Below are 57,671 nucleotides of genomic sequence, written 5' to 3'. Positions count from 1 at the left end.
TATCAGAAAAGATAGGGAATGCAGAACACAGAGCCAGTATATTAGTAGCGGTAGCAGAAATGTATATGCGCCAAAAAGATTTTGAAAAAGCAAAAAAAATATTAAAAGAGTCTATTGAGGTTGCAGAAAAAACAAATGTTCCCCAAACAGTTATAGTTGGATTGAGTAATTTATCTGCCATAGCTGAAGAGGAAAACAAATTGGAAGAAGCATTAGTGTATGCAAAAAAATCTCTAAAACTAAGATTAGATACTGGTAAAGTAAATGAAAATGCCTCAGAATATTTAAGATTAGCTAATATCTATGAAAAACTTGGAGAGGCAAAAGAAGCAAAATTACATTACGATAAAGCTTTGTCTACAGCTTTAGCTACAAATGCTTTACCACAATTGTTAAAAGTATATGAATCTCTTCAGGATTATTATAGTAGAGAAAAAGAATATAAAAAAGGATATCAATATTTACTAAAATATAATACAATTAAAGACTCGTTGTTTAATGAAGAAAAACATAAACAACTTAAAGAAATACAAGCAAAATTTGATATAGAAAGTAAAGAGAAAGAAGTACAACTACTAACTAGGGAGAACCAAATAAAAGCCTTAGAAAATAAGAGCCATCGAATTGCCAGATTTTTATTGGTAATAGGGTTAGTTGCACTATCGGTAGTATCGTTAACAATGCTATACGCGTATAGAAATAAAAAGAAAACCAATACGATCCTGGCAGAAAAAAACAAAAAAATATCACAAACCCTAAAAGATCGCGAGATACTATTGAAAGAAGTACATCATAGGGTGAAAAATAATTTACAGATTGTTTCCAGTTTATTAAGGTTGCAGCATAAGTTTGGAGATCATAAATCTTCTGAAGAGATTTTACAAGAGATTCAAAATAAAATACAAGCGATGGCTATTATTCACGAAAGACTTTATAAATCCAGTGATCTGTCTTTTATTGATTTACAGACGTATTTAGATAATTTGTTAAATTATTTTAAGACAAGTTATGATCTGCCCAAACAAAATATCACAATAAGCGCTGCCGTAGATAACATTAATTTGGATATGGATTATCTGGTACCGTGCGGGTTAATTGTTAATGAGATTATTGCTAATAGTATAAAGTATGCTTTTGAAAAGTCGCCAAGTGGCCATATTAGTATAGAAGCATCCAAAAAAGAAGAAACCTGTTTACTAACAATAAAAGATACAGGAGTTGGTTTTCCAGAAGGTTTTAGAATGAAGGATAGTACATCTTTAGGAATGCAACTTATACAAGGACTTACCAAGCAAATTAAAGGCTCTGTAGAAATAACCTCTAATCCGGGAGCATGCTATATTATTAAATTTGATATAGCGTAACAAATAAAAAGAAACCAGTTCACCCTTTTTTATAGTTCATTTACCAAATAAATAGGACGCTATACCAGATTAATTTAGAAACGATAGTATTGTATGGTAGCTTTGATTAATAATCCATTTAAAGGAAATTAAAAATGAGGAATATTTTTAAACAATTAAGAGTAGGAAGCGCTATTTTATTTATAAGTATTATGATTGGTTGTAGTTCTGGCGATGATAACCCTGTTTCACTTACAGAAGATCCAGGTATAATACTCGTAGAAGAAATAAAAATAGAGGACGGAAAACTTTCTGCTTTTCCGTTACTTAGTATACAACCAATAACAGTAGATATAATTGATCCCGAGATCGTTGATAATAAGGAGGTTAAATATGGGGCGATTAATATTACAGTACCCGGTACAACGGTTTTGGATAATATAAGTGCTTTAATTACATCGAAACAGCTTAATTTAAGTAGGTTTAGTGTCTCTCCTGGTAATGATGTAAAATTATCGTACGCAGAAGGAAAAACAAACGTATATGTTATCCATAATGCAGTAGGGGACAAAGAAGAATTATTGCATTATAATGTAAGTATTACAAAAGAACCAATAGTGGTATCTGAAACTTTAAAAATAACAAGTTTCACTTTTGAAAAAAGCAAAAATCCAAGCCTGCCTGATGATATAGAGATTTCTAGAATAGTAGATGGTGCAGGTATGGATAAGATATATGTATTTGTGCCCGCAGGAACAGATTTTACCAATCTGGTGCCAACAATTACTTATGATGGCACAAAACTTTATTATTACCAAGACTCTTCACAAACACCAGGTAGTACTAATAATGAATATCCTGCGCAAGGTAAAAGCATAGATTTTAAATATCCTAATTCTTTTATTCTGGAAGTTAAGGATCGGGATAATGAAGGATTTAAAACTACTTCTGTAATTGTAGACGTAGTCAACCCTCTTATAGTAGAAACAACATCGGTAGCTATACCCGATATAAAAGAAGGGAGCCCGCAATCATTTGTGATTACAAAATGGATTAATCAAGGAAACCATATACTTGTGTATGGAAGAGCCGATGCTCAGGAAAATCAGGATCCTGATTTAGGAACAAATGTAATTAGGGTAAATAGAATTTTGCCAGCTGTGGGTTTGATACCAGGAGAAAGTGCAGAGGTAAGAGCTAGGATTGCAGGTACTGCTTTTCCAAAAGGAACCTATAAAACAACCGCTGTGTTTTATCCCAGACTAAGGTATAATCAAGAGATAGATGATTTATTAGAACCAGCAAGATTACATATAACTGCCAAAATTATTGAATAATAGGATCTTTTAAGATAGTATCAAAGTAAGATAGAGTTTAAAAAAACAGGCAGTATTCTTTGGTTTTCCCTTAGAATACTGCCTGTTTTTTAAATCAATTTTAAACCTGCTAAGCAGTGGCCGCCGTAGTAACCGGTACTTCTGCAACGTTCTTTTTATTAATCCTTACTTTAAACCTGTGTATAATATAAAATAAACAGGGTACAATGATAAGAGTTAAGAATGTAGCTATGATTAACCCATAAATTACCGCCCAGGCCAATGGGCCCCAGAAAATCACATTATCTCCTCCTAAATAAATTTTGGGATCAAAACTCGAAAACAAAGAGAAAAAATCAATATTAAAACCTATTGCCAGAGGTATTAAACCCAATACCGTTGTAATAGCAGTAAGCAATACTGGTCTTAAACGTGCCTTACCTCCTTTAATAATAATTTTCATTACCTCCTCATTAGGTAAAAGTTCTTTTTCTAAAAGATTAAGTTCTGCTTTTTTTCTATCTATTAAAAGTTGCGTATAATCTAATAGTACAACCCCGTTATTTACTACAATTCCTGCAAGCGATATAATCCCCATCATGGTCATCATAATCACAAAAGAAGCCCCTGTAATTAAGATACCTCCAAATACCCCAATAAAACTCAAGAAAATCGCAATCATTATTATAGTGGGCTTTGAAATAGAGCTAAATTGAAAAATAAGAATTAACATAATAAGTCCTAATCCAGAAAAGAAGGCACCCATTAAGAATGACATTTGTTTGCCTTGTTCTTCTATCTGCCCGGTATAATCAATTTTTACACCCCTTGGTAATTCTGAAAAACTAGCCATTTCGGTCTTTATCTGGGATACAATTGCCCCTGCATCTGTAAAACCAGGCTGAAGACCAGAATATACCGTTACCACCCTCTTGGCAGCTTTGTGTTTAATAGCACTAAAAGAAGAGGTGTTTTTTTGGGTTGCTACTGTTGAAATAGGAATTTCCTGTAACTTTCCTGTTGCCTGATTCCTAAAAGTAATGTTTTGATTAAAAAGCGCACTGGTATTATATCTGTTTTCTTCATTAAAACGTACATAGATATCATAATCTTCTCCATCCTTTTTATACACCCCTGCTTTTTCTCCAAAAATAGATCTACGTAATTGGTTACCAACTTGTCCAGCGGCAACATTAAGTTCTCCTGCTTTTTCGCGATCTACTACAACTTGCATAGCAGGTTTTCCTTTATTGACATCTACTTTTAATTCCTCTATACCAGGTATGCTTTTTTCATTGATAAAATTTCGCATTTTCTCTGCCAGGGTAATCAATTCGTCATAATCCGGACCTTCAATTTCTATATTTATAGGATATCCGGCAGGTGGCCCTACAGGGTCTTTTTCTACAGAAATAGCAACACCAGGGTAGATTCCTTTTAGGGCGTTCTGCACTTTTTGGCGCAATACCTCAGAGTCTTTTCCTTTTCGGTATTTAAACTCTCTCATGGTAGCAGTAATTTTTGCCTTATGGGGCATCTCGGCATTACTTCCTCCATCTGTTTGGGGGTTTCCTGCACCTTCTCCTACCTGCGAAACGGCAGACTCTACCAAGAAATTATAATTCTCGCCATCTACATATTCTTTGTCATTTATAACAGCATATACTCTTTGCTCGATTTCTTTGGTAATGGCATTGGTTTTATCAATATCGGTCCCTTGCGGGTACTCTACATATACCACAATCTGGTTTGGTTTGTTATCCGGAAAAAATTCTACTTTGGTGCGTTGGCTGCCAATAGATCCTCCAAACATTGCAAATACGACAACCAACAGGATAAAAGTACCTATAACCATAGTATAAGATCTCCATCCTTTTAGAGCAAAGTTTAAAAATCGTTGGTATTGATTTTCTAACCAGGCTAAAATCCTTTTTTGAAAGAAATTTGCTGCGCCTTTTAATACATATCTGTACAACCAGAACATGATTGCAGTAAAGATCATAAGGCTTCCCAATCCTCGTACTGCTCCGCCAAAAATCAAGATAAATGTCCCTATACCTCCCAGGATAATACTTAAGCGTATTAATTGTTTACGGGTCAGTTTTTTTTCGCCTATTTGCATAAACTGAGATACCAGCATAGCATTAATAAAAATGGCTACAAATAAAGAGGATCCAAGTACTACAGATAATGTAATCGGGAAATAGATCATAAATTGCCCCATAACACCAGGCCACATCCCTAACGGAACAAAGGCAGCTACCGTAGTTAAGGTTGATATGATGATAGGAAACGCAATTTCGCCAATACCTTTTTTAGAAGCTTCGATTCTGGACATACCTTCTTCCTCCATCAAACGATATACATTTTCTACCACAACAATACCATTATCCACCAGCATTCCTAATCCCATAATCAACGCAAAAAGGATCATGGTATTCATAGTATACCCCAAAGCAGATAATATCATAAAGGACATAAACATGGACATTGGTATAGCAAAACCAACAAATAAGGCATTTCTAAAACCTAAAAAGAACATTAGTACTCCTACCACCAGGATAATACCAAATATGATATTGTTAACCAAATCACTTACCTGATTATTTGTTTTCTCAGATTGGTCGTTTGCAACCGATATCTTAAGGTCTTTTGGGAATACGTTTTCTTTTGCATCCTCTATAATCAGGGTTATCTTTTCTGCCGCTTCGATCATGTTTTTTCCAGAACGTTTCATAACGTCCAACATTACCACATTATGCCCAAACTCTCTGGCAAAAGTAGTTTGGTCCTCATCTTTAAACTTTACTTCGGCAATATCCCTAAGATAAACAGCACCGTTTTGAGATTTTACAACAAAATCATTAAGGTGTGATGGTTTTTCTATTTCTCCCAGGATTCGTATAGTACGTCTTTGCCCGCTTGTAATCATATTACCCGCAGACATTGTCATGTTACCATTACGAATTGCATTAATGACATCGTCAAAACTAACTTTTGCAGCCATCATTTTATAAATATCTACCGCAACTTCTACTTCTTTTTCCTGAGCACCACGAATTTCTGCTTTTTTAATTTCAAGAAGATCTTCAATTTCATCTTCAAGATACTCTGCAAACTGTTTTAGTTTATCTACGGGATAATCCCCTGCGATATTAATGTTCATGATTGGAGTTTCTTCAGAAATGCTTAAATCAAAAACATTAGGCTCTACTTTTGCACCATTAAAAGTAGGCCAATCTTCATTTGCTTTTTCAGAATCTACTTCATCTTTTACCTTTTGCTTAGCTTGGGGTACACTAAGATCTTCATCAAACTCTACCGTGATAATAGCATAGTCCTCCTGCGAGGTAGAAAGAATTTTTACTACATTACTTACATTTTTTAGCTTATCTTCTAAAGGGTCTACAATCAAACGCTCGATATCCTCTGCAGTGTTGCCCGGGTAAGGGACACTAATATAGATTTTGGTTTCGTTTATTTCTGGAAAGTTTTCCCTTGGCATAGAAAAATATGCAGAGAGCCCTAATACAAGAAATATAGCAATCATTACATATATAATAGTAGGATTGTCTATCGCCCAGGATGATAGCCTAAATTCCTTATCTACCTTTTTTTTATTGACTTCCATAGATGGGTTAGTTTAAAATTTTAACTTTCTGACCGTCTTTTACACTTCTGGCACCTTCACTAATTACAGCATGCCCATTTTGGATGCCTTCTGTAATTTCAATTAGATCCCCTTGTGTTTTCCCCGTCTTTATTATTACTCTTCTTGCTTCTGCAATATTTTCTGCATTTTTATCCGAAGTAATATAGACATATTGATCTCCTTCTGCATTTTCAGAAATAATACTTTGTGGAATTAATATTGCCTTTTGGTTCGTATAATCATTGATTTTTACTTTGGCAGTTAGATTTGGCTTTATGGTACCACCATTGGATGGGACACCTACTTCTACCATAAAAGAACGATTGTTTGGATTGATATAATTTCCTACCTGACGAATTTTTGTGGTAATTGTTTTGTTCAGAACCGGAAAAAACACTTCTACATCTTTGCCAACAGTAATACTGGAAATATATCTTTCGGGCACCTCGGTCTCGATATACATATCGTCTAGGTTGACAATTCGTATTACAGGGGTTTGCCCGGGGGACACCACACTTCCTTGTTCGGTTATAATATCATCTATAACACCAGAAAAAGGAGCGTTTATAGTAGTCTTTGCCAATTGGCGTTTAATTTGGCTTACCACGTTTTGTTGTGTTTCAAAATTTGTTTTAGCCTCCAGAAATTGAATTTCAGACCCTATTTTTTGTTCCCAAAGCCTTTTTTGGCGATCAAAAGTGGTTTTAGCCAATTGTGCCTGCACTTCTACTTGTGATAATTGTTGGCTAAGCCCGCCATCATCTATTCTGGCAAGTAATTGACCCTTGGTTACTTTTTGACCTTGTGCAACATAGATCCTTGTTAAAATCCCGCTCATTTCGGGATACAAAACTATGTTTTTCTTGGTTTCTACGTTTCCTTGTAGTTCCAGATAGTGATTAAACAAGGTATCTCTTACCGTAATAGAAGTTACCAAAGGCAGTTTTTTAACAGAATCCAAAGCAGCTATTGCCTCGTCTAATTGTTTTAGTTTATTAGTTGCCTCATGTTGTTGTGCTATTATTTCGGTTCTTTTAGAACGCAAAGCTTGTAAGTTGCCTTCTTCGATAATCTTTTCGATAGATTTGGCATTATCTTTCCCACACGATAAGATGAGAAGTGATATAGTTACTATATAAAGTATCTTTTTCATGGTAGATTAGTTGTTGTTTTTTGGAGTATTTATAATCGTTTCTAATTCTGCTTTTTTATTAATAATATCTAGCATAGCGGTTAGTACTTCGTTTTGAGATGAGTACAATTGTAATTGAGCTTGTCTTAATTCAAAACTACTGGCGAGCCCCTCAGAATATTTAATTTGATTTTTTTTCTCGATTCGTTCTGCCAATGTTAGATTTTGTTTTGCAGTGTCGTAGCTTTCCAACGAAAACTTATAGTTGCTTACGGCATTATCGTATTTAAGTTGTATCTCTTGTTGTGCTCTGGTAAAATCTGTTTTAGATTGCTCGTTCGCTATTTTTGCCTGTTTTGATCTGGCACTTCTTTTGAAAGAACTAAAAATAGGAATATTTAAACTCGCTCCCAGGATAGAGGATTGAAACCATTTGGTTTCGCTGTCAAAAAATACAAAATCATTATCATACGCAGAGGTACCATAGTTTACAAAAGCAGATAAAGATGGTAAAGCCCTGCTTTTTTCTAATTTTAATTCTAATCTGGTTTGTTCGGTACGAAGATACGCCAGTTTATAATCTACATTGTTTTCTATGATGAAAGGGTTGGTAACAATAGAGGTATCCATGTTTTTTAAAGCCAGTCCCTCTAATGTTTCTGTGAGCACAATATTCGAATCCAGATTTTTTACGCCTATGGCCAGGCTAAACATTTGCATGGCTATTTTTTCTAATCGTTGGGCATTACTAAGCTGGTTAGTGATTTGTAACAAGGTTATCTGTAGTTGTTCTACGTTTTCTTCTTCTGCCAGACCGTTTTCAAAAATCTTTTTTGTTTCCTGATAGTTTTTTTCCAGGGTCTCTAAATTGTTTTTAAGGATTTTTACACTTTCCTGAGAGATAAGTACACTGCCGTAGGCATTTATAACTCCTTTACGAACTTCGAGCTGCGTTTTTTCTTGCACATCATTATTATATTGTAAAAAACTCTTTGCTGCTTCTAACCCCACCAGATATGACCCGTCAAAAATTAGCTGGCTTAATGTAGCAGTTGCCGAAGCTTGTTGTTTTGTGCCAAAAACCACAGGAACAAATGTACCGGGTTCACCACCGGTTACTTCGCCGGGAAGCAGGGTGACAGGTTGTTTTAATTGATTTTGATAATTAACCGCAGCATTGATTTGCGGAAGACCATCTGCGGTCGCTTCCCATTTTCTTTTTAGTGCTTTTGCAACATCACGTCTTGCATTGATAGATTGATAGCTGTTTTCTAAGGCAAATTCTATCGCTTCCTCCAAAGTGAAAGAATAGGTTGAATTTGCAGGTGGTTCTTGTTGGGCTGATATTGTGGTTGTAATTAACCAACCAAGGCAGATTAACCAAAGGTTGTTTTTCATAAATATTACTCTTTTGTTAGTAGATTGTTTAAAATTTCTAGTCCTTTTTCGGTGGCAATTCCTCTAATATGATATTCCAGATAATCTTCCATAAGTTTAGTCATAGGAAATTGCTGCATAGGAAACGTGTCCTGATCTTTTATTCCTATAGCTCCAACAAAATAAATTCGTGAGATAAAATGGATATCCATATTTTTTCTATAAACACCAGATTTGATACCCCTTTCCAGATTATCTATAACACATTCCTGCATTACGTCAAACTGTTTGGATTTTAAGGCGCTATATATTTTTGGATAGTATTTTTGAAGCTGATATTGCGGAGACGTTTTTTCGTTTTTTAAATGGTGCATCACAAAAGATTTTATCTCGTATAACTCCTCTATAGGACCATTTTTTTGATCTATGATTGTGTCTATCCCATCAGATATACAGCAAAATAAATGATCTGTAGTTGCTTTAACTAATTCTGTTTTATTTTGAAAATGAGTGTAGATTGTTTTTTTAGAAATGCCCATCTCGGTAGCAAGATCATCCATGGTCACACTCTTAAAGCCAAGATTAAGAAATAGATCGTTGGCTTTTTCTATTATTTTTTCTTTCATTCGGGCATCATTATTTTTCGGTAAATGTACATTCGGAAACTTTAAAAACAATAAAAGTTTCCAAAGTTTTACATTTTTTTAACACTCATTTTAATTTTGAAGATGTTTTGAGAGGCATAAAGTATTAGCTTCTTTTTTTTAAAAGTTTGGATTACTTTAGCACAAAAAAATATTGTGCATACAGTTTCCGATTATCAAGCCTGTTTTTTAGAGTATTTATCTAAAAAAATTATTGCCAAAGAGCCTAAAAATCTGTACGAACCTATATCTTATATTCTTAATCTTGGAGGTAAACGTTTGCGGCCAATACTGGTTTTGATGGTTTCCGAAACTTTTGGGGGTTCTTATAAAAAAGCTCTGGATGCAGCACTGGCAATAGAGATTTTCCATAATTTTTCGCTAATACACGATGATATTATGGATGCTGCTCCTATTAGGCGGGGTAAAGAGACAGTTCATGAAAAATGGGACATAAATACAGGAATCCTTTCTGGAGACGCTATGCTTATTAATGCATATCAACTATTCGAAAATTATGAAAGCGATACTTTTAAAGAACTGGCTGCCTTATTTACCAAAACAGCTATAGAGGTTTGTGAAGGGCAACAATATGATATTGATTTTGAAACCCGGGATGATGTAGTAATTTCTGAATATATCAAAATGATCGAGTATAAAACAGCCGTTTTGGTTGGTGCAGCTATGAAAATGGGTGCTATTATAGCTAATGCTCCAGAAAGTTGCAGAGAGTCCATTTATGATTTTGGAAGGTTGCTAGGATTGGCATTTCAGCTTCAGGATGATTATTTGGATGCATTTGGAGATCCCAAAACTTTTGGTAAACAAGTAGGAGGAGATATTATCGAAAATAAAAAAACTATCCTGTATTTAAAAGCTTTGGAATTTGCCAATAAAGATGAGAAAAAACAATTAACAGGATTATTTTCTCTTAATCCCGAAGATCCTTCTGAAAAAATAAGTGCAGTAAAACATATTTTTGAAACTACAGGAGCAAAGGAACAAACCCGTTTTGAAATAGAAAAATATACAGCAAAGGCGTTTGCAGTGCTGGATAATCTTTCTATTACAGAAGACAAGAAAACAATGTTACGATTGTTTGGAGAAAAATTAATGAATAGAAGTGTCTGAATCCTATAACCTTGCAACTGGAAAACAATTGATAGAAGAAATCTGTAAATCAGATTTTTATCCTCAATTTATTGCCCAGATACAAAAGGATTTGAACCGTGCCGGGATGGATCATGTTATTAAAAGCGAAAAACCCCGGCAATTGTTTTCAGAAATAGCAAGCTTACTTCTGGAGAAGTTACATAATGATTTTAATGAATTTCTTAATTTATTATATGCTGTTGATGTTTCTGAAAAAGAAATAAGACAGCTGGATTCAGAAAGCAGTATAAATATAGCAGAATACGTTACCTATTTGATTTTAAAAAGAGAATGGCAAAAAGTATGGTATAGAAATAGGGGATGAGGAAGGTATTTGTCAAGAATTTATGAAATAAAATATAATTATAAATCTTAAATACATGAAGTTATATAGTAGCATTTTTTTGTTTTTCTTCTTAACTTTTAATTATGGTCAGGAGGTTTCTCAAAAGCAAGTCAATACTTCTTACGAAGAGATTTTAAAAGAGATAGGTAAAAAAGAAAGAGATACATTGATTAAACAAGTGTTCAAAAGATATCAATGTTCAGAATATTTATCTGGAAATATCGAATTTTATTATCAAAACGATCAATTAAAATTAATAAAGCACAGCTATAAACAAAACTGGGATAATAATTTTGAATATTATTATCTGGAAAATGATACATTAAGATTGTATACAACATTTACCGAAATTCTTCGAGCTAATACTCGCTATACACAGAGTGAAACAGATACCTCTTTTTCGATGGAAAAAGTGTTAGATGTTACAGAAAACAGAACATTTTTGAATAAAAAAAATGTACTAATGTGTCTTGAAAGAAAAGATATGCAAAAGCAATCAGAGTGGGATAATGATTATTTTAATACACTTAGTTTTAAAAAAGCAGATTGTACTACAGATATCGTAGATATACAGTATAAATATAGAATACTTCGCAAAGCTGAAACAAAACTTATAAAACATGGAGGGAAACCACCTGGTTGTATTTTTTATTTGTGGTAGCGTTTTTATATAAAAATATTCTCGATATAAATTTTGTATTATTCGTGTTTTAAAAACATCAAAAAAAAGCATTAGAATAAGCACACCAAAAACAGTGATTTTATTATCAAGTTAAAGGTTAAAACCCTGCAATTTCATTGCAGTTACTTTAATTCCTATAAATATTTTAGTTTTGTTGAATGTCAAATTATCGCAAAAATTCACATTCAATAACGGATTTGAGTTGCATATTGTTTGGATAACGAAACATCAATAAGCTGTTTTACAAAGTGATATCCAGCATCGTTGTCGTGATATATTAATCCAGGTATATAATTCTGAAAATATCCATATTTTGAAGGGTGTCGTAAGTAAGGATCATATCCATGTGCATGTTGAGTATCCTCCGTCTTTGAGTATAAGTATTTTGGTAAAAAAGTTAAAAGGTCGATCATCTCGAATGCTACAACGTGAATTTCTGAGGTTAAATAAGTAATATTGGGTAGACACTTTTAGTCTGTTGGTTATGGTGTTTGGAGCACTGGTAAGATAACAGGTAAAATGGTTCAGGAGTATCTTGAACATCATAAGGATAAGCCCAACTCAGAGAAAGGCAATTGGATATTAGAATAATGTTAGAATAATGTTGGTAAAGAATTTCATTCTTTTGTTTAAAACTATAGATTGAAAATCCATAGTGGTTTATTCAAAAAAACACCCTAACAAATGGCGTGTATGCACTACCGTATATACTTTTTTTGTCATCGTATAGTAGATCGTATTTGATACCTATAGTCATAAAGTTGGTTTTGTATCCGGCACCAACAAATAAAGCAGGATACCAATAATTTTCAGTTATCTTTTGATCTGATAATTTAATGTTTCGACTAACCCCCATTTCTTCAAGCTCTGCAGATATCTGTAACCCATAAAAAGGATTGAACAAAGTAATAATACTTGCTCCATAATTAGTACTGTTTATCTTTTGATATATACGGTCATTTTCAAAACTACTGTATCCAAATTTTAAGCCTAACCCAGTACTAAACCATTCATTAAACTCATATATGGCAGATGGAGCAACAACAGCATTAAATGTGTTATTAGAAAATCCAATACCCAAATCACCTCCAAATCGTACATTGGACCAAAAAGAATTGTCTTGAGAATAGCTTTTTTGCAAAGAAAAAAGAATAGCAAGAGCTAATACCAGAACTTTAGGGTTTACATAAAAATTTACTTTCATTATTCATTTTATGAAAAATTATAACATAAATATAATTAATTCGATGTCTAATATATTGTAATTGTTGTATTTTTGTGGCGTTTTGTTATTTAAAAGAGGGTTGAATACTTACATATGGATAAATATTCATTTTTGAATGCGGCTAATACCGCATTTTTTGCAGATTTATACGATCAATATCTACAAAATCCAGATAGTGTAGAGCCAAGTTGGCGTGCATTTTTTCAAGGATTTGATTTCGGACTGGAAAGTGCCGATGGATCGGGAGAAATAATTTATGTGGATCGCGGACCTGGTGAAACAGTTGCGGTTCCTCAAAATGTTCAAAAAGAGTTTCAGGTGGTCAAATTAATTGATGACTACAGAACTAGGGGACACTTATTTACCAAAACCAATCCGGTAAGAGAACGAAGAAAGTATTCTCCTACTTTGGCGCTAGAAAATTTTGGGCTGAGTCAGGGAGATCTTAACACAGTTTTTAATGCAGGGGAGATTATAGGTATTGGTCCTAATACATTAAGTAATATTATTGTTCATTTAGAGCATATTTATTGTGACTCTATTGGAGTAGAGTATATGTATATCCGTAATCCTGAAGAACGGGAATGGATACAGGCGCGAATAAACTTTAATACCAATAGAACAAAGTTCTCTGCCGATCAGAAAAAACATATTCTCAAAAAATTAAACCAGGCAGTTTCTTTTGAAACATTTTTACATACAAAATATGTAGGGCAAAAACGTTTTTCATTGGAAGGAGGAGAAACCCTTATTCCTGCATTAGATGCATTGGTAGAAAAAGCGGCAAGTTTTGGAGTAAAAGAATTTGTAATGGGTATGGCACATCGTGGCCGTTTAAGTACGCTTACTAATATTTTTGGAAAAAGCCCTAAAGATATTTTTAGTGAATTTGATGGGAAAGATTATGAAGAAGCAATATTTGACGGAGATGTGAAATACCATTTGGGATGGACCTCTAAACGTAAATCAGATTCTGGGAAAGATATAAATATGAATATAGCGCCCAATCCGTCGCATTTAGAAACGGTTGGAGCAGTAGTAGAAGGGATTACCAGAGCAAAACAAGACACACACTATAAAGATAATATTTCGCAGGTGCTACCTATCGTAGTGCATGGAGATGCAGCAGTAGCAGGACAAGGATTGGTGTATGAGATTGTTCAAATGGCTCAGTTAGATGGGTATAAAACAGGAGGAACAATTCATATTGTAGTAAATAATCAAATTGGTTTTACCACTAATTATTTAGATGCACGATCTTCAACGTACTGTACAGATATAGGCAAAGTTACTTTGTCGCCTGTTTTACACGTAAATGCAGATGATGCAGAAGCAGTAGTTCATGCAACTAATTTTGCTTTAGAATTTAGAATGAATTTTGGTAGAGATGTATTTATAGATTTATTAGGATACCGTAAATATGGGCATAATGAAGGAGATGAGCCGCGTTTTACACAACCAAAATTATATAAAGCTATTGCTAAGCATAATAATCCAAGAGATATATATGCCCAAAAATTAATATCTGAAGGTATTATTGACGCAGATTATGTTGCTAATCTAGAAAAAGAATATAAAGAATCTCTTGAAGAAGAGTTAGAGGATTCTCGTAAGCAAGAAAAAACAGTAATCACCCCTTTTATGCAGGATGAATGGGCTGGGTTTATTAGAGTGCAGGAGGATGAGATGATGAAGGTGGTAGATACAACCTTTCCTAAAGATAAACTAACAGAAATAGCAGAAGTAATAACTAAGCTGCCCTCTGATAAAAAGTTTCTTCGTAAAATACAAAAAATCATTAGTGAACGACATAAAGGTTTTTTTGAAGATAACCAACTAGATTGGGCAATGGGAGAATTACTGGCGTATGGATCTTTATTAAAAGAAGGATACAACGTAAGAATGAGTGGGCAAGATGTAGAACGAGGAACATTCTCTCACAGACATGCAGTAGTTAAAGTAGAAGATAGTGAAGAAGAAATACTATTGTTAAATAACCTTAAAGGAGATCAAGGAAGGTTCTGTATCTATAATTCATTACTTTCAGAATATGGAGTTGTAGGTTTTGATTATGGGTATGCTATGGCTAGTCCGGAGACATTAACCATCTGGGAAGCACAATTTGGAGACTTTAGCAATGGAGCACAAATTATGATCGACCAATATATATCCTCTGCAGAGGATAAGTGGAAATTGCAAAACGGATTGGTTATGCTGTTGCCACATGGATATGAAGGCCAAGGAGCAGAACACTCCTCAGCGAGAATGGAACGTTACTTACAATTGTGTGCAAAAGATAATATGTTTGTTGCAGACGTGACCACACCAGCTAATATGTTTCATTTGTTGAGAAGACAAATGAAAGCTAAGTACAGAAAACCACTAATTGTATTTACTCCAAAGAGTTTATTAAGAGACAAAAGAGTAATGTCTTCTGTAGAAGAATTTGCAAATGGAAGCTTTCAAACTGTAATTGATGATGCAAATGCTACCCCAAAAGATGTAAAATCACTTGTTTTTTGTACAGGTAAATTCTATTATGATTTACTAAAAGAAAGAGAAGAACAAGGAAGAAAAGATATTGCATTAGTTAGGATAGAGCAACTATTTCCTTTACCAACTGCCGAAATGGACAAGCTGATTAAAAAATATAAAGCAGAGGAAGTAGTGTGGGCACAGGAAGAACCTCGTAATATGGGAGCGTTAAGTCACATGTTAATGAACTATGAAGAAGCAAAAACATTTAGATTTGCTAGTAGAAGACCTTATGGGGCTCCTGCAGCAGGAAGCGCTACCAGATCAAAAAGAAGACATCAGGAAGTAATCGATTATGTGTTTGATAAAACAAAAAATAATCAAAGAAGATAAAATTTAGTAAATAATCATAGATTAAAAGTTTCCGAAGGAAATTATACAAAGGATAAATTCAGAATTATGGCTTTAGAAATGAAAGTCCCATCGCCGGGAGAATCTATTACAGAAGTTGAAATAGCACAATGGCTTGTTGAAACTGGTGATTATGTTGAAAAAGATCAAGCAATTGCCGAAGTAGACAGTGATAAAGCAACCTTAGAATTACCTGCTGAGGCAAGTGGTATTATAACACTTATGGCAGAAGAAGGGGATGCTGTGGCAGTAGGTCAGGTAGTATGCCTTATAGACACCAATGCAGCTAAACCAGATGGAGCTGCACCTGCTTCTGTTGCACCTGCTCCTAAAGTAGAGGAGAAAAAAGAAGAACCCAAACCGGTAGTATCTGCCAAAACAGAAACTTATGCCACTGGTACTGCGTCTCCTGCTGCAAAGAAAGTGTTAGCAGAAAAAGGAATGGATGCAAATCAAGTAAAAGGAACAGGTAGAGATGGTCGTATAACTAAAGCAGATGCATTAGAAGCAAAACCATCTATGGGAACCCCTGGATTAGGGAGTAGAGGAGAAGAGCGCAAAAAACTATCCATGCTTCGTCGTAAAGTTGCAGAGCGTTTAGTCTCTGTTAAAAATGAGACTGCAATGCTTACGACATTCAATGAAGTAGACATGCAGCCAATTTTTGATCTTCGTAATAAGTATAAAGAAGCTTTTAAAGCCAGACACGGGGTTGGATTAGGATTTATGTCTTTCTTTACATTGGCATGTGTTAGGGCTTTAAAAATGTATCCTGCAGTAAACTCTATGATTGATGGAGACTTTATGGTTTCTTACGATTTTCAAGATATTAGTATTGCAGTATCCGGACCTAAAGGATTAATGGTTCCTGTAATTCGTAATGCAGAAAATCTAAGCTTTAGAGGAGTAGAATCTGAAGTGAAAAGATTAGCACTTAGAGCTCGCGATGGTCAGATTACTGTAGATGAAATGACAGGAGGAACTTTTACTATTACTAATGGAGGTGTTTTTGGTAGTATGTTGTCTACGCCAATTATTAATCCACCACAAAGTGCTATTTTAGGAATGCATAATATTGTGGAGCGTCCAATTGTAAGAGATGGTCAAATTGTAATAGCACCTATTATGTATGTAGCGCTATCTTATGATCATAGGATTATAGATGGTAAGGAGTCTGTAGGATTCTTAGTAGCGGTAAAAGAAGCATTAGAAAACCCAGAAGAATTGTTAATGGATAATAATATAGCCAGAGCATTAGAAATGTAAAAGCTATCACATTATATTTTATAAAAACCTCAGTCCAAAAAAAGCTGAGGTTTTTTTATAAAACCATTTCAGAATAAGGAATAATTGTGTTATATCCTTTATTTCTAAAATAATCCATTTCAGAAAAACTTCCGGTTACTAAAATAAAATCGCCACCCCAACCACCCAGGCTTTTGATACTGTTGGGGTAATCCGGGAACAAGGCAGATTTTACAGTAGGGGTTTTGATAATTTTAGAAATGATTTCTTCATGCAAATCTAGTAATATATTAAACTCATCCAGAGTAGGGCAGTTAGGCATTTTAGAAGTAATTTCATTTACAATAACCTCTGCTTTATCAAAATCTTTTAAAGATAAAGATTGATAATGCTTTATAGATTCTTTACTATCCTGTTTTTGGTTTAAATAAATAAAGAATAGCTTATCTTGAAAAGGAGGGTTGAAATTAGAGACAGTTATTATTGGTTTTCCGTTATTACGTTGGTATAAAATAGGGCAATCATATTGAGCACAGGCAATATCATAGCCACTACCCCCAAAACTTTTTTCTAATAAAATAAAAGGATCTGTTTTTGCCCACTGTGCAATATTGTTAATTAATGTAGAAGAAGATCCAAGCCCCCATTGGCGATCAAATTCTAATCTGGTTTCAACCAAATACCCCTTTTTTAAAGAAAGAAAATTTGGCTTTAACTCCTTTGAAGCAGTAAGAATTTCAATTAATGTTTTTGTGATAGTAAGATCTTCATTATTATCTTGAATTTGTCGAAACGTATTATTTTCTAGTGTTAAATCAGTTTCAAACCAGCAATTACCTTTGTTGTCAAAACTTTTCCAGGTAATTTGATTTGTGTCATTTTCTTCAACATATAACCATTGCCCTTTTTTTGTTGGTATAGCCAAAGCCCGTACTCCATCAAGAACTAAATATTCTGCGGTAAGTAACAATTTGCCGTGACTATAAAAAGATTTTTTCATTTTAAGCTCTCAGTTTTTCAATTTGTGCTACCACCTCACTATGAGTAACCGTATTTGTTTTGAAATATTTAATCAGTTGCTTTTTCTCAGTTTCGGTAGCCCTAAACTGGTTTAAGATATTCATAAGGTGCATTTTCATGTGTCCTTGTTGTATACCAGTAGTTATTAACGAATTTATAGCCCCAAAATTTTGAGCAAGCCCTGCCACAGCAGTAATTTCCATCAATTTTTTTGCATTAGGCATTTTTAATAACTGTAAAGATAACTTTACAAGAGGATGAAGCGATGTTAATCCACCAACAGTACCCAATGCCAAAGGGATTTCTATAGAAAAAAAGAAGGTGTCATCTTTAATTTGGGCATGGGTCAAACTAGTGTATTTTCCGTTTCGTGAGGCATAAGCATGCACTCCTGCTTCAATTGCCCTAAAATCATTTCCTGTAGCTAATACTACTGCATCAATACCGTTCATAATACCTTTGTTATGAGTCACAGCGCGATATGGTTCTACTTCAGCTATACGCACAGCTCTTACAAATTTTTCGGCATATTGTTGCGAAGAAAGTAAGGGCGTAGCAGGAAGATCCTGTATGGCACACGATACAGAGGCTTTTACCAAACATTGTGGCACATAATTAGAAAGGATGCTCATTACTACTTCAATATTCTTTTCGTCGTCAAAAAAACCAGAATACTCTTTCGCTTCTGTAGTCATTGTTTTTGCAAACTGTTCCAGGCAAGAATTTATAAAATTAGCACCCATAGCATCTACAGTCTCAAAAGTACAATGTAATTGATAATAGCTGTCTATTTCTGTAGTTTTGTTTCTAAGTTCTATCTCTAGTACACCACCACCTCTTTTTTCCATGTTTTTGGTTAAATGAGAAACAGAGGATAATAGCTCAGGCTTTATTAGATCAAAAAATTGCTGTAATTTTTTATAATTTCCTGAATACATAAAATGTACTTGTCCTACTTTTGTAGTAGATATTACTTCAGTTTTAAAGCCTCCTCTTGTTTGCCAAAACTTGGCAGCTTTACTGGCAGCAGCAACAACCGAACTCTCTTCGATAGTCATAGGTACGGTGTATTGCTCGTTGTTGATAAGAAAATTTGGTGCTACCGAAAAAGGAAGGTAATAATTAGAAATAGTGTTTTCAGTAAACTCATCATGAAGTTGTTGAAGAGCATCATCAGCATTCCAATATTTCATCAAAATAGATATAGTACTTTGATCATTGTTAAAATGATGTTCTGCCAACCATTTTATTTTATCCGTTTTGGAGAGTTTAGAAAACCCAGAAACTACAGGTGTCATTGTCTTTTTTTGTTATTAATGAGGTCAAAGATACTATTCTGTTTTATCATATCTGTAGTTAAACTATTTTAGAAACCAAAAAGAGATGGTAATTGATTTTACACTACATTAGGTCTGAAGATCTAAGTATTTAATAATTCAAAGCAAATTCATAAAAGAAGCTTCTGAAAAATGTACTTTGTTTTTGGGGCAAGCCCGAGGGGATTATACCCCTAATAATAAAGGATTAGAGATAATTTTGAATTATGCATGTTTTGTTTTAATAAACAATAAGATAAATTAATAAGGTTTTAACTTTTATTGATGATATGTTAAAAAAAATCTAGTATGTACCTGTGATTTTATTGTATTTAACAGCAATTGTTGTATTTTTCACGGATTTTTTAGTATTCTTGACATTAATAAATTTTAAAATTACAATATGAAAATCACAAAATTACTTTTTGCGATTGCATTTTTTGTTGTACTTGTAGCATCAGCACAAGACAAAACCTTTACTTTAGAAGAAATATGGGGAGGAGTTTTTAGTACAGAAGGACTAGAATCGCTTCATTCTATGAAAAACGGTACAGAATATTCGGTTATAGAACAAGATGCAGTGTCTGGTGCCATCAATATCGAAGTTTATAATTACGAATCCGGAGAAAAAACAAAAACATTAGTAACTTCTTCTTCTCTTGGAGATTTATCTACATTTCAAGGATACTCATTTAGTAAAGATGAAAATAGGATTTTACTTTCCAGTCAATTAGAACAAATATACAGACACTCATCCAGAGGGATTTATCACGTATATGATGTTCCATCTAAAGGTATTTTTAAAGTTAGTGATAAAAAAATCCAAGAACCGTTATTGTCACCCGATGGTAACAAGATAGCGTATGTGCTGGATAACAATATCTATATGCTAAACTTTGCGACTGGGCAAGAGGTACAGTTAACAGATGATGGAAAGAAAAATGAAATAATTAATGGAATAACAGACTGGGTATATGAAGAAGAATTTGCCTTTGTTAGAGCCTTTGATTGGAGTGCGGATAGTAAAAAAATAGCATTTTTGCGATTTGATGAACGAGAAGTGCCCGAGTTTTCTATGGATGTATACAGTAAAGATTTATATCCAAAACAAGAAGTTTTTAAGTACCCTAAAGCAGGAGAAAAAAATGCAAAAGTATCCCTGTATGTAGCAGATATTACTGCAATGACTCTAGATGAGGTTAAGTTGGGAGATTATAAAGATTTTTATATTCCTAGAATAAAATGGACTGCAAATCCAGATGTTTTGAGTGTACAAGTAATGAACAGACACCAAAATAATCTGGATTTAATTTTTGTAGATGCTAAAACCAAAACACCAAAAGTAGTACTTAATGAAAAAGATACTGCTTATGTTGATATTACAGATAATCTTACATTCTTAGAAGATAATAGCTTTATTTGGACTAGTGAGAAAGATGGGTTTAATCATATTTATCATTATACAACAACAGGAGAGTTAATTAATCAAGTAACTAAAGGTGCCTGGGAAGTAACTAATTATTATGGATATGATAAAAAGAATAAAAAAATATATTATCAAAGTGTAGAAAACGGAAGCATAAACCGGGATGTTTATTCCATTGCTTTGGATGGAAAAGATAAAAAGAGATTAAGTGAAAAAGAAGGGACTAATGATGCAGATTTCAGTGCAGATTTCAGTTTTTATATTAATTATTTTTCCAATACCACAACACCTTATGAGTATACTCTAAATAATGGAAAGACAGGAGCGATAGTTCGAGAGATTAAAAATAATAAGGGGTTGTTAGAAAAATTGGGGAAGTATGATGTTAGACCTAAAGAATTTTCTACCATAGAAATAAATGGAGAGAAGTTGAATACCTGGATGATTAAACCAAAAGATTTTGATCCAACAAAAAAATATCCTCTGTTTATGTTTCAATATTCTGGTCCGGGATCACAAATGGTAAAAAACTCATGGCATAGAGCTAATGATTATTGGTATATGATGCTGGCAAAACAAGGATATATTGTTGCTTGTGTAGATGGAAGAGGAACTGGTTTAAAAGGAGCTAAATTTAAAAAAGTGACCCAAAATGATCTGGGAAATCTTGAAGTTCAGGATCAAATTGCCGTTGCAAAACATTTTGGGGCATTAGAGTATATCGATGATTCAAGAATTGGTATTTGGGGATGGAGTTATGGAGGTTTTATGTCCAGTAATTGCCTGTTCAAAGCTCCGGATGTTTTTAAAATGGCTATTGCAGTAGCACCAGTAACAAATTGGAGGTTTTATGATACCGTGTATACAGAAAGATATTTGATGACTCCTCAGGAAAACGCAAAAGGATATGATGACAATTCGCCAATCAATTTTGTAAATGGATTAAAAGGAAAATTTTTATTGATACATGGCAGTGCAGATGATAATGTGCATGTGCAAAATACAATGCAACTGGTAGAGGCTTTGATACAGGCAAACAAAGATTTTGACTGGGCAATTTATCCAGATAAAAACCACGGTATTTATGGAGGTAATACAAGATTACACTTATATAATAAAATGACTAACTTCATTACAAACAACTTATAATTAATTAAATAAAGATAATGGCAAATACAGTTAAAGCAGCTCATCAAAAAGAGCTTTTTGGGCATCCGGTAGGATTATATATTTTATTTTTTACAGAAATGTGGGAGCGTTTTTCATACTATGGTATGAGAGCGATTTTTGTACTATATCTAACCGCAAAAACTGTGGACGAAAACGCAGGTTTAGGCTGGTCAACAGGAGAGGCTTTAGCTCTATATGGTTGGTATACCATGTTGGTATATGTAGCATCAATTCCGGGAGGATGGATTGCAGATAAATTTTTGGGACAAAAAAAATCTGTTTTAGTAGGAGGAATTTTATTGGTTGCCGGGCATAGTATTTTAGCTATTGAACAAATGTGGGCATGGTATTCAGGTCTTGGTTTAATTATAGCAGGAGTAGGAATGTTAAAACCCAATATATCCACTATGGTTGGCGGATTATACAAACAAGGGGATATCCGAAGAGATAAAGGATTTACTATTTTTTATATCGGGATTAATTTGGGTGCGTTTTTATCTAGTTTAATAGTAGGGTATGTAGGAGAAGTGCATGGCTGGCATTATGGATTTGGTCTTGCCGGTATTGGAATGGCACTTGGGTTATTGCAATATTTATTAGGACAAAAATATCTGGCAGGTGTAGGTAATTTTTTAGGAGCTTCAGAAACTGCCGAAGATAAAGAGATAATGAACAAACCATTGACCAAAATTGAAAAAGACAGAATAATAGTGCTTCTAATTTCATTTTTGTTGGTTATAGTATTTTGGGGAGCTTTTGAACAAGCAGGAGGACTAATGAATATCTATGCTAAAGAAAAAACGGATAGAATGTTAATGGGATGGGAAGTTCCGGCTTCATGGTTTCAATCCTTGAATGCTATGTTCATAATTTTCTTGGGAACTATAGTGGCCTGGTATTGGGCAAATAGAAAATTAAAAGGAAAAGTTTCAAGTTCTTTGTTTAAAATGATTATTGGGCTTATAATTATGGGTACAGGCTTCTTTTTTATGACAGCTGCCGCTATAGAGTTTAATGCTAATGGTTCATCTGCAATGTATTGGTTAGTATTAGCATATTTATTTCATACTATCGGAGAACTATGTATATCCCCGGTTGCACTATCATTTATTACCAAACTGGCACCAGTAAAATACGGTGCATTGATGATGGGAGTATACTTTGCGATGACAGGATTTGGTAATAAACTTGCAGGTCTGTTAGGTGAATCTGCAGAAAACATGGGAGAGTATACTATTTTTACAGGAATAGCTATTTTTTGTGTCATATTTGGAGCATTAGTAATGCTTTTTAGAAAAAAACTGGAAGCCCTTACACATGGTGTAGAAGATAAAGAAGGTACTATACAGGAAGAAACCGAAGGTTTTGAATTAGCAGATAACTAATACCGGTATTTATGAATACAGATATAGAAAACTTATTTAAAGATAAAGTTTTAGGACATCCTGCGGGGCTATTCGTGCTTTTTTTTACAGAGATGTGGGAGCGATTCTCATTCTATGGGATGCGGGTCTTATTAGTGATATTTTTAACCCAACCATTATTTGGAGAAAATCCAGGATGGGCAAATTGGCCCAGAGAACATGCCTTGGCATTATTTGGTACGTATGCATCTCTTTTATATCTCACACCAATTTTAGGGGGGTATATTGCAGATAAAATAACAGGGTATCGATGGGCAGTTACCATAGGTTGTTTAATTATGACACTTGGGCATGTTGCCATGGCTTTTGAAACAGAAACAACCCTGTATTTTGGCTTGGCACTACTAGTAATAGGTACAGGGCTTTTTAAACCTAATATCACCTCTATTATTTCTGAAATGTACAAAGGAAATGATTCTAAAAAAGATGGAGCATATACCATATACTACATGGGGGTAAATGCAGGAGCATTCTTCGGTATTATGCTTTGTGGATATCTGGGCGAAAATTATAGTTGGGCTTTAGGATTTGGCTTGGCAGGAATTTTTATGCTGTTAGGAACAGTTCAATTTTGGCTTTCTAAAAATATTTTTGGAGAAATTGGGGCAAAGCCTAAAAAAGAAGCTTCTGAAAAAGAAATTATTTTGGAAGAAGGAGATAAACTTAACCCTTTTACACTCGTAGATAAGGTTCTTATTGCAATAACGGCAATAATAGGATTAACATGGTTAATTAATGATCCAATGTCAAAAATTAGAAATGTTAATTTATTTGACTTTAAAATAGGTAGTTTTGAAGGTACCACCTTTATGATTGTTGTAGGGATTTTACTTTTTATATATTTAATAGTTTCCAGAATTATTAGATATAGTCCTACGGTAAGAGATAGAATGATTGCAGTAGGGATTTTTGCCTTCTTTACAATTTTCTTTTGGGCAGCATTCGAGCAAGCAGCCGGTTCTTTAAATATATTTGCAAGAGATTATACTGCAAGAGATTTATCGGGGTCTTCTGCTTTAATTTTTAAAATTATTGATACGATTTTAACTGTCGTACCATTAGCCATAATCTCTTGGGTATTGTACCTGTTGTTCAAAAAAACATTCTCTAAAATAGGACTATCTAATATTGTACTATCTATAAGTTTTATTATTATATGGGGGATTGTTATTTGGAAACTAAATAATGAATTTAGTAAAGATACTACAGAGGTAGGAGCAACATGGTTTGGGATATTAAATTCGTTTTTCATTATAGCATTGGCACCATTATTTTCCAGATGGTGGGAAAGCAAATATAATCCCAGTGTAGCTTTTAAGTATGGTTTTGGATTAGGATTGTTGGGTTTTGGTTTTGCATTATTGGCATTTGGGTCTTTAGATATTCCACAAGGAGCAAAAACAGCTTCTGTAAGCATGATTTGGTTGATTATGGCATACCTGTTTCACACATTAGGAGAACTGTGCCTGTCACCAGTAGGACTGTCTTATCTTAGTAAGCTCGTTCCGGGAAGGATGATTGCATTTATGTTTGGTATTTGGTATCTTGCTATTGCAATAGGTCAAAAAGCAGCAGGAACTCTTGGAGGCATGATTGATGAAATTACTGCAAACTATAATTTGACTACCTTCTTTTTGATATTTACAATAGTGCCTATTGTGGCAGGAGGTTTGATTATTCTGTTAAACCCGGTGTTAAAAAAAATAATGCATGGAGTAAAATAAATATTATTTAATTTTATTCGTTTACCCAAATACAATGAACTCATCTTGACTTTTTGTTTTTAACCGAAAACGAGTTGAAATTTGACCAGATAAGGCACTTTTTGAAAGCTATAGCAGCGCTACGGATAAGAAAAGTAACGAAATATGGGTGAATTTCAGCCATTTTTTTAGGAAATAGAAAAAGTCAAGATGAGTTCAATATAAATTTTTTAAATTGAATTGAGGAATAGTTTTTGTTTCCTTACCTAGTTATAAAATTTTACACCTATGAAAAACCTACTTATTATTATATTTCTTATGTGCTGTTCTGTCCGGTCACAAGAAATTAAATGGATGTCTATGAATGATGCTTTAGAAGCTCAAAAAAAAGAACCTAAAAAAATCTTTATGGATGTATATACAGATTGGTGTGGACCCTGTAAACTTTTGGATAAAAAAACTTTTCATAATAAAGACGTAGTATCTTACGTAAATAAAAATTACTATGCGGTAAAGTTTAATGCAGAAGGAACGGAAGAGGTAAAATATAACAATTTTACATATACCAATCCCAATTATAACCCAGAAAGAAAAGGCCGAAACAGCCAACATTTTTTTGCAAATGCATTAAAGATAAGCGGATACCCAAGCATGGTGTTTTTTGATGAAAAAGCAAATCTAATAGCCCCTGTGGTTGGATATAAAACACCACAGCAATTAGAGATATATCTTAAAATGATCCATAATAACGATTATAAAAAATTGACTAGTGCAGAAGCATGGCAAAATTATGAAAAAGCTTTTGTAAGCACTTTTGTAAATTAGAAACACATAAAATATAAATTAAAAATCCTTTTACTGTTTATTTAGTAAAAGGATTTTTAATTTATACCAGAGAAAAATCAAGCTGTTTTTGTTATGTGAATGTTAAAATAACTCTTTGTCTTTTTTATCTTGTTTTTTGTCGTATATTAGTCTCGTTATATGTTATTATTGAAGGAATTTTCCTTTAATAATATTAAAAAGTAATCTTTCTGTTATATAAAAAAATATTTCATTTTAAGTTTACAGAAATTAGCAATTATTTGAAAATATATACGTTACTAATTACATAAACCTAACTAATACCCTAAAAATGGATTCTGAAAAAGAAAACGCCCCATCCATGAGTAATTATTATATACAACATATATAACAAGCATAATTACTTTTCTGGTTTTATTTCTTTTTTGGATCACAAACCTGCTTATGAAAAAAATATTTGCCATAGTCGCCCCATCTATGTTGTTAATAGCTTTGCTTTTTTCTTTTGTTACCGCAGAGCATCCTGAATTATCTCATATATCACAAAAAACACAATTGTCAGAACCATTAGCCCCAGAGGTTCATTTTTCTGATTATAATAAGCAAAGATTAATAGATTCTGTACACGCTTATTTTAATCAGGCGATAGAAAAAAAACAAATCGTAGGAGCAGCTATAGCTATCGTAAAATGTGATTCTGTTATCTATTCTGGAGGTTATGGAAATAAAAATGTAGTATTAAAAGATACGATAAATAACCAAACTATATTCAGAATTGGATCTGTGTCTAAAGGTTTTGCAGGAATATTAGCAGGAATCCATGTAGAAGAAGGATTAATAAATTGGGAAGATAAAGTAGTAGATTATATTCCGGATTTTCAACTCTCTGGTAAAGAACAGACCAATAGTATAACAATATCCCATATATTATCGCATACAACAGGATTGCCATATCATAGTTTTACAAATCTGGTAGAAGCCGGATTACCAATAACAACTATTGCAAATCGTTTTAAAAAAATTCGCTTAATTCAAAAACCAGGAGATATTTATAGTTATCAAAATGCTGTTTTTGCGCTTAGCGGAAAAATATTGGAACAGGTTGCCGGAAAACCTTTACGGGATGTTATTCAGGAAAAGATTTTTACACCATTGCAGATGACTACAGCTTCTGCTAGTTACGAAGCGATAGAACATTCAAATAATGTAGCATATCCTCATAAACGTATCCACAACAGATGGAAATCTATGCCTGTCAATAAAAAATACTATGACAATGCAATTGTAGCAGGCGGAATCAATGCAAGTGCGTCTGATATGGGTAAATGGATGAAGTTTTTGTTGGGAAATAATCCGGAAGTTATGATGCCCAATACAATGAGCACAGTTTTTTCTCCAATTATTCAAGAAGAAGGAAAAAGAAAATACTATCAAAAATGGCCTGGTCATTCTAAATCTTTTTATGGGTTGGGATGGAGAATACATTCTTTTAACGACCCAAAAACAGGAGATACCAATACGATTATACATCATGGAGGAAGTGTTAATAATTACAGAACCGAAATTGCAATCTATCCAGAAGAGGATTTAGGGATTTGTGTGCTTTTTAATAGCCAAAATGAAATAGCTAAAGATTGCATACCTAAAATCTATAAAATGATACAAGAAATAATGAATGCTAAAGAAGAAAAATATACTGAAGAGTCTTTGGTGTTATTATAACAGACTCATTGTTTAATTATAAAAGCCCCCTTTTTATCTGTGCGATGAAAAGGGGTTTTTGATATAATACAACTCTTTTCCCATCGATCCAAATAAGATTTATAATTACTGCCGTCTGCAACAATCTGTTTAGGCTTTAAAATGTTTATTACTCTTTTTAAATGTATCTTGGGCGAATTTGATAAAATAAGGATATCAGGATGTATTTTTAATGCCTTATAGATGTTTACACTATCCAGAATCAAAATAGTTTTGTTTTTATATGTATAGATATTTTTTAACCAGAGGGTAGAGTCTGTTAAAGTTATTTGATTTTGAATAAGATAATTTTTTAGTAAAAAAGCACTGGTGTTTATAGAAATAGAGTCTTTGCTGTAAAGCTGCATTTTTTGATTTTCTACAACTCCCACAATAGTATTTCGTTGATTGTGAAATAATATTAATTCTTCCAGGTTAGATGCATTGTGTTTTTGATAGATCATTACACAAATCATCATAACAATAGAGGACACTATAGTGTGTTTTTTTATGTTTTTATATTGTTTATACGTTAGGGTTATAGAAAGGATTACAAAATAAAGAGCAATAAGGGTGATCCATGAAAAAGAAATGTCCTTGAGGATAAATGTTTCTTGTTGCGCAATCCATCCAATTACAGTATTCATGCTATGAATGCAGTTTTCAAATAGATTTGCAATAAACTCTGGTAGAATATTTAACAAAGCAAGTAAGATAACAAAAATACCAAATCCAAGAATAACCCCCAAAAAAGGAAGAATAATAAGGTTCGAAACAAAAAACAGCAAAGGGAACTGATGAAAATAAAACAAGGATAAAGGCAGTAAGCCAAGTTGAGCAGCAATTGTTACTGTAAATATAGCCCACAATTTTTTGGTTATATAAAATCGTGGCTTGTATATGTTTTCTATAATTGGTTGTATCCAAAGTATAGAAAAAACAGCAACATAACTTAATTGAAAACCTATAGAAAATACCAATAAAGGGTCAAAGCACACCAGTACAAATAATGAAATAAATAATGAATTGTATGTACTTGTTTTAGATCTTATTTGCATACCGATAGCAAGAAATGAAAACATAGTTACAGCCCTAAGAACAGAAGGAGACAGACCTGCAATAATTGCAAACCCCCATAATGAAGTAATAAGAACTATTAATTTAATTCTTTTTCCATATTTTTTTATTCTATTTAGAGGGGCTAATACTAGGTTTATGATAAATAATAGTATACCTACATGTAACCCAGAAACTGCTAAAATATGAATAGCCCCGGCATCTCTGTAATTGCTAAAAGTTTCTTGACTGATATCTTGCCTTTGACCCAAATACAAGGCGTTAATGACAGAAAATTCTTCAGAATCAAAATGATATTTAGATAGTTTTTGATTAATTTTTTTTCTTGTTTGATCCGCAAATGAGGATAAAGATTGTTCTTTTTTTTGATTGTAAATTATTTGGTTGGGACAGAGAGTAGTTTGGTATAATATATATTGATTTTGCAGGTATTTTGCATAGTCAAATTGATTTGGGTTTAGTGGAGCGGTAATAGGCTTAATAGTTGCATAAGAAGTATAAATATTGCCTGTTTCCAAAATATTTAACGAACTGTCTTTTGGAATTTTGAGCAACATTTTACCACGTACAACCTTATTTTTTATAAGTCTAATAGAAATAATATATTTGTCATAGTACGCCGTGGGTTTTAACCGTTCTGCAATACAATATTCAATACCTGCAGGGGTGTTGTTAATCTCTTTTTGGTTGATTTTGGTACTGTAATGGTTTGAGTAATTTTTAAAGTCATGGATTTTAACTAAAACAATACCAAAATTGATAAATACAACTATTGTTAATAACACAAAAGAAGAAGTCTTACTAAATATCTTTTTTGATTGATGCCATGAGATACCCAGCCCACAAATAGAAATTAAAAAACTTAAGATAGCGACATCAATTTTTATAGTAATATAGACCCCAAAAATAACCCCAAATAAAGTTGCGATAGTAATAATAACAAAAGGTATGTTAAGCAGTTTGTAGTTGATTTTTTTGCGCACTATTATTTAAAATCTGAATTATAAAATGAAAGAACCTCTTTCTTTGTTGTGCAATAATAAGAAAACATAGTTTTATTTTTCGGAACCTAAAAATAAAAACCACATAAATATAAATCCGGAGCAATATAGAACACCTGTTTTGCAGTAGCTTTTTTTTTGATAAATATTTTTGTAAAACATTTAAAAACAACTAGTAACCCCAAAATAAGCCTATAAAATATGTTTTTGTAAATATATATTGTTTTCTAGGCAACCTAGAGGGATTAAACCTGTTGTAATGAGGGATTAAAACTACAATATTCTTCGCGCCAAGGCAAAACATTTGTTCCAGTAAGTTTCATCAAGGCTGGATACAATAACACCCTTAGATGTAGAAGAGTGTATAAACTTGATACTGCCTTTGGTTTCGATAACTAACCCTACGTGCGAAATAACATTTTTTCTTTTATTGGTTTTAAAAAAAAGCAAATCCCCGACAGTAACTTTTTTTAGAGAAATAGCTGCGCCCTGGGTAGCCATGGTTTTTGAAGTTCTGGGTAAAATAATATTCTCTTTTTTGAAAGAGGTATATACTAAACCAGAACAATCCATTCCTTTTTTTGTAGTACCCCCAAACTTATAACGGGTACCATTAAAAGTTTTAGCATAATCTACAATACTATTGATTTTTTGAGAATCAGAATCTTTATCGGGCTTAGTTTTTAAAGCAGTTTTATTTTTTGGCGAAGAAATAATGGCTTTCTTTTTTGAAGAACTTCCACAGGAAATTAATGTTATTATAAATAGAAAATATATTAAAATCCTTTTCATTCGATTTGGGTTTACAACAAAGTACGTGTTTTTATATAAGATTTTCAAAAAATTAAAAATTCCTTAAGAAGCATAGCTGTTTTTATTATTGTTTTTTATTGCGTTTATGGTTAAAAATGTGTGAAAACAATAAAAATTTAAGACTTTTATTTTATTTATATATGGTTTTAGTGTAAAATTCAAGAAGTTTTAATATCTTAATAGGTAAATACTTAATGTTCTTGTCGTGAAGTTAAAATTACCCCGTATTGTTTGCTTATTATTTTTTTTGAGCTCGGTTTATTTAATAGGACAAGTTTCTGATAAAACAGTTAGTTCTGATAGCATAAAAATAATTCTGGAAAAATCTATTGCTGCCTTTGCAAAGTCTACAGAACAAGGAATAGAACAAGGAGTGCGTTTATTAACTTTGGCAGAGAGCTTAGCAAATCAATCAAAAGATCCACACATCAAAATACTAGTTAATAGAGAGAAGGTAGGTTTTTGTTATGATAATGGAGATTTTTTGGGTATACAACGGTATTTAGCAAAAAACCTGGATATTATTACCAAATTAAAAGACAAAAGATATTTAGGATTGTATTACGAAGATCTTGCAGTTTATGAATATTCACGAGGAAATAAAAAAGAAGGATTTGAAGCCACGATTCTTGCAGAACAATTATTAAGTAAATATGGAGAAATAGAAGATGCCATAGATATTAATTATAACCTTTCTCTTAACTACATGAGGGCAGGAAAACATGATTTGTCTATCAAACATGCTTTAATCTCCTTGGAAGCCATAGCTAAAACAAATGTCAAACAAAACCGAAAGAAAAATTTATATCTCTTCTTGGCAGAAAATTACATTAATTTAAAAGAGTTTGATCAGGCAGAAGCCTGTTTGAATAAGGTAGGAAAAGATCATACGTATGATAATGATACGCATTTTAAAGGAAGGTTTTTTAAAAGAAAAGGATTTTATTATGAAGAATTAGGAGATTATAAAAATGCAACATCCTTTTATAAACAATCTTCCAATCTTTTTTTTGCATCTCATATAGAAACAGCCAAAGAAGTTACTGCCGGACTCATTTTGACTAGCCAATTAAACCTGCAGGAAGCAGAAAACAAAAGAATAAAAATTGAGAATGAACTAAAAGAACAAGAACTAAGAAATATAAATTACATTATATTATTAGGAGCCTTTATTATTTTAGGATTGGTGGTTTTATCTATAATTCAATATAGAGTTTCCAGATATAAAACAGAAACGAACAAATTACTCAAAAATAATTATAAAAAATTAATACAAGCTAATAAAAAAGCCGATAAAGCTTTAGAGGTTAAGTCAGAATTTTTGGATTCTGTTACACACGAGCTTCTCACTCCTTTAAATACTATTAAAGGAACAACTTTTTTATTACAAAAAGAACAATTAACAACCCATCAGATAAACCAAATTAAGCTGATAAATGTATCCAGTGATTATCTTTTAAACTTGATTAATGATGTTATTCAATTAAATGATCTGGAAAATGAATACGTTAAGTTAAAAAATGAAGAATTTGATTTAAAATCATTAATTAATAACCTAATTGATTCGTCTTTAATAACAAAGAAAAACAACGCTAATAAGATTCATAGAGAAATTGACAATGGTATTCCTGATATTGTAAAAGGAGATATGCTTAAAATCTCTCAGGTTGTTCTAAATGTTTTGGACAATGCATTGAAGTTTACCAAAAACGGGGACATATATATAAAAGTAGCAGTACTTTCTACAGTAAACAATAAAGCAAAAGTAAAATTTACAATACAGGATACAGGTATTGGAATGACAGAAAAGCAAATAGAAAAAGCCTTTGAAGCTTTTCATCAAGGATCTATAAAAATTAATAGAGAGTATGGTGGCACTGGATTGGGATTATCTATTGTAAAAAGGATATTAAAACTTTACGATAGTGATATTATAATAGAATCAAAACCAAATAAAGGCACATTAGTGGCATTTATTATGGATTTTGAAATTTCTAAAAATATAACGGATAAAAATGTTATTAAAAAAAATCATGTTAATAAATCAAAGGATGAATTATCAAAAAATCTAAATATTTTATTAGTAGAGGATAATAAAGTAAATCAACTGATTACTAAAAAAATAATTTCAGATTATGGGATCAATTGTGAATCTGCCAATGATGGAGAAGAAGCAGTAGATATGGCCAGAAAAAATAAGTATTCTATGATACTTATGGATATTATGATGCCAAAAATGGATGGTTTTGAAGCAACAAAAGACATAAGAAAATTTAATACAAAAGTCCCAATAATCGCATTAACCGCATTGTCAGAAAAGTTAAACAAAGAAAAATTTAATGAAGCAGGAATTTTAAAAGTTCTTCGTAAACCTGTAAATCCCCGACTTCTTTATAAAGTTCTTTTGGAGGAGTGTAAAGGATGAGTATATAACTTATCCAGATCTTTTAAACCCTGTTGTAATTATAAACTACTTAAAGATTTTAAAACAGAATGATTAAAATAATGTTTAGGACCAAGGTGAAAAAAAAATCTCAGATAATTTTGATTTTTCATGTATTTGTTTAATATAAAAGACGACACATTTTAATTAAAAGTTTAATGTTTTTCAAATGAAATTAAAATCACCCCTATATATCGTTTGTTTATTATTCCATGTTTATTCGATTTCTTTAATAGCTCAAATTTCTGAAAAACAAATAACAAAAGATAAGATTAAACAAACCCTAGAGCAATCTGAAAAAGCTTTTTTAAAACAAACTAAAAAAGGTACAGAGGATGGTATTTATCTGCTGAAAAATGCTGAAGATTTGGCAAAAAAACTTAATGATCCATATTCTACAATATTGGTAAATAGAGAAAAAATAGGTTTTTTTATCAAAAATGGAGATAGCTCGGAAATAAAAAAATGTTTATCTGAAAACCTAAGTATTATTAATCGGCTAGGGGATAAAAGACAGTTGGCATTATATTATGAAGATATAGGTGTGTATAAAAATTATTTAGGAAAAATGGAAGAATCACACCAAGCTATGCTTATGGCAGAGAAAATATTTAATCAATATGGAGAAACCGAGGATTTGATCGATGTTAATTATAATATGAGTGTGGAATATATGAGGAGAAAAGAATGGAAAACCTCTTTAGGGCATGCATTAAAATCTTTGGAAGCAATAAATAAAACAGGAGCTAAGGAGAATCGAAAAAGATTTTTGTATTTATTTTTAGCAGAAGATTATATTAATTTAGGAGAATTTGAAAAAGCTAAGCAATGTTTTCTTGAAATTGAAAAAAAAGAATCCATGTATTTTAGTGATACGCGTTTTAAAGGAAAGTTTTTTGAAAAAAAAGGATTTTATTATGAAAAATTAGGAGATTATAAAAACGCAGCATCTTTTTATGAAAAATCTTCTAATAGTTTTTTTGATTATCATACCCAAAAAACCAAAAAAGTAAGTGCTTCTCTTGTTTTATCAGGACAATTAAACCTGCAAGAAGAAGAAAATAAAAGAATAAAAATTGAGAATGAGCTAAAAGAGCAAGAATTAAGTAATAGAAACTATATTATGTTATTATGTTTCTTAATGATTCTGGGTTTGGCAATATTAAGTACAATACAATATAATATATCTAAATACAAATCTAGAATAAACACATTATTAAAAAATAATTATAAAGAACTAATACAAGCCAACAAAAAAGCCGATAAAGCTTTAGAAGTTAAATCAGAGTTTTTGGATTCTGTTACACACGAGCTTCTTACCCCCTTAAATACTATTAAAGGAACAACTTTTTTATTGCAAAAAGAACCATTAACAGTACATCAGATAAGTCAAATTAAACTCATAAACGTATCCAGTGATTATCTTTTAAACTTGATTAACGATGTTATTCAATTAAACGATCTGGAAAATGAATATACTGAGTTAAAAAACGAAGAATTTGATTTAAAATCATTAATTAACAATCTCATTGATTCATCTTTGGTAATAAAAAAGAATAACGAGAATAAAATTCATAGAGAAATCGACAATGGTATTCCTGATATTATAAAAGGAGATATGCTTAAAATCTCTCAGGTTGTTCTAAGTGTTTTGGACAATGCATTGAAGTTTACCAAAAACGGGGACATATATATAAAAGTAGCAGTACTTTCTACAGTAAACAATAAAGCAAAAGTAAAATTTACAATACAGGATACAGGTATTGGAATGACAGAAAAGCAAATAGAAAAAGCCTTTGAAGCTTTTCATCAAGGATCTATAAAAATTAATAGAGAGTATGGTGGCACTGGATTGGGATTATCTATTGTAAAAAGGATATTAAAACTTTACGATAGTGATATTATAATAGAATCAAAACCCAATAAAGGGACATTGGTTGCATTTACTGTGGATTTTGAAATTTATAAAAAAGCGATGGATAAAAATGTTTTTAAAAAAAATCATTTTAATAAATCGGGAGATGAATTATCAAAAGACCTGAGTGTTTTATTAGTAGAGGATAATAAAGTAAATCAATTGATTACTAAAAAAATAATTTCAGATTATGGGATCAGTTGTGAATCTGCCAATGATGGGGAAGAAGCAGTAGATATGGCCAGAAAAAATGATTACTCTATGATATTTATGGATATTATGATGCCAAAAATGGATGGTTTTGAAGCAACAAAATACATAAGAAAATTTAATACAAAAGTCCCAATAATCGCATTAACCGCATTGTCAGAAAAATTAAACAAAGAAAAATTTAATGAAGCAGGAATATATACGATCCTGTCAAAACCCGTGAATCCAGAACTATTATACAAGACAATAAAAAAATATTGCGCAGTGTTGGATTAATTTTTTATAGTCTCTATGATTAATTTAGCAGTTTTGTCGCTAGCTCCTTTGCCACCCAGTTTTTTTTCTAAATCATAATAATCCAAAAACATTACCGCTCTGTTGTAATCATCAGTTATAGTTGTAAGTTCTTCTTTAAGTCTTTTAGGATTAAACTCATTTTGTATTAATTCTGTTACTACAGGCTTGTCCATAATCAAGTTTACCAAAGAAATATAATCTAAATTAATAATTCGTTTTGCAATTTGATAGGAGATATAATTGCCTTTGTAGCAAACCACCTCCGGGACTTTAAATAAAGCAGTTTCTAATGTAGCCGTTCCAGAAGTTACCAAAGCAGCACTACTAAGGCTTAATAAATCGTATGTTTGATTCATGATTAAGTGTACCCCTTCTTTTTTAATAAAAGGAGTATAAAATGAAGCTTCCTGACTAGGTGCTCCTGCAATCACAAATTGGTATTCAGAAAACTCATCTACCACAGTAAGCATAACGTCAAGCATTTTTCGAATCTCTTGTTTTCTGCTTCCGGGAAGTATTGCTATTATAGGACGATCATCCAAATTATGTTTTGTTTTAAAAACCTCGGGCATTATTTGTTTATGATCTGCAATAGCATCGATTAAAGGATGTCCTACAAAATTAACCGGAAACTGATGTTTGTCCTCATAAAAAGACTTCTCAAAAGGAAGTATAACATACATCATATCTATGCATTGTTTGATACTTTTTATTCGACCTTCTTTCCATGCCCATATTTGAGGGGATATGTAATAATGTGTTTTAAACCCCTTTTGCTTGGCCCATTCTGCAATGCGTAAATTAAACCCAGGGTAATCTATAAAAATCAGGACGTCTGGTTGAAAATTAATAATGTCCTGTTTACAAATTTTTATATTTTTTAAAATAGTAAACAAGTTTAATATAACCTCTACAAACCCCATAAATGCAAGATCCCTATAATGCTTTACTATAGATCCGCCAACAGCCAGCATAAGATCACCACCCCAGAACCTGAATTCTGCCTGAGGGTCTTCTTTAAGAATAGATTTCATAAGATTAGCACCGTGTAAATCACCAGACGCTTCTCCTGCAATGAGATAGTATTTCATGGATTATTTTTCTGTTTTTATGAGTTTAGATTTTTAAGATTCATTAGGTTTAAATTTTAATCCCTTATTGAATGTTTGATTCCCAGAGGTTTGCTTCAAAAAAAACTTTCATAAGCATACCTCGTGAGCTTGCTCCAAGGTTATCGATTGTTTTATATCAAAATCACCCAAATTTACTAATTGCTATACAAACAGCACTAATAAGACAAGCAAGAAGTATACCACGAGCTTTGTATATATTATTCTTTCTTAAAAAATAAAAGAAAAAAATCAAATTTGGTAGCGCTCCAAGAGCAATCAGACTTCCTAAAGAATCATTTTTTGCAGATGCCTCAATAGTCTCTGCAAATGTGTATCCTTTCCCACTTAGTGTAGAAAAAATCAATATACATACTATAAAACCTAAACAGTTAATAAGCAAACCAATTGTAAGCCCTACAGTAATTTCTTTTTTAATCATTTAACGACCAGTTGTTTAGTTCTTGAATAAAGTGATGAGCAGTAAGATCAAATTGAGTAGGTACAATAGAAATGTAACCATTATGCAAGGCCCACTCATCAGTGTCTTCTCCTTTGTCTTCATTAATAAACTTGCCAGAAAGCCAGTAATAATCCCGACCCATAGGATTTGTTCTTTTGTCAAATTCTTCTACCCAATGTGCATTTGCCTGACGACAAATTTTTACCCCTTTTATTTCTGTTGAAGCTAGTTTTGGGATATTAACATTAAGTACAACTCCTTTTGGCAACCCATTTTTTAGTACATTTTTTACAATTGCTTTTACATATTTTTTTGAAGGCTCAAAATTAGCGTCCATAGCATAATCAAGCAAAGAAAACCCTATAGCAGGAATGCCTTCAATTCCGGCCTCTACAGCAGCACTCATAGTACCAGAGTAAATAACATTAATAGCAGAATTAGACCCATGGTTTATTCCGCTTACACATAAATCAGGTTTTCTGTCAAGAATTTCACGAGAAGCCATTTTAACACAATCAACAGGGGTGCCAGAACAACTAAACTCTTTTTGAGGTGCACTTTTATCAATTATAACAGGATCGCAATATAATGTACTATTAATTGTAATGGCATGCCCCATACCACTTTGCGGACTATCAGGGGCAACTACAACAACATCACCTATTTCATTCATAACCTCTATTAGGGTACGAATCCCAGGAGCAGTTATACCATCATCATTAGTAACCAAAATAAGAGGCTTTTTTTGTGTCATATTCCCGATTTTTATAATGTAAAAATACATTTTTTTATACTACAAGAGTTATGACTAAAAAACAATATATGTCAAAATATACTCAATTATGGCTTTATCAGACTATTATAAAACAACAAATATATAATGACTTAAATTTTTGCTCTAAAAACAGAGAGAGAAATAATATTAGCTCATTTAAGAAAAATTTAGTAATATTACCTGTTATTGGTGCGATTTTTAATGTATTTTGCCGTAAATTCCCTAAATTAAATGAGCATATGAAAAAGAGTTTTTTGGCATTGATGCTTGCTGTTATCGTTTCGGCAGCTTCTTGCAGTTTTACTACCAAAGTTGAAAACGATCCGGATAAAGACAAATTATTAATAGATTTAATAAGCTATGTTTTGGGTAAGGGTCATTATGACGCAAAAGATATTGATGATGATTTTTCCAGGGAAGTCTTTACAGATTATATTGATGCTTTGGATCCGCTAAAGCGTTATTTTTATCAAAGCGATATAGAAGAGTTTAAAAATTATGAAAAACTTATCGATGATGAAATCAGAAATAAGGAAATAACTTTTTTTAATTTAACGTATGAACGACTTCAACAAAGAATGGCAGAGGCAAGAACTTTACATAAAGAGATCTTAGAAAAACCATTCAATTTTGAGAAAGACGAAAGTATAGATACAGACTACGAAAATTTATCTTATGTGACCAATAAAAAAGAAATGAAGGATCGCTGGAGGTTACAGCTCAAATTTAATGCATTGTCCAGTTATTATGATAAAGTAGAAGAACAAATAGACTCTGTAACCAAAAACAGCAATTATAAAAGAAAAACTTCTGTCATTTTAGAAGAAGAAGCCAGAGATATAACCAAAACATCTTTAAAAGAGTATTTTGAATTTGCCGATGATTTAGAACGAAAAGACTGGTTTTCTATTTATATCAACTCTATAGTAGAAGAATTTGATCCACATACCTATTATTTTGCTCCGCAAGATAAAGACAGATTCGACATTGCTATGTCTGGAAAACTAGAAGGAATTGGAGCAAGATTACAAAAGAAAAACGATAATGTAAAGATAGTAGAAGTTATTTCGGGAGGACCTGCATGGAGAGGAAATCAGATAGAAGTCGGGGATCTTATCATGAAAGTTAAACAAGAAGACGAAGCAGAGCCTGTAAGTGTGGTAGGGATGCGATTGGATGATGCCGTAAGCTTAATTAAAGGCCCTAAAGGAACTAAGGTTTCCTTGACAGTTAAAAAAGTAGATGGAACTACAGAAGTAGTAAATATTGTAAGAGACGTTGTTGAATTAGAAGAAACTTATGCAAAATCCTCTATAGTCAAAAAAGAAGATAAAACTTTTGGTATTGTTAACTTACCAAAATTTTACTTTAACATGCAGGATTATAATCAACGTAATGCCGCAAAAGATGTAAAGCAAGAAATTGTTCGTCTTAAAGAGCAGGATATGGATGGTTTGGTAATAGATCTAAGAGATAATGGAGGTGGGTCTTTACAAACTGTAGTGGATATTGCAGGATTGTTTATAGAAAAAGGACCCATAGTACAAGTTAGGACAAAAGGAGAATCTCCCGAGGTTTTGAGTGATAAGGATAGAAATATATTATGGGATGGACCATTAGTAATATTGGTGAATGAATTGTCGGCTTCAGCTTCAGAAATCTTGGCAGCGGCAATGCAAGATTATAAAAGAGCTATTATTATAGGTAGTAAGCAAACCTATGGCAAGGGAACAGTTCAAAACGTAATGGATCTTAATAGATGGATGCGTAGCAATGATTTTGGAGATCTTGGAGCATTAAAACTAACTACACAAAAATTTTACAGAGTTAATGGTGGCTCTACCCAGTTAGAGGGGGTGAAAAGTGATGTTGTAGTGCCGGATCGTTACAGTTATATAGATATAGGAGAGAAAGATCAGGAAAATCCATTGCCCTGGGATAAAATACCTGCAGCAGATTATGCTATTTGGGACGGCTATATTGATTTTAATCAAACAATCAACAATAGCAAGGAAAGAATGTCTAAAAACAACCAGTTAAAGTTGATAGACGAAAATGCAAGATGGGTTAGAGAAAAAAGAGACGTTAACAGATATTCTTTACAGTTTAATAAATATAAAGAAAACATAGAGCTCAATGAAGAACAAGCAAAACGTTTTGATGAGATCAATAAATACAAAACCAATCTAACTTTCGAATCGTTGCCTTATGAGGCAGAATTAATGAAAAAAGATTCGATTTTGGAAGAAAAAAGAAAAAGATGGCATGAGAGTCTTAGTAAAGATGTTTATGTTGAAGAAGCTATAAGTGTGCTAGAAGATTTGAAGATAAACAACATCAGAAAATCTAAAAATCCACTTACCGTAAAGAACTAATATGTGTTAATAACAAAAGCAAAGTCAAACTCTTTAAGCACAATAGCGCTCCAAAAATTCAGAAAGAATTTTTGGGGCGTTTTGAGTTTTTATTTTATTGTTTTTTGTGCATTTATAGCAATATTTTCCTATGCTTTGGCTCCGGATAATTCTCAAAATGCAAATCAAATGCACTTGTCTATACATTCTAAACCGCCAGGGTTTAAAGTACAAATGTTAACCATCCCGTCGCAGGATATTTCAGAACAATCTTTTCTTAATAAAATATTCTTTGGAGAAAAAAACACAGAAACTGAGATCCCAATAGACCAATATACTATAAAAGATGGTGTTTTGAAGGTATCGCCATATAGCGAAGGGGAAATAATAGAATTGTCAAAAAATATAAAATTAGAACGTTTTCCCAAGGGATTAACCAAAGACCAGATAATAAGCACATATATCAAAACCCAAACATTTATATTAGGTACAGATAAATATGGCAGGGATTTGTTAAGCAGGATGTTGGTTGGGATTCGTATTTCTTTTTCTATTGGTTTTGTAGCAGTATTGATCTCTTTAATTTTAGGAATATCTCTAGGCGCAATTGCAGGATATTTTGGAGGAAAAACAGACGCGGTAATTATGTGGCTAATTAATGTTACATGGTCCATACCAACATTGTTGTTGGTCATTGCAATAACTTTGGCTTTAGGCAAAGGTTTTTGGCAGGTTTTTATTGCGGTAGGATTGACTATGTGGGTAGAAGTAGCAAGAGTAGTTAGGGGGCAGGTATTGGGCGTTAAACAAATGCAATATGTTACCGCAGCACGTGCAATGGGGTTTACAAATTTTAGAATCATTACAAAACATATTTTACCCAATAGTTTAGCACCGGTAATCGTGATTTCTGCAGCAAATTTTGCAGGAGCGATTCTTATAGAAAGTGGTCTCAGTTTTTTAGGAATAGGAGCACAGCCGCCTATGCCAAGTTGGGGAGCAATGATTAAAGATCATTATTCTTATATTATTTTAGGTAAGGCCTATCTTGCAGTTATCCCGGGATTAGGGATTATGAGTTTGGTAATGGCATTTATGCTAATAGGTAATGCGCTGCGAGATGCGTTGGACGTGAAAGGATGATATATTATTATATAAACTCAAGAGGTCTGAAAAGTAATTTTTGATAAAATTTAGTTGAAATATTCATAATAATTTATCAAAAAACTCTTTGTTTCTTTCAGTAAGACCTTCTTTAGAACTAGTTTTTTGAAAAATTTACAATAAAAAAGAGGGTGTTTGACTTTTTAGACACCCTCTTTTGGTTTTTCAATTAAAGAATTTAAAAACAAGGAGGTCCTTGCACCCAAGTGGTTCCGTTGTGATAGCAACAGCTTACAGCAGGTACACAACCATCTCTTTTAACAAAAACGAGAGGTGTTTTGCCGCCATTCAAATGTTTTTGTTGTTCTTTAGAAATAGGTGTTGCATTTTTTAGTTTCGAAATTGGTTTCATAATATTTGGTTTTAAGGTGAATATTCTTTCGTTTATGTTTTATGCTTCTATTGGATCTTGCTCTTCAGGAATAATATTGGTGTTTTTTTCTACCAGTACACTCATAAAATGAAAAAATTCGTCATACCCATATTTTTGAGGGTATATAGTGTTGCCGATTATTGAGGTTGGTGTATAATAAAGATGATTTGCCTTTATCCACTCAGTCTGTTTTTTTAGAATATCCAGATTATTTGTATCGTTTTGAGGAAGTCCGTATTTTTTTATCCATCTGCTATGTGTTTTATCGGTAAACCAATCTGTATACACATCTATAAATTTGTCGGTACCTTGTTTGTGATATATTTCCAAAAGCCTTAGAGCTACCTGTGTTGATTTATTGTTAAAATCATCTTTGACACTTAATCGAATAACTATTTGTAACTGGTCCCCCATAGACTTAATAACACGGGCATAAGCTTTAAATGCTTTTTTACAATGACCACACATAGGATTAGTAACACTGGTAATTTTAAAAGCAGCATTAGGGTTTCCCAATATAATTTCGTTTGGGATAGGTGTGGTTTCTTTTACCTTTTCAGAAATATTCATTAAATAGGAATATATTTCCTCATCTCTTTTAAACTGGTTTAATTTTAAATTTTCAGCTTTAAATAAATTGTTGTCTTTTATTTTTTCTTTAGTAAACAAATATGCTAGTGTAAATAAAGATGAAATCGTTATAAAAGAAGCAATGGTTTTGGAGATGTCTGTATCAAAAGGAAAATTTAATATAGCAATGCCAGCTAATGCTAGCGAAATGGATCCTATAGCCAAACAGATCACACACCATTTTTTAATTATAAATGCTTGAGAGTATATAGAGTATATAATAAATGGAATTCCAGCTAAAGAAAGTATTAAAAGGATGTTGTTGTGTCCATAAAATATCTGATATAATGTGATAGAGCCAAAAAAAGCCATTCCTGCATCTGCTAAAGAAAAATTCTTGAAAAGGATGCCGCTATTGTTGTTGATAACATCCCCGCAGTTTGTATTTCCTATAGAGGTGCAAAACTGGTGTATGGTTTGCGATTGTATTCCTAGGCTTTCCCGAACCGCAAAAAAACTAAAAATAACTCCTGCACAGGATAATATCATAAAAAAAAATTGAGTAATATCCCATGGTTTTTCTATAAGCATAAAAATTACACCAATAAAAAGCCCTGTTAATAGTATATTTTGTACAATCGATGTATTAGTGGCAACATTGCCTTTTGTATTGTATTCTACTGCGATAACTTTAGGAACCCATATTTCTTTAAATTCATTAAATGTGAATTTCTTTTTTTTTAAGCTGGAGTGCTTAAGCTCTATGTGATTGCTTTTTTTGTTTACCGTTACTATTTCTTCTATGCTGTCTGTTTTTACCAAAGAAATAAAACTGTCCGGAAGCTGATCTAAAGCTTCAACAGGGATTTCTACTGCAATGTTGTCAATATCAAAATAATCTAAGGTGTCTGTAATCGATTGAAAACTAGGGTAATTTGGATGTATTTGTAACTGTAACTCTAAGTCTTTTTTGTTGTAATTCCTTATTTTGTTTTGAATCAAAACATTTTCTACAATTTTCTCGATAGTATTATCCATTTTTACTTTGATTAGAGGTGCTCGTATATTACACGTTTATTTTTTAGATAAAATTTGTTTCAGAGGTATAATGTATTTTAACTTTGAAATCATGCGCATAGAAATTGAATTTATTTTTTAGGCATTCAAGGTAAAAAAAATCTGAGTATAGCCGTATTTACGGTTATATTTTTTAACGAAGAACAGATGAAAAATAAATAAATTATTATATTGCTATTTCAAAGTTAAAAATTTTAATGGATATAATTTTAAGGATTAAACATATAAATAGAAAGCTTTATGTGTAATAATTTTAAAGATATATTGTTAAGTAGAGGGATATAAAATATCCCTCTACTTAATATAAATTATATTAACTCTGGTTTATAAAAGCATTAATAGAATTATATTTTGATTTAAAACAAACTATTAAGGTTTATTAACCTGTTGTTTTTTTCTTTTTTCAATGATCTATCTGTTCATGATGGAACGAAAAATTTATCATCTACCATACCCGTCATACTCACAATCATAAAAACATCTGGTGCCATCACCCCCAAGTTGAACAGCATAGGCACAATCTTGTTGAGCTTGTTGAGATCCAGAGGATCCCGAACTATACCCACCAAAATCGGATGTAATTTTTTTGCCTTCTCTAACTATAGTAATGCGACAAGTCTGTCCGCTGCCGCCACTAACTTCACTTTGTTGCTTTTTGTTGAGTGGGGTCACTCCTTTTAAAATTAAAATGTTACTTAGCATAATATAAAAATTTAATGATTATTCTTTGATTTTTCAAAACTCCTTAGGGTTATACTTTATTTATAGGGTACACTTAGTATTGTTACTGTGTTCTCTTTATAAAATATAGTTCCTCTTGTTTTGCTTTGTTACCCAAGAAAATTCAATATTTTTTTAAGCTCATTTTAATAAGGAAATGAGATTGTTATCATGCATATAAAATAGCAAGTATGATATGTGATATCTAATCAATAAAAATAGTACGGGGGATATAAAATACCCCCGTAACTATGTATAATAAGGTTTTTATTATTCAGGACAATCTTCTGGTGTTCCTCCGTTACAAAGATCACAACAAGGAACGAAATCAACAAATCCAGTAATAGGATCGAAGCAAACTCCAATTATTTCGCAATTTCCTGATCCGCCATTTATAGAGGCTTTTTGTTTTCTGTCTAAAGATTTAACTCCGGTTTGATTTAAAATGTTTTTTAACATAACTAATAGGTTTTTATGAATAAAGTACCTTGAACTTTTAAAGACACCCAAGGCTTGTGTCTATGCCTTTTTGCAAAGGATAAACGTATCTGTTTGTGTATTGGGGTTTAGATATGGGTAGAATATTTATGCAAAAACATAATATCCTAAAATAATCCATTGCAATTTTGACAATATTTACTACAAATATGACAACTTGTTTATGGATTAATTTTAGAAATATTAAGATGACTTGTGTGAAGCCTTAATAAAGTATTAATTAATTTTTTACAAAGCCTTAACTAATTAATAATCTTTTATATAAACAAATATAAAATATTAAACAGTATATAGAACGAGATATAGCCTCGTATTTTTTGAGGTTAAACCGTAGTTTTTGTAAAAACAAAAGGTTTATACTTGTCAATTCTTGTTTTTAACATAAAATCACAATTCATTATCGAGGGTTTTTGCCCTTTGGGGGATGCTTCAAAAAATATATTTTGTTCTGGGTAAATCATACTTTGAGGATTTTTCCCAAGGTTGTTGGTTTGAAAGTTAGTTTATCTGGGAGTCTTGTGTTGTCTTAATATTTTAATACTTTCGCAACGGTATTTTTAATTAAGGTGTAGTCAAAAATGAATAAAAGAAAATATATATATCCAATATTAATAATCATAATAACAATAGGGTTTTATTACTTTGATGGGTATCTTGATAATGAGAACATATATTCTAATGAAAAAAGAAAAGATCCGGATAGTTTTGGGTTCTTCTATTTGCCTACATCAACTACAGGGGCTATAGTAATACATGATAACTATTCATTATCATACTCAGAAAAACATGAGCAGGCAGAGTGGGTGGCTTATGAGCTTAAAAAAGAACATTTGTCTAAAAATGAATTTAAAAGACCTTACTTTGAAGAAGATAAAAAAGTGAAAACCTCTTCTGCAGATTGGCGTAATTATAAAAATTCTGGTTATGACAAAGGACATTTATGCCCAGCTGGAGATAGAAGATTTGCACTTCAAGCCTTTGAAGAAACATTTTTAACTTCTAATATTGTTCCCCAAAAACATGATTTTAATAGTGGTGTTTGGAATGATCTGGAGCAAAAAATCAGATATTGGGCAAAGATATATGATGGAGTTTATGTAATTACTGGAGGAATATTATCTAATAATCTTCCTACAATAGGGTATGAGCATGTAGCAGTGCCAAAACAATTTTATAAAATAATATTGAACAACTCTTCTGATAGCCCAAAAATGATAGCATTTTTATTGCCACATGAAGATTCTGATACATCACTAAAAAAGTTTGTTGTAGCAGTAGACGAGATCGAAAAATTAACAGGAATTGATTTTTTTGAAAAACTAGACGATAAACTAGAAGATAAATTAGAATCTTCTTCTTCTGTAAAAGAATGGAAATTTTAATATTGAAAACTCTATTTAAGGTTACCACTCATTAACTCGATTTGCATCTAGTTTGATAAATATAAAAAGTAAAACGGTAAATCCCCAAAGTCCGGAACCTCCATAACTAAAAAAAGGTAAAGGAATACCTATGGTAGGCATAAGTCCGGTTACCATACCTATATTAATTGCAAAGTGAATAAATAAAATACCGATAACACTATAGCCATATACCCTGCTAAACTGTGATTTTTGTCTTTCTGCAAGATGAATAAGCCGTATTAATAGTAGCATAAATAAAATTATGATTAAGGATGCTCCAAGAAAACCCCATTCTTCTCCAACAGTGCTGAATATATAATCCGTATGTTGTTCTGGTACAAAGCCACCTTTGGTTTGTGTTCCTTCTTTCCAACCTTTGCCAGTCCAACCACCACTACCAATTGCAATTTCACTTTGATTTGTATTATATCCTATTCCTTTAGTATCTATTTCTTTACCAAGAACAATATTAAACCTGTCCCTGTGTCTTTGCTCAAATACATTATTAAAAATATAATTTACAGAAAAACAAAACCCTGTAATAACAATAATGGTTAAGATATATCTGGAATATTTAGGTTTTCGTTTTCTGTTTTTAATTAATATTAATAGCATAATCATTGCTATTGCGAGCACTACCCATAATGGATTAAAAAGCAATGTAAATATAAATAATACCGCAGCAGAGGCCCCAACAATAAGATATATTGCAGCTAAACCCTCTCTGTATAACGGAAAGAAAAAAGCAGCATATACCAAGGCACTCCCGGGATCGGGTTGGGGCATTATAATTATAGCGGGTATTACAATAATCAAGAATGCTCTTACCTGGTGCCCAAGTAGTTTGATATTGGTTTGCATATCGCTTAAGTATTTTGCTAAAGCTAAAGCCGTGCAAGCTTTTGCAAACTCAGATGGTTGTAATCCTACAGGACCAAAAGTGTACCATGAAGTAGCTCCGTTTACATTTTTACCAAATACAAATAACCCAAGTAGAGATAATAAAGATATAACATAGATTAGCCCTGCAAAACGTTCATAAAACTTTACTTCGATTGCCTGAGTTATGATAATTAAAATAATACTAAATAAAATCCAGTACCCTTGTTTTATATATACCAATGAAAAATCTGTCAAAGAGAAAGTTTCGTTTTGGTAGGATGCAGAATAAATATTTCCCCACCCAAAACCAACAAGTAATAAAAATAATAAGACTGTTGTCCAGTCTATAGCAGCAACGCTGGATTTTGCCATTAGTAATTAATTTTAAAAGGTTCGCCACTGTAGGGTTTGGCATATTCTTCTTCAAGGCTATGTGTTAGCAGCCAATCTTCCAGATCTGTTCTGGAAATGCTGCCTCTTAAATGTTGTTCTATCATTAAGGATGCAATTTTTCCTGCATATCGAGAACCCCAATACCCGTTTTCTATGAATACCGCAATAGCAATTTTTGGATTGTCTTTTGGAGCAAAGGCTATAAATACAGAATGGTCGGTAAGTTGTGTTTTAACCCCATTAATCTTAGTAAAGTTTTCTGCGGTTCCTGTTTTTCCGCAAATATCTATTCCTTTAACTTGCAAAGAACTGGCTGTTCCTTGTGTGTATACCTGGTGCATTCCTTCTACTACAGGTTCAAAGTACTCTTTGTTTATAGTAGTAACTTTAGGAATAGTATAGTTTTCATTTTCTATTGATCGACCATCAATAGCTTTAATAACATGTGGAGTAAAATAATGGCCCCTGTTTGCTATTGCAGCAGTCATATTTGCTAATTGTATAGGGGTTGCCAAAACCTCTCCTTGACCAATAGCATTGGATATGGTAGCTGTAGCATACCATTTATAGGTAGGGTATCGATAAACTGTATTATAATATTCTGCGGTTGGGACCTTGCCTTTTTTACCAGTTGGTAAGTCATATCCTAAGTAATTTCCTAGGCCAAAGCTTTCTACATGTTTTCTCCACACTTCCATGCCTTCTTGTGGAGTGTTGTATTTTTCTATAATCCTTCTGTATACTGTTGCAAAATATGCATTGCAGGAGTTAGCGATACCAGGAATCATGTTTAGGGGGCTCCTGTGAGAGTGGCAACCAAGTTTTGTTCCGCCTTTTCCGTAGTAATACCCCATTCTGCACGAAACACCTTCTTTAGTGTCAATAACGTTTTCTTGTAGACCGATTAGTGCATTAATCGTTTTAAATGGAGACCCTGGCGGGTACTCTCCTTGTAAACCTCTATCATATAAAGGTTTGGCAATAGTATCATAATATAGTTTAGTGAAATTAGGAGATCTTTTTCTGCCAACTAACAATTCTGGCTTATAGGTAGGGGCAGTAACCAATGCTAATATTTCTCCTGTAGCAGGCTCCAGAGCTACAATACCACCTCGTTTATTTTGCATCAATTTTTGTCCGTATGCTTGTAACTTAGCATCCAGAGTTAAAGTAAGATCTTTACCATTAACGGGTAATGTATCAAATTTTCCTTCTTTATAAGGGCCTATATCTCTATTAAATCGATCTTTTTGGATACGTTTTACTCCTTTTATCCCTCTAAGTTGATTTTCGTATTCTTTTTCTACTCCATCAATACCTATAAGATCTCCAGAAATATAATAGGCATCTTTTTGTATTAAAGCATCATTTACTTCTCCAATATATCCTAAAACATTTGCTGCTCCTGTAGTTTGGTAATCTCTTAAAGAACGTTTTTGAATATAGAAACCTTCAAACTTTCGCATTTTTTCTTGCAGATAAGCATATTCATCTTTTGTTAATTGGGGAACTACTATAGAAGGTACCCTGGGAGAATATATTCTCGCTTTTTTCAAGCTTTTTTTTAGATTGTCCTTACTTATATTAAGGATAGAACAAAACTCTAAAGTGTCAAAAGGCTTTAATTCTCTAGGAATAACCATAACGTCATAAGATGGTTGGTTGGTGACTAGTAATTTTCCATTTCTATCGTATATTGCTCCTCTTTGTGGATAATCATAAATTACTTTTATAGCATTGTCCTCTGATAAAGAGGCAAAAGAAGTATTATAAATCTGCAAGTAAAATAATCTGGTAATAAATACTATTCCAGTAGTAATAATAATTAGGTAGAACAGGAGCTTTCTCATGAATCATTTCTTCTAAACAATACCAAGGCCAACATCGTTATCACTATTGTAAATATACTGGAAAACAATACTTTTTTAGTAATTAACAGTATGTGGGAGAAGTTAAAAATTTCTAACGAAAAAAGTACAATATGATGCGTTAAAACCATTATTATTACATATAAAAACCGCTCTCCAAATTTAACATTGCTTAGTTTTACAGTTTGAAACTCATAACTAAGTCCAAAAACGGATCGTAGTGCAATTGGCCTAAAAAAAGCAATAATAGTAGATGCTGCTGCATGAACCCCTCCGGAGTCTCCAAACATATCTATAATCAACCCCAGTATAAAGCTTATTGTTAAAAAAAGGCTTCTGTTTATATTGATTGGGGCAAGCAAAATAAAAATAATATAAATATATGGGTTTAAGTATCCTAAAAAGTTAATATGATTTAAAATAATTACCTGAAGCAAAATCAAAATAATGAATCTAACAATATGTAATAATGTGTCTTTATTCATGAATTTAATTTTCTAAACTTTTAATCTCATCGATGTCCCTGCTTTTTATTGCATAAACAAATCCAATATCAGACATGTCATTAAATAGTTTAACATCTATTAAGTAATAGCTTTTGTTTTGATTTAATGTATAACTGACAATGGTTCCTATTCCTATTCCTTTTGGGAAAATAGTAGAACGACCGTTGGTAATAATAGTATCCCCTTCTTTTATAATTGCCTGTCGGGGTATCGTTTCTAGTTGAACAATATTAGGATCTTTACCATTCCAGAGTAAAGACCCGTATTGATTAGATTTTTTTAATCCTGCATTAATACGAGAATTGCTATTTAATATAGAAATTACTCTACTATAGTTTTTTGAAGTGTTTTCTACAATACCTACAATGCCTTTGTCTGTTATGACTCCCATGTCGGGAAAAACACTGTCTTTTTCGCCTTTATTTATAAGAATATAGTTGTCGATTTTGCTATAATCATTTTTGATTACCCTTGCTTTTGTGTAGGTGTAAGGCTTATTAAATGATACGGTATCTGTATATTTTGTAGAAACAGAATCAACTCCAAGGGCACTTAATTGATTGCGCAAATACTCGTTTTCTTCTAATAATCTCTTATTTTCGTTTTTTAAGCCAAAATAATCACTTATAGAGTGCCGCCAATTATATATTCCTCCTGTAAAAAAATTTGTAGAACTTACAAACTTGCTTTTGTGATAAGAGTGTGATTGTATGGTAAGAATTAACGAGATGGACAATAATATTAAAAATAGCAGAGAATGTTTATTCTTAATTAAAAAATTAATAATCTGCTGCATGGTTTAGAGTGTAATAATTTTTATTAAAATTTCACATAAATAATACTATACTAAAGCCGTACTTAGTATGCATTAAAGCAGGATAACGTAAAATCAGAAATTTAGGTATATTAAAAATCTATTTTTTTAATCCTATTTTATAAGTACGCTTTTATATCTATTTAGATTTTTAAGAGTAATTCCTGTGCCTCTTACTACTGCTCTTAAAGGATCTTCGGCAATATATACAGGCAAATCTGTTTTTTGCGATAAACGTTTGTCTAATCCTCGAAGCATAGAGCCTCCACCGGCAAGATAAATACCTGTATTGTATATGTCTGCGGCAAGTTCCGGAGGGGTCTGTGATAAGGTTTCCATTACAGCATCTTCAATACGCAATATAGATTTATCTAACGCTTTTGCCATTTCTCTGTACGAGATTTGAACTTGTTTAGGTTTTCCTGTAAGAAGGTCACGACCCTGAACATTCATTTCTTCCGGAGGTAATTCTAAATCTTCGGTAGCAGCACCTATTTGGATTTTTATTTTTTCTGCAGTGCGTTCTCCAACATATAAGTTGTGTTGTGTACGCATATAATAAATAATATCGTTTGTGAAAACATCTCCTGCAATTTTTACAGATTTGTCGCAAACTATTCCTCCAAGAGCAATAACGGCAATTTCTGTAGTACCCCCGCCTATATCTACAATCATATTTCCTTTAGGTTGCATGATATCTACTCCAATACCAATGGCTGCTGCCATAGGTTCATGAATAAGGTATACTTCTTTTCCGTTTACACGTTCTGCACTTTCTTTTACTGCCCGCATTTCTACTTCTGTAATTCCAGAAGGAATACAGATTACCATACGCAGGGCAGGAGCAAAGAGTTTTTTCTTTAGTGCAGGTATATCTTTGATAAACATGCTTATCATTTTCTCACTGGCATCAAAATCTGCGATAACACCATCTTTAAGTGGCCGGATGGTTTTTATGTTTTCATGAGTTTTTCCTTGCATCATAGCAGCTTCTTTTCCAACTGCAATAATTTTACCAGATATAATATCCCTGGCTACAATAGAGGGGCTATCCACTACTACTTTATCATTATGAATAATCAATGTGTTAGCGGTACCTAAATCTATTGCGATCTCTTCGGTAAAGAAGTCAAAAAATCCCATAAAAGTCAAAAAAAGGGGTTAAAATTCAGTAAATGTAATAAAATTAATGTTTAAAATGACGTGTTCCTGTAATTACCATTGCAATTCTGTATTGATCGCAATAATCTATACTTAATTGATCCTTGATAGAACCTCCCGGTTGAATCACGGCTTTAATGCCTGCATTTCCTGCAATCTCTACACAATCCGGGAATGGAAAAAAGGCATCACTGGCCATTACTGCTCCATTAAGATCAAAGTTAAATGATCTTGCTTTTTCTATAGAATGTTTTAAAGCATCTACTCTAGAGGTCTGTCCCGTACCACTTGCCAGTAATTGTTTTCCTTTTGCAAAAACTATGGTATTTGATTTGGTATGTTTGCAAATTTTTGACGCAAACAAAAGATCTTCAATCTGCTCTGCGGTAGGAGCTGTTTTTGTAGCAGTAATTAAATCTTCACCTGCATCGGTTTTAAGATCTTTATCTTGTACTAAATTTCCATTTAAACAAGATCTTATCTGGATTTTTGGTAAATCAATTTCTTTCTGAACTAAAAGAATTCTGTTTTTCTTTCCTTTTAATATTTCTACAGCTTCGGGGCTATAAGAAGGAGCAATTACTACCTCGCAAAATAACTTATGAATTTCTTCAGCAGTTGCTTTGTCAATCTCGGTATTACTAATCAAAATCCCTCCAAAAGCAGAGACAGGATCTCCTGCCAATGCATCTGTATAGGATTGAAGAACTGTTTCTCGTTGCGCCAAACCACAAGCATTATTATGCTTTAAAACTGCAAATGTTGGTGCTTCTCCTTTAAACTCGCTCATTAAGTTTACTGCAGCATCTACATCTAGCAAGTTGTTATAAGATAATTCTTTGCCATGTAATTTTGTGAACATGGCATCAAAATCACCAAAAAAGTATCCTTTTTGATGTGGATTTTCTCCATATCGTAATTCTTGTCCTTTGGTTTCACTTATTTTAAGAGAAGTAATATCTTGGCTAGTATTAAAATAATTAAAAATAGCAGAATCATAATGAGAAGATACATTAAAAGCTTTGGCTGCAAAGCGTTTACGATCTTCTAAAGTGATATTCCCGTTTCCTTGAGAAATTATCTCTAAAAACTCCTCATAGTCATTTACTGAGGACACACAGGTAACATCAGCAAAGTTTTTGGCAGCTGCTCTAATTAAAGAAATACCACCAATATCAATTTTTTCTATAATATCTTGCTCAGGAGCTCCAGATGCGACTGTTTTTTCAAAAGGATATAAGTCAACAATCACAATATCGATTTGCGGAATCTGGTATTGTTCAAGTTCTGCAACATCACTATCGTTATTTTGACGATTTAAGATTCCACCAAAAACTTTTGGATGTAGGGTCTTAACTCTTCCTCCTAGAATTGAAGGGTAAGAGGTTACATCTTCGACTGGCACCACATTAACGCCTAAATCTTTAATAAATTTTTCTGTCCCACCAGTAGAATATATAGTAACGTTAAGTTCGTCTAATTTTTTTACGATAGGTGCTAATCCGTCTTTGCTGAATACAGAAATCAGTGCAGATTTAGCAGTTTTTGTGTTGCTCATGAGAAAATTTAGTTATAAAATGCAAAAATAGCAATTTAGTATCCAATTAGACAACCAATTATGTGTAATTGTTTTTAATAAATTGTAACAAAAACACAAGGAAAACGTCCTATCTTTAAATAATTAAAAATCCAGTTTAAAAATAGGGCATGCTGATCTATCTTAGAGTACTTAAAGAGAGCTTTAATTTTGCCATTAATGCACTTAGAAATAATAAGCTACGAACATTCCTCTCGTTACTTGGTGTTACCATTGGTATTTTTTCAATAATAGGCGTCCTTGCAGCAGTGGATTCTTTAAAACAAGAAATTAAGGGCAGTCTTAGCTCCTTAGACAATAGTACTATTTATTTAATGCGCTTTTCTTTTGGACCAACAGATATTCCGCAATGGAAAAGAGAGCAGTTTCCTGATGTAACTTTTGAAGAATATCAATATGTTAACAGATCTATGCCAGATCTTAAGGCAGCTAGTTTTATCTTGAATGTAGCCCCGGAAACTATAAAATATCAGGAACAAAGTGTTAGCAATGTAGAGGTTGTTCCGGTTACCAGTGATTATTATGATATCGAAGAGCTACAAGTTGTAAAAGGGCGGTTTTATAATGAACAGGAATCTGTTGCAGGTGCTCCTGTTGTTGTTATAGGAGATGAAATAGCAAATAGTTTATTTGGCTCTGAGGATCCTGTTGGGAAAAAAGTACGCCTATACGGAAGAAAACTAACAGTAATTGGGGTGCTTAAAAAAGAAGGAGCAGGGATTTTTGGCAATAGCAAAGATACTATGGTTATTCTTCCGGTTAATTTGGTTAGAAGAATTTATGGGGATAATAATAAATCTTCCTTTCCGGCAATAATTATTAAACCAGAGCCCGATGTGGATGTGCCTGAGTTTATTGCGGTTTTGAAACAAAAACTGAGAACTTACCGTGGATTAAAACCAGACGAAGAGAATAATTTTTTTGTAAATCAATTACAGGGGTTTACTGATTTTATCGATAATATTACGAGTACTATGTCTACAATTGGTGGTGTAATCGGAATGTTTTCATTGCTGGTAGGGGGGTTTGGAATTGCTAATATTATGTTTGTAAGCGTAAAAGAACGTACAAATTTGATAGGCATACAAAAAGCTCTTGGAGCTAAAAAGAGATTTATATTATTTCAGTTTTTGTTTGAAGCAGTTATACTTTCGATTTTTGGAGGGTTAATAGGTCTTTTTTTAGTTTGGTTAATCTCTATGTTTGCCTCTCAGTTTACAGGGGATTTTGAGTTTGTGCTCTCTGGTTCTAATATGTTTTGGGGTATGTTTTCTTCAACTATAATCGGCCTTATTGCAGGGATTTTACCTGCAATATCAGCTTCTAAACTAGATCCTGTAGAAGCAATAAGAACAGGTATGTAAATCTTGCTTGCCTTTTAAAATAATCATTCTATGAGATTCCTTAGAGGATATTGATTTTAAAAATATGCCCTAATATTTTATGTAATACCATTTTAACTTTGAAATAGTGTGTATAGAAATTGAATCTGTTTTTTAAGTATTCAAGGCAAAAAACTTGTGCCAGACTTGATCTGGCATCAAGCATAGCTGTAGTTACGGTTATGTTTTTTAACGAAGAATAGATGAAAAAGAAATAATTTATTAGTGCTATTTCAAAGTTAAAATGGTATTATTAGGTTTTTGGGTAAAAAAACAGCGTACATGAAGTATTTCTTGATTTTCTGAGAATATTTGCAGAGCTTTAAAAGCAGTCAGGTAATTTTTGCAGTAACTTTTTTTAATCCCTAATTGAGAGTCTGATTCCCAAAGGCTTGCCCTGAAGTTGTAGATTCGAAAATGATGAAATATGCAGGAAAGTTATAAACTATATAAAAACCCTATATAATTTAATTGAGGGTGTCTGAAAAGTCAAAACACCCTCTTTTTTATTGTGAATACTTCAAAAAACCGATTCTAAAAGAAGATTTTACTGAAAGAATAAAGTTTTTTTAGAAAATACTACAAATAATTCGACTGAATTTTATCAAAAATTACTTTTTAGACAGCCTCATTGTAGATATATTTTTTTAATTCAATCTAAGTTTTAAGATAATCTCATGGGTACCATTGGTATATGTGTTTATATCTGTTGTAGTATACTCATACGCGTATCCTACTTTAAAAATATTTTCTACAAAACCCGCAGTAAAAAATATAGTTACACTTTCGTCTAACCGATAATTGGCTCCTAGCTCTATTCGTTCCTTATATAGTGCAGATGCTGTAAGATCCAGAGAAAACGGTGCCCCACTTACAACCTTACCAAGCGCAGAAGGACGAAACTTAAAATTTTCGCTAAGGTCAAATTCATAACCCCCACCCAAAAATATTTGAGTGTCATCTTTTGCCGATACAGGATTCAAGCCTTCTTTTTCATACCTGTTGTTAGACAAAAGCCCCGGTGCAGATAGTGAAACGTAGTATTTTTTGGCTTTAAGGTAAAATCCAACACCCACATTAGGATTAAATGTACTTATGTTTTCTGTAAACAAAGGATCATTTGCAATCCCCAGTTCATTAAGATCTATTTTTAAGAAAGATCCTCCTGCTTTAAGGCCTGCATGCAAGTCTGTCTCTTCAGTAATTTTTATCTTATAAGAGAAATCAGCATATAAATGAGTTTCTTCTAAAACAAAAACTTTATCATTTACTACAGTTAATCCAACTCCTATGTTTTCATCTACAGGAGAATTTATATTAAAATTAAGGGTCTCCGGACCATCTTCAACACCTGCCCATTGGCTTCTTACTGCAAATGTGGTTTCAAGACTACCATTAGTACCAGCATAAGCAGGGGTAATCACATTCATATTATATCGGTACATACTAAAATGCGGATCTTGTTGGGCATTAGCTGCAAAGGATATAATGAGGGCAAAAATTATATATTTTAAATACGTCATCTTACTTTTGTTTTGTTGATCTTTTTGGAAATAATATCTGGTAGTTTTTTTGTTTATGAGACTATCCATCATAACTTAATAGTTTATATAGATCCAGCCAGTTAATGGAGGAAATTCTTTACTGCCAGTTTCTAAAACATAATAATATGCCCCCACTGGTAATTTACCATTTCCAAAAACAGAATTACCATTAGAAACACCATCCCAGTTATTTTGATAATCTTTGGCTTCAAATATTTTTTTGCCTGATCTGTTAAATACTTGAATAGTATGATTAGGGAAGTTTTCAATTCCTTCTATTACCCAAGTGTCGTTTATGCCATCTCCATTTGGAGAAAAACCTTTGTTAAAAGCCAAGGGGTTTGCTACCGGAGTTGGGGTTAGGGTATTGATGCTAAAATTGATGGAATTTGTAGCTCCTGTTCCTTCATTTCCTGCAATATCAGTAAATCCTGCATTATTTAAAGAGATTATATTAGTATCACTTTGTATACCTTCTGTTGGCGTAAAAGTTGCTGTAAAGGTTATATTGCCATTCGTAGAATTTACTGCGGTTAATGTTCCGTTAGTAATGGTTAGATCTGTATTGTCAAAACCAGTTACTGCTTCAGAAAAAGTAATGGTAACTGTTGCTGTTTCTCCTGTTGTTAATTCGGTATCACTAATTTCTATAGTTACGGTAGGGATTACCATATCAATACTAAAATTAGGGGAGCTTGTTGTTCCTGTGCCAACATTACCAACACTATCTGTTATCCCGGTGTTATCAAGAATAATGACATTGGTATTGTCTTCTATATCGATTGTTGGTGTAAAGGTAGCTGTAAAAGTAATATTACCATCTGTAGATGTTAAGGTAGATAATGTTCCGTTAGGGATGGTTAGGTCTGTATTGTCAAAACCAGTAGCTACCTCAGAAAAAGTAATGGTTACGATAGCTGTTTCTCCTATGGTTAATGTATCATCACTTATAATTATGGTTGCTGTAGGGGGGATAGCTTTTTTGTTTTTGGTGTCTAAAGCTTCCGCTCCTGTGTTTCCAATAGGATCTGTAAGTGTAACACGAAGAGTAATAGTGCCATCACTTAATCCACTTAGATCTATGCCCGTTATTTGATCCGTAGCACTAACAATTGTTCCTGATCCTGTAACTGTTCCTGCACCTCCGGATGTACTAAAAGTATAATTATATGTAGTACCTGTTTCTGCTCCTGCAAAGGTAAAACTTACGGCATTATCATTAAATGAATTGATAGGGTTTTGATCTATCGTTACTGTGTATCCTGTTGGAGGAACAGCATCTACCAATACTGCGGTTGTTGCGCCTACACTATTTAATGTAGTGTTCAAATCATTTCCGGCAGTGTCTCTCAAAGTCCCGCCATTGGTGCTTAAGGCTCCTACTGTTATTCCATCGGTGTCAAGTTCTCCTGCTTGTACGGTATATCTAAACAACAATGCCGAGGTTCCGCTACCACTTTGATAAATAGCTTGTCTTGTAGTAGAGCCAATAGTAAGGCTTAATTGCGGAGTTCCCCCCGCGGTGTTTACCGTTACATTTTCGTTGGTATTAATAGTAAAGTCGAGGTTTTGCGCTGTTATATAGGTTGCGTTAGCAGGTACGATAACACTGGTTATGGTAGGGGCTACTGCATCTACCAATACAGCGGTGGTACTTCC

The 57,671-nt window shown here is 32.6% G+C and carries 42 protein-coding genes and 1 pseudogene (1 of these 43 running past the window's edge); 19 read left to right on the top strand and 24 right to left on the bottom strand.

The window, feature by feature from the left end; translation table 11 throughout:
* On the top strand, nt 1–1,364 hold the 3' portion of the coding sequence (locus tag ACZIYX_RS14765) for a tetratricopeptide repeat-containing sensor histidine kinase (RefSeq protein WP_462683021.1). It extends 571 nt beyond the left edge of the window; the window shows 1,364 of its 1,935 coding nt (coding positions 572–1,935); the start codon falls outside the window, past its left edge; it ends in the stop codon at nt 1,362–1,364.
* Between the two features lie 134 nt (nt 1,365–1,498).
* Nucleotides 1,499–2,680: a hypothetical protein gene (locus ACZIYX_RS14760; protein ID WP_462683020.1), complete on the top strand. Its 1,182-nt coding sequence runs from the start codon at nt 1,499–1,501 to the stop codon at nt 2,678–2,680.
* A gap of 109 nt (nt 2,681–2,789) precedes the next feature.
* Here ACZIYX_RS14760 and ACZIYX_RS14755 read toward each other — a convergent pair whose 3' ends face one another.
* The 4 genes from ACZIYX_RS14755 to ACZIYX_RS14740 are packed head-to-tail and all read right to left on the bottom strand — an operon-like array spanning nt 2,790 to nt 9,446.
* On the bottom strand, nt 2,790–6,290 hold the full coding sequence (locus ACZIYX_RS14755) for an efflux RND transporter permease subunit (protein WP_462683019.1): 3,501 nt from the start codon (nt 6,288–6,290) through the stop codon (nt 2,790–2,792).
* Between the two features lie 7 nt (nt 6,291–6,297).
* Nucleotides 6,298–7,464 (bottom strand): efflux RND transporter periplasmic adaptor subunit, encoded by a 1,167-nt coding sequence (locus ACZIYX_RS14750; protein ID WP_462683018.1) that lies wholly within the window; start codon nt 7,462–7,464, stop codon nt 6,298–6,300.
* 6 nt (nt 7,465–7,470) lie between these two features.
* Nucleotides 7,471–8,841 (bottom strand): TolC family protein, encoded by a 1,371-nt coding sequence (locus ACZIYX_RS14745; protein ID WP_462683017.1) that lies wholly within the window; start codon nt 8,839–8,841, stop codon nt 7,471–7,473.
* A 5-nt stretch (nt 8,842–8,846) separates the two neighbouring features.
* The gene (locus ACZIYX_RS14740; RefSeq protein ID WP_462683016.1) at nt 8,847–9,446 is read right to left on the bottom strand and encodes a TetR/AcrR family transcriptional regulator; all 600 of its coding nucleotides are present in this window, start codon (nt 9,444–9,446) and stop codon (nt 8,847–8,849) included.
* Nucleotides 9,447–9,620: 174 nt separating this feature from the next.
* Between ACZIYX_RS14740 and ACZIYX_RS14735 the strand changes: the two genes are divergently transcribed.
* The 4 genes and pseudogenes from ACZIYX_RS14735 to tnpA all read left to right on the top strand — a co-directional run bounded on the left by ACZIYX_RS14735 (nt 9,621) and on the right by tnpA (nt 12,235).
* Nucleotides 9,621–10,595: a polyprenyl synthetase family protein gene (locus ACZIYX_RS14735; protein ID WP_462683015.1), complete on the top strand. Its 975-nt coding sequence runs from the start codon at nt 9,621–9,623 to the stop codon at nt 10,593–10,595.
* Nucleotides 10,588–10,941 carry a hypothetical protein gene (locus tag ACZIYX_RS14730; protein ID WP_462683014.1) on the top strand — a complete coding sequence of 118 codons (354 nt, stop codon included), beginning with the start codon at nt 10,588–10,590 and terminating at the stop codon, nt 10,939–10,941. Before ACZIYX_RS14735 ends, ACZIYX_RS14730 begins: the two co-directional genes overlap by 8 nt.
* A 55-nt stretch (nt 10,942–10,996) precedes the next feature.
* On the top strand, nt 10,997–11,623 hold the full coding sequence (locus ACZIYX_RS14725; protein ID WP_462683013.1) for a hypothetical protein: 627 nt from the start codon (nt 10,997–10,999) through the stop codon (nt 11,621–11,623).
* Between the two features lie 179 nt (nt 11,624–11,802).
* A pseudogene (gene tnpA, locus ACZIYX_RS14720) lies at nt 11,803–12,235 on the top strand (IS200/IS605 family transposase).
* A 73-nt stretch (nt 12,236–12,308) separates the two neighbouring features.
* Here the strand turns inward: tnpA and ACZIYX_RS14715 are convergent.
* Nucleotides 12,309–12,848 (bottom strand): hypothetical protein, encoded by a 540-nt coding sequence (locus ACZIYX_RS14715; RefSeq protein ID WP_462683012.1) that lies wholly within the window; start codon nt 12,846–12,848, stop codon nt 12,309–12,311.
* A gap of 114 nt (nt 12,849–12,962) precedes the next feature.
* Between ACZIYX_RS14715 and ACZIYX_RS14710 the strand changes: the two genes are divergently transcribed.
* Together ACZIYX_RS14710 and odhB are read left to right on the top strand one after the other, a co-directional pair.
* A complete protein-coding gene (locus ACZIYX_RS14710) occupies nt 12,963–15,737 on the top strand; it encodes a 2-oxoglutarate dehydrogenase E1 component (RefSeq protein WP_462683011.1) in 2,775 nt (924 codons plus the stop codon).
* Between the two features lie 66 nt (nt 15,738–15,803).
* A complete protein-coding gene (gene odhB, locus ACZIYX_RS14705; RefSeq protein WP_462683010.1) occupies nt 15,804–17,021 on the top strand; it encodes a 2-oxoglutarate dehydrogenase complex dihydrolipoyllysine-residue succinyltransferase in 1,218 nt (405 codons plus the stop codon).
* 55 nt (nt 17,022–17,076) lie between these two features.
* On the opposite strand, the gene ACZIYX_RS14700 is transcribed toward odhB, so the two are convergent.
* Nucleotides 17,077–18,000: a GYDIA family GHMP kinase gene (locus tag ACZIYX_RS14700; RefSeq protein ID WP_462683009.1), complete on the bottom strand. Its 924-nt coding sequence runs from the start codon at nt 17,998–18,000 to the stop codon at nt 17,077–17,079.
* A 1-nt stretch (nt 18,001) separates the two neighbouring features.
* Nucleotides 18,002–19,318 (bottom strand): hydroxymethylglutaryl-CoA reductase, degradative, encoded by a 1,317-nt coding sequence (locus tag ACZIYX_RS14695; protein WP_462683008.1) that lies wholly within the window; start codon nt 19,316–19,318, stop codon nt 18,002–18,004.
* 421 nt (nt 19,319–19,739) lie between these two features.
* On the opposite strand from ACZIYX_RS14695, the gene ACZIYX_RS14690 reads away from it, so the two are divergent.
* The 5 genes from ACZIYX_RS14690 to ACZIYX_RS14670 all read left to right on the top strand — a co-directional run bounded on the left by ACZIYX_RS14690 (nt 19,740) and on the right by ACZIYX_RS14670 (nt 27,585).
* Nucleotides 19,740–21,911: a S9 family peptidase gene (locus tag ACZIYX_RS14690; RefSeq protein ID WP_462683007.1), complete on the top strand. Its 2,172-nt coding sequence runs from the start codon at nt 19,740–19,742 to the stop codon at nt 21,909–21,911.
* A gap of 17 nt (nt 21,912–21,928) precedes the next feature.
* On the top strand, nt 21,929–23,317 hold the full coding sequence (locus tag ACZIYX_RS14685) for a peptide MFS transporter (protein ID WP_462683006.1): 1,389 nt from the start codon (nt 21,929–21,931) through the stop codon (nt 23,315–23,317).
* 11 nt (nt 23,318–23,328) lie between these two features.
* Nucleotides 23,329–25,080, top strand: a complete 1,752-nt coding sequence (locus tag ACZIYX_RS14680) for a peptide MFS transporter (RefSeq protein WP_462683005.1) — start codon at nt 23,329–23,331, stop codon at nt 25,078–25,080.
* Nucleotides 25,081–25,347: 267 nt separating this feature from the next.
* Nucleotides 25,348–25,884: a thioredoxin family protein gene (locus ACZIYX_RS14675; RefSeq protein ID WP_462683004.1), complete on the top strand. Its 537-nt coding sequence runs from the start codon at nt 25,348–25,350 to the stop codon at nt 25,882–25,884.
* 423 nt (nt 25,885–26,307) lie between these two features.
* Complete coding sequence (locus ACZIYX_RS14670; protein WP_462683003.1) at nt 26,308–27,585, top strand: serine hydrolase domain-containing protein; 1,278 nt, start codon at nt 26,308–26,310, stop codon at nt 27,583–27,585.
* 5 nt (nt 27,586–27,590) lie between these two features.
* On the opposite strand, the gene ACZIYX_RS14665 is transcribed toward ACZIYX_RS14670, so the two are convergent.
* Together ACZIYX_RS14665 and ACZIYX_RS14660 are read right to left on the bottom strand one after the other, a co-directional pair.
* Nucleotides 27,591–29,663: a ComEC/Rec2 family competence protein gene (locus ACZIYX_RS14665; RefSeq protein ID WP_462683002.1), complete on the bottom strand. Its 2,073-nt coding sequence runs from the start codon at nt 29,661–29,663 to the stop codon at nt 27,591–27,593.
* A 291-nt stretch (nt 29,664–29,954) separates the two neighbouring features.
* Nucleotides 29,955–30,473: a C40 family peptidase gene (locus ACZIYX_RS14660; protein ID WP_462683001.1), complete on the bottom strand. Its 519-nt coding sequence runs from the start codon at nt 30,471–30,473 to the stop codon at nt 29,955–29,957.
* 226 nt (nt 30,474–30,699) lie between these two features.
* Here ACZIYX_RS14660 and ACZIYX_RS14655 point away from each other — a divergent pair, with 226 nt between their 5' ends.
* Together ACZIYX_RS14655 and ACZIYX_RS14650 are read left to right on the top strand one after the other, a co-directional pair.
* Nucleotides 30,700–32,919, top strand: coding sequence for a response regulator (locus ACZIYX_RS14655; RefSeq protein ID WP_462683000.1), 2,220 nt, complete (start codon nt 30,700–30,702; stop codon nt 32,917–32,919).
* Between the two features lie 187 nt (nt 32,920–33,106).
* Nucleotides 33,107–35,338: a tetratricopeptide repeat-containing hybrid sensor histidine kinase/response regulator gene (locus ACZIYX_RS14650; protein ID WP_462682999.1), complete on the top strand. Its 2,232-nt coding sequence runs from the start codon at nt 33,107–33,109 to the stop codon at nt 35,336–35,338.
* Here the strand turns inward: ACZIYX_RS14650 and lpxB are convergent.
* From lpxB to surE, 3 genes are all read right to left on the bottom strand, one after another.
* The gene (lpxB, locus tag ACZIYX_RS14645) at nt 35,335–36,450 is read right to left on the bottom strand and encodes a lipid-A-disaccharide synthase (RefSeq protein WP_462682998.1); all 1,116 of its coding nucleotides are present in this window, start codon (nt 36,448–36,450) and stop codon (nt 35,335–35,337) included. The genes ACZIYX_RS14650 and lpxB overlap by 4 nt on opposite strands.
* 163 nt (nt 36,451–36,613) lie before the next feature.
* Nucleotides 36,614–36,910, bottom strand: coding sequence for a hypothetical protein (locus tag ACZIYX_RS14640; protein ID WP_462682997.1), 297 nt, complete (start codon nt 36,908–36,910; stop codon nt 36,614–36,616).
* Complete coding sequence (gene surE / locus ACZIYX_RS14635) at nt 36,903–37,685, bottom strand: 5'/3'-nucleotidase SurE (protein WP_462682996.1); 783 nt, start codon at nt 37,683–37,685, stop codon at nt 36,903–36,905. The genes ACZIYX_RS14640 and surE overlap by 8 nt, the downstream gene beginning before the upstream one ends.
* Nucleotides 37,686–37,945: 260 nt before the next feature.
* On the opposite strand from surE, the gene ACZIYX_RS14630 reads away from it, so the two are divergent.
* On the top strand, nt 37,946–40,081 hold the full coding sequence (locus ACZIYX_RS14630) for a carboxy terminal-processing peptidase (RefSeq protein ID WP_462683024.1): 2,136 nt from the start codon (nt 37,946–37,948) through the stop codon (nt 40,079–40,081).
* 81 nt (nt 40,082–40,162) lie between these two features.
* The gene (locus ACZIYX_RS14625) at nt 40,163–41,203 is read left to right on the top strand and encodes an ABC transporter permease (protein WP_462682995.1); all 1,041 of its coding nucleotides are present in this window, start codon (nt 40,163–40,165) and stop codon (nt 41,201–41,203) included.
* A 199-nt stretch (nt 41,204–41,402) separates the two neighbouring features.
* Here the strand turns inward: ACZIYX_RS14625 and ACZIYX_RS14620 are convergent, their stop codons facing one another.
* The 4 genes from ACZIYX_RS14620 to ACZIYX_RS14605 form a co-directional block, all read right to left on the bottom strand.
* Nucleotides 41,403–41,576, bottom strand: a complete 174-nt coding sequence (locus ACZIYX_RS14620; RefSeq protein ID WP_462682994.1) for a hypothetical protein — start codon at nt 41,574–41,576, stop codon at nt 41,403–41,405.
* Nucleotides 41,577–41,615: 39 nt separating this feature from the next.
* Nucleotides 41,616–43,205 carry a vitamin K epoxide reductase family protein gene (locus tag ACZIYX_RS14615; RefSeq protein WP_462682993.1) on the bottom strand — a complete coding sequence of 530 codons (1,590 nt, stop codon included), beginning with the start codon at nt 43,203–43,205 and terminating at the stop codon, nt 41,616–41,618.
* Between the two features lie 480 nt (nt 43,206–43,685).
* Nucleotides 43,686–43,946, bottom strand: coding sequence for a hypothetical protein (locus tag ACZIYX_RS14610; protein ID WP_462682992.1), 261 nt, complete (start codon nt 43,944–43,946; stop codon nt 43,686–43,688).
* Between the two features lie 288 nt (nt 43,947–44,234).
* On the bottom strand, nt 44,235–44,423 hold the full coding sequence (locus ACZIYX_RS14605) for a hypothetical protein (RefSeq protein WP_462682991.1): 189 nt from the start codon (nt 44,421–44,423) through the stop codon (nt 44,235–44,237).
* Between the two features lie 617 nt (nt 44,424–45,040).
* On the opposite strand from ACZIYX_RS14605, the gene ACZIYX_RS14600 reads away from it, so the two are divergent.
* Entirely contained in the window at nt 45,041–45,844 is an 804-nt protein-coding gene (locus ACZIYX_RS14600; RefSeq protein WP_462682990.1) for a DNA/RNA non-specific endonuclease, read from the top strand.
* Nucleotides 45,845–45,865: 21 nt separating this feature from the next.
* Here the strand turns inward: ACZIYX_RS14600 and rodA are convergent, their stop codons facing one another.
* The 6 genes from rodA to purH all read right to left on the bottom strand — a co-directional run bounded on the left by rodA (nt 45,866) and on the right by purH (nt 53,047).
* Nucleotides 45,866–47,119, bottom strand: coding sequence for a rod shape-determining protein RodA (gene rodA / locus ACZIYX_RS14595; RefSeq protein WP_462682989.1), 1,254 nt, complete (start codon nt 47,117–47,119; stop codon nt 45,866–45,868).
* A complete protein-coding gene (gene mrdA, locus ACZIYX_RS14590; RefSeq protein WP_462682988.1) occupies nt 47,119–48,990 on the bottom strand; it encodes a penicillin-binding protein 2 in 1,872 nt (623 codons plus the stop codon). The genes rodA and mrdA overlap by 1 nt, the downstream gene beginning before the upstream one ends.
* Entirely contained in the window at nt 48,987–49,493 is a 507-nt protein-coding gene (gene mreD / locus ACZIYX_RS14585) for a rod shape-determining protein MreD (protein WP_462682987.1), read from the bottom strand. The genes mrdA and mreD overlap by 4 nt, the downstream gene beginning before the upstream one ends.
* 4 nt (nt 49,494–49,497) lie before the next feature.
* Nucleotides 49,498–50,310, bottom strand: a complete 813-nt coding sequence (mreC, locus tag ACZIYX_RS14580; RefSeq protein ID WP_462682986.1) for a rod shape-determining protein MreC — start codon at nt 50,308–50,310, stop codon at nt 49,498–49,500.
* Between the two features lie 132 nt (nt 50,311–50,442).
* Nucleotides 50,443–51,471: a rod shape-determining protein gene (locus ACZIYX_RS14575; protein WP_462682985.1), complete on the bottom strand. Its 1,029-nt coding sequence runs from the start codon at nt 51,469–51,471 to the stop codon at nt 50,443–50,445.
* 43 nt (nt 51,472–51,514) lie between these two features.
* The gene (gene purH, locus ACZIYX_RS14570) at nt 51,515–53,047 is read right to left on the bottom strand and encodes a bifunctional phosphoribosylaminoimidazolecarboxamide formyltransferase/IMP cyclohydrolase (RefSeq protein ID WP_462682984.1); all 1,533 of its coding nucleotides are present in this window, start codon (nt 53,045–53,047) and stop codon (nt 51,515–51,517) included.
* Between the two features lie 149 nt (nt 53,048–53,196).
* Between purH and ACZIYX_RS14565 the strand changes: the two genes are divergently transcribed.
* The gene (locus ACZIYX_RS14565; RefSeq protein ID WP_462682983.1) at nt 53,197–54,450 is read left to right on the top strand and encodes an ABC transporter permease; all 1,254 of its coding nucleotides are present in this window, start codon (nt 53,197–53,199) and stop codon (nt 54,448–54,450) included.
* 665 nt (nt 54,451–55,115) lie between these two features.
* Here ACZIYX_RS14565 and ACZIYX_RS14560 read toward each other — a convergent pair.
* Together ACZIYX_RS14560 and ACZIYX_RS14555 are read right to left on the bottom strand one after the other, a co-directional pair.
* On the bottom strand, nt 55,116–55,991 hold the full coding sequence (locus ACZIYX_RS14560; RefSeq protein ID WP_462682982.1) for a PorP/SprF family type IX secretion system membrane protein: 876 nt from the start codon (nt 55,989–55,991) through the stop codon (nt 55,116–55,118).
* Between the two features lie 75 nt (nt 55,992–56,066).
* The coding region (locus ACZIYX_RS14555; RefSeq protein WP_462682981.1) for an Ig-like domain-containing protein at nt 56,067–57,671 on the bottom strand (1,605 nt) is incomplete at its 5' end.

The sequence above is a fragment of the Aquimarina sp. genome (assembly GCF_977115655.1).
This window is presented reverse-complemented; position numbering and strand designations above follow the sequence as displayed.

Bases quoted from the DNA above. Each gene is read 5' to 3' on its own strand.
- ACZIYX_RS14760 (WP_462683020.1), top strand. From the start codon at position 1,499: ATGAGGAATATTTTTAAACAATTAAGAGTAGGAAGCGCTATTTTATTT.
- ACZIYX_RS14755 (WP_462683019.1), bottom strand. From the start codon at position 6,290: ATGGAAGTCAATAAAAAAAAGGTAGATAAGGAATTTAGGCTATCATCC.
- ACZIYX_RS14750 (WP_462683018.1), bottom strand. From the start codon at position 7,464: ATGAAAAAGATACTTTATATAGTAACTATATCACTTCTCATCTTATCG.
- ACZIYX_RS14745 (WP_462683017.1), bottom strand. From the start codon at position 8,841: ATGAAAAACAACCTTTGGTTAATCTGCCTTGGTTGGTTAATTACAACC.
- ACZIYX_RS14740 (WP_462683016.1), bottom strand. From the start codon at position 9,446: ATGAAAGAAAAAATAATAGAAAAAGCCAACGATCTATTTCTTAATCTT.
- ACZIYX_RS14725 (WP_462683013.1), top strand. From the start codon at position 10,997: ATGAAGTTATATAGTAGCATTTTTTTGTTTTTCTTCTTAACTTTTAAT.
- ACZIYX_RS14715 (WP_462683012.1), bottom strand. From the start codon at position 12,848: ATGAAAGTAAATTTTTATGTAAACCCTAAAGTTCTGGTATTAGCTCTT.
- ACZIYX_RS14710 (WP_462683011.1), top strand. From the start codon at position 12,963: ATGGATAAATATTCATTTTTGAATGCGGCTAATACCGCATTTTTTGCA.
- odhB (WP_462683010.1), top strand. From the start codon at position 15,804: ATGGCTTTAGAAATGAAAGTCCCATCGCCGGGAGAATCTATTACAGAA.
- ACZIYX_RS14700 (WP_462683009.1), bottom strand. From the start codon at position 18,000: ATGAAAAAATCTTTTTATAGTCACGGCAAATTGTTACTTACCGCAGAA.
- ACZIYX_RS14695 (WP_462683008.1), bottom strand. From the start codon at position 19,318: ATGACACCTGTAGTTTCTGGGTTTTCTAAACTCTCCAAAACGGATAAA.
- ACZIYX_RS14690 (WP_462683007.1), top strand. From the start codon at position 19,740: ATGAAAATCACAAAATTACTTTTTGCGATTGCATTTTTTGTTGTACTT.
- ACZIYX_RS14685 (WP_462683006.1), top strand. From the start codon at position 21,929: ATGGCAAATACAGTTAAAGCAGCTCATCAAAAAGAGCTTTTTGGGCAT.
- ACZIYX_RS14680 (WP_462683005.1), top strand. From the start codon at position 23,329: ATGAATACAGATATAGAAAACTTATTTAAAGATAAAGTTTTAGGACAT.
- ACZIYX_RS14675 (WP_462683004.1), top strand. From the start codon at position 25,348: ATGAAAAACCTACTTATTATTATATTTCTTATGTGCTGTTCTGTCCGG.
- ACZIYX_RS14670 (WP_462683003.1), top strand. From the start codon at position 26,308: ATGAAAAAAATATTTGCCATAGTCGCCCCATCTATGTTGTTAATAGCT.
- ACZIYX_RS14660 (WP_462683001.1), bottom strand. From the start codon at position 30,473: ATGAAAAGGATTTTAATATATTTTCTATTTATAATAACATTAATTTCC.
- ACZIYX_RS14650 (WP_462682999.1), top strand. From the start codon at position 33,107: ATGAAATTAAAATCACCCCTATATATCGTTTGTTTATTATTCCATGTT.
- lpxB (WP_462682998.1), bottom strand. From the start codon at position 36,450: ATGAAATACTATCTCATTGCAGGAGAAGCGTCTGGTGATTTACACGGT.
- ACZIYX_RS14640 (WP_462682997.1), bottom strand. From the start codon at position 36,910: ATGATTAAAAAAGAAATTACTGTAGGGCTTACAATTGGTTTGCTTATT.
- surE (WP_462682996.1), bottom strand. From the start codon at position 37,685: ATGACACAAAAAAAGCCTCTTATTTTGGTTACTAATGATGATGGTATA.
- ACZIYX_RS14630 (WP_462683024.1), top strand. From the start codon at position 37,946: ATGAAAAAGAGTTTTTTGGCATTGATGCTTGCTGTTATCGTTTCGGCA.
- ACZIYX_RS14620 (WP_462682994.1), bottom strand. From the start codon at position 41,576: ATGAAACCAATTTCGAAACTAAAAAATGCAACACCTATTTCTAAAGAA.
- ACZIYX_RS14615 (WP_462682993.1), bottom strand. From the start codon at position 43,205: ATGGATAATACTATCGAGAAAATTGTAGAAAATGTTTTGATTCAAAAC.
- ACZIYX_RS14610 (WP_462682992.1), bottom strand. From the start codon at position 43,946: ATGCTAAGTAACATTTTAATTTTAAAAGGAGTGACCCCACTCAACAAA.
- ACZIYX_RS14605 (WP_462682991.1), bottom strand. From the start codon at position 44,423: ATGTTAAAAAACATTTTAAATCAAACCGGAGTTAAATCTTTAGACAGA.
- ACZIYX_RS14600 (WP_462682990.1), top strand. From the start codon at position 45,041: ATGAATAAAAGAAAATATATATATCCAATATTAATAATCATAATAACA.
- rodA (WP_462682989.1), bottom strand. From the start codon at position 47,119: ATGGCAAAATCCAGCGTTGCTGCTATAGACTGGACAACAGTCTTATTA.
- mrdA (WP_462682988.1), bottom strand. From the start codon at position 48,990: ATGAGAAAGCTCCTGTTCTACCTAATTATTATTACTACTGGAATAGTA.
- mreD (WP_462682987.1), bottom strand. From the start codon at position 49,493: ATGAATAAAGACACATTATTACATATTGTTAGATTCATTATTTTGATT.
- mreC (WP_462682986.1), bottom strand. From the start codon at position 50,310: ATGCAGCAGATTATTAATTTTTTAATTAAGAATAAACATTCTCTGCTA.
- ACZIYX_RS14575 (WP_462682985.1), bottom strand. From the start codon at position 51,471: ATGGGATTTTTTGACTTCTTTACCGAAGAGATCGCAATAGATTTAGGT.
- purH (WP_462682984.1), bottom strand. From the start codon at position 53,047: ATGAGCAACACAAAAACTGCTAAATCTGCACTGATTTCTGTATTCAGC.
- ACZIYX_RS14565 (WP_462682983.1), top strand. From the start codon at position 53,197: ATGCTGATCTATCTTAGAGTACTTAAAGAGAGCTTTAATTTTGCCATT.
- ACZIYX_RS14560 (WP_462682982.1), bottom strand. From the start codon at position 55,991: ATGACGTATTTAAAATATATAATTTTTGCCCTCATTATATCCTTTGCA.